At 62.7% G+C, this 45742-nt stretch carries 41 protein-coding genes, 1 tRNA gene, 1 pseudogene and 1 riboswitch; of the genes and pseudogenes, 24 read left to right on the top strand and 19 right to left on the bottom strand.

All coding sequences use genetic code 11. The features are described 5' to 3' along the window. The first annotated feature begins 109 nt into the window (after nt 1–109). The 6 genes from NKH30_RS29600 (at nt 110) to NKH30_RS29575 (ending at nt 3986) form a co-directional block, all read left to right on the top strand. Complete coding sequence (locus tag NKH30_RS29600) at nt 110–382, top strand: hypothetical protein (RefSeq protein ID WP_352451332.1); 273 nt, start codon at nt 110–112, stop codon at nt 380–382. Between the two features lie 20 nt (nt 383–402). Continuing rightward, complete coding sequence (gene gfa, locus NKH30_RS29595) at nt 403–972, top strand: S-(hydroxymethyl)glutathione synthase (protein ID WP_352451333.1); 570 nt, start codon at nt 403–405, stop codon at nt 970–972. Between the two features lie 66 nt (nt 973–1038). After that, nucleotides 1039–1506: a YaiI/YqxD family protein gene (locus NKH30_RS29590; protein WP_352770259.1), complete on the top strand. Its 468-nt coding sequence runs from the start codon at nt 1039–1041 to the stop codon at nt 1504–1506. 5 nt (nt 1507–1511) lie between these two features. Next, on the top strand, nt 1512–2189 hold the full coding sequence (locus NKH30_RS29585; protein ID WP_352473888.1) for a DUF1345 domain-containing protein: 678 nt from the start codon (nt 1512–1514) through the stop codon (nt 2187–2189). 104 nt (nt 2190–2293) lie between these two features. Beyond that, the gene (locus tag NKH30_RS29580; RefSeq protein ID WP_352473889.1) at nt 2294–3175 is read left to right on the top strand and encodes a cytochrome b/b6 domain-containing protein; all 882 of its coding nucleotides are present in this window, start codon (nt 2294–2296) and stop codon (nt 3173–3175) included. 1 nt (nt 3176) lies between these two features. Further along, nucleotides 3177–3986 (top strand): molybdopterin-binding protein, encoded by an 810-nt coding sequence (locus tag NKH30_RS29575; RefSeq protein ID WP_352997723.1) that lies wholly within the window; start codon nt 3177–3179, stop codon nt 3984–3986. A 23-nt stretch (nt 3987–4009) separates the two neighbouring features. Here the strand turns inward: NKH30_RS29575 and NKH30_RS29570 are convergent, their stop codons facing one another. After that, nucleotides 4010–4612, bottom strand: a complete 603-nt coding sequence (locus NKH30_RS29570; RefSeq protein WP_352922997.1) for a DUF3011 domain-containing protein — start codon at nt 4610–4612, stop codon at nt 4010–4012. An 86-nt stretch (nt 4613–4698) separates the two neighbouring features. Between NKH30_RS29570 and NKH30_RS29565 the strand changes: the two genes are divergently transcribed. Next, on the top strand, nt 4699–5529 hold the full coding sequence (locus NKH30_RS29565; protein ID WP_352997721.1) for a transporter substrate-binding domain-containing protein: 831 nt from the start codon (nt 4699–4701) through the stop codon (nt 5527–5529). Between the two features lie 14 nt (nt 5530–5543). Here NKH30_RS29565 and NKH30_RS29560 read toward each other — a convergent pair whose 3' ends face one another. Continuing rightward, nucleotides 5544–6542 carry a hypothetical protein gene (locus NKH30_RS29560; RefSeq protein ID WP_352997719.1) on the bottom strand — a complete coding sequence of 333 codons (999 nt, stop codon included), beginning with the start codon at nt 6540–6542 and terminating at the stop codon, nt 5544–5546. Nucleotides 6543–6746: 204 nt separating this feature from the next. Next, nucleotides 6747–6833, top strand: a riboswitch (glycine riboswitch). A 148-nt stretch (nt 6834–6981) separates the two neighbouring features. On the opposite strand from NKH30_RS29560, the gene gcvT reads away from it, so the two are divergent. The 3 genes from gcvT to gcvP are packed head-to-tail and all read left to right on the top strand — an operon-like array spanning nt 6982 to nt 11301. Beyond that, nucleotides 6982–8100, top strand: coding sequence for a glycine cleavage system aminomethyltransferase GcvT (gene gcvT / locus NKH30_RS29555; protein ID WP_352997717.1), 1119 nt, complete (start codon nt 6982–6984; stop codon nt 8098–8100). 5 nt (nt 8101–8105) lie between these two features. Next, nucleotides 8106–8474, top strand: a complete 369-nt coding sequence (gene gcvH, locus NKH30_RS29550; RefSeq protein ID WP_352997715.1) for a glycine cleavage system protein GcvH — start codon at nt 8106–8108, stop codon at nt 8472–8474. 16 nt (nt 8475–8490) lie between these two features. Continuing rightward, nucleotides 8491–11301, top strand: coding sequence for an aminomethyl-transferring glycine dehydrogenase (gene gcvP / locus NKH30_RS29545; RefSeq protein ID WP_352997713.1), 2811 nt, complete (start codon nt 8491–8493; stop codon nt 11299–11301). Between the two features lie 72 nt (nt 11302–11373). Here the strand turns inward: gcvP and NKH30_RS29540 are convergent, their stop codons facing one another. Further along, nucleotides 11374–12543, bottom strand: coding sequence for a GGDEF domain-containing protein (locus tag NKH30_RS29540; protein WP_352500839.1), 1170 nt, complete (start codon nt 12541–12543; stop codon nt 11374–11376). Between the two features lie 272 nt (nt 12544–12815). On the opposite strand from NKH30_RS29540, the gene parE reads away from it, so the two are divergent. Together parE and NKH30_RS29530 are read left to right on the top strand one after the other, a co-directional pair. Continuing rightward, nucleotides 12816–14867: a DNA topoisomerase IV subunit B gene (gene parE, locus NKH30_RS29535; protein ID WP_352614050.1), complete on the top strand. Its 2052-nt coding sequence runs from the start codon at nt 12816–12818 to the stop codon at nt 14865–14867. A 42-nt stretch (nt 14868–14909) separates the two neighbouring features. Then, nucleotides 14910–16976, top strand: coding sequence for an FUSC family protein (locus NKH30_RS29530; protein ID WP_352614049.1), 2067 nt, complete (start codon nt 14910–14912; stop codon nt 16974–16976). On the opposite strand, the gene NKH30_RS29525 is transcribed toward NKH30_RS29530, so the two are convergent. Then, complete coding sequence (locus NKH30_RS29525; protein ID WP_352997711.1) at nt 16973–18094, bottom strand: DUF2336 domain-containing protein; 1122 nt, start codon at nt 18092–18094, stop codon at nt 16973–16975. The genes NKH30_RS29530 and NKH30_RS29525 overlap by 4 nt on opposite strands. A gap of 110 nt (nt 18095–18204) precedes the next feature. Between NKH30_RS29525 and NKH30_RS29520 the strand changes: the two genes are divergently transcribed. Together NKH30_RS29520 and NKH30_RS29515 are read left to right on the top strand one after the other, a co-directional pair. Continuing rightward, the gene (locus tag NKH30_RS29520; RefSeq protein ID WP_502899539.1) at nt 18205–18696 is read left to right on the top strand and encodes a MaoC family dehydratase; all 492 of its coding nucleotides are present in this window, start codon (nt 18205–18207) and stop codon (nt 18694–18696) included. A gap of 3 nt (nt 18697–18699) precedes the next feature. After that, nucleotides 18700–19581 (top strand): HpcH/HpaI aldolase/citrate lyase family protein, encoded by an 882-nt coding sequence (locus tag NKH30_RS29515; protein ID WP_352997709.1) that lies wholly within the window; start codon nt 18700–18702, stop codon nt 19579–19581. A 19-nt stretch (nt 19582–19600) separates the two neighbouring features. On the opposite strand, the gene NKH30_RS29510 is transcribed toward NKH30_RS29515, so the two are convergent. Next, entirely contained in the window at nt 19601–20185 is a 585-nt protein-coding gene (locus NKH30_RS29510) for a nitroreductase family protein (protein ID WP_352997707.1), read from the bottom strand. 156 nt (nt 20186–20341) lie between these two features. On the opposite strand from NKH30_RS29510, the gene NKH30_RS29505 reads away from it, so the two are divergent. After that, nucleotides 20342–21307, top strand: a complete 966-nt coding sequence (locus tag NKH30_RS29505) for an RgsD C-terminal domain-containing protein (RefSeq protein ID WP_352540660.1) — start codon at nt 20342–20344, stop codon at nt 21305–21307. 158 nt (nt 21308–21465) lie between these two features. On the opposite strand, the gene thrS is transcribed toward NKH30_RS29505, so the two are convergent. The 4 genes from thrS to NKH30_RS29485 form a co-directional block, all read right to left on the bottom strand. Further along, the gene (gene thrS / locus NKH30_RS29500; protein WP_352473907.1) at nt 21466–23439 is read right to left on the bottom strand and encodes a threonine--tRNA ligase; all 1974 of its coding nucleotides are present in this window, start codon (nt 23437–23439) and stop codon (nt 21466–21468) included. Between the two features lie 167 nt (nt 23440–23606). Then, nucleotides 23607–24422, bottom strand: a complete 816-nt coding sequence (gene blaOXA, locus NKH30_RS29495) for a class D beta-lactamase (RefSeq protein ID WP_352473908.1) — start codon at nt 24420–24422, stop codon at nt 23607–23609. A gap of 146 nt (nt 24423–24568) precedes the next feature. Next, the gene (yidD, locus tag NKH30_RS29490) at nt 24569–24943 is read right to left on the bottom strand and encodes a membrane protein insertion efficiency factor YidD (protein ID WP_352451412.1); all 375 of its coding nucleotides are present in this window, start codon (nt 24941–24943) and stop codon (nt 24569–24571) included. Between the two features lie 79 nt (nt 24944–25022). Beyond that, on the bottom strand, nt 25023–25190 hold the full coding sequence (locus NKH30_RS29485) for a hypothetical protein (RefSeq protein WP_352473909.1): 168 nt from the start codon (nt 25188–25190) through the stop codon (nt 25023–25025). 91 nt (nt 25191–25281) lie between these two features. On the opposite strand from NKH30_RS29485, the pseudogene NKH30_RS29480 reads away from it, so the two are divergent. Then, a pseudogene (locus tag NKH30_RS29480) lies at nt 25282–26024 on the top strand (LysR family transcriptional regulator). Here the strand turns inward: NKH30_RS29480 and NKH30_RS29475 are convergent. Then, nucleotides 26021–26467 (bottom strand): iron-sulfur cluster assembly scaffold protein, encoded by a 447-nt coding sequence (locus NKH30_RS29475; RefSeq protein ID WP_023678879.1) that lies wholly within the window; start codon nt 26465–26467, stop codon nt 26021–26023. The pseudogene NKH30_RS29480 and the gene NKH30_RS29475 overlap by 4 nt on opposite strands. A gap of 240 nt (nt 26468–26707) precedes the next feature. Between NKH30_RS29475 and folE the strand changes: the two genes are divergently transcribed. From folE to NKH30_RS29460, 3 genes are all read left to right on the top strand, one after another. Then, a complete protein-coding gene (gene folE, locus NKH30_RS29470; RefSeq protein WP_352466975.1) occupies nt 26708–27343 on the top strand; it encodes a GTP cyclohydrolase I FolE in 636 nt (211 codons plus the stop codon). 35 nt (nt 27344–27378) lie between these two features. Continuing rightward, on the top strand, nt 27379–27849 hold the full coding sequence (gene hisI / locus NKH30_RS29465) for a phosphoribosyl-AMP cyclohydrolase (RefSeq protein WP_352500848.1): 471 nt from the start codon (nt 27379–27381) through the stop codon (nt 27847–27849). Between the two features lie 84 nt (nt 27850–27933). Beyond that, on the top strand, nt 27934–28905 hold the full coding sequence (locus tag NKH30_RS29460; protein ID WP_352997705.1) for a patatin family protein: 972 nt from the start codon (nt 27934–27936) through the stop codon (nt 28903–28905). A 19-nt stretch (nt 28906–28924) separates the two neighbouring features. On the opposite strand, the gene recJ is transcribed toward NKH30_RS29460, so the two are convergent. From recJ to NKH30_RS29435, 5 genes are all read right to left on the bottom strand, one after another. Then, on the bottom strand, nt 28925–30709 hold the full coding sequence (gene recJ / locus NKH30_RS29455; protein ID WP_352997703.1) for a single-stranded-DNA-specific exonuclease RecJ: 1785 nt from the start codon (nt 30707–30709) through the stop codon (nt 28925–28927). A 60-nt stretch (nt 30710–30769) separates the two neighbouring features. Then, nucleotides 30770–31753: a class II fructose-bisphosphatase gene (glpX, locus tag NKH30_RS29450; protein WP_352451359.1), complete on the bottom strand. Its 984-nt coding sequence runs from the start codon at nt 31751–31753 to the stop codon at nt 30770–30772. Nucleotides 31754–31897: 144 nt separating this feature from the next. Next, nucleotides 31898–33211, bottom strand: a complete 1314-nt coding sequence (locus NKH30_RS29445) for a homoserine dehydrogenase (protein WP_352819162.1) — start codon at nt 33209–33211, stop codon at nt 31898–31900. 47 nt (nt 33212–33258) lie between these two features. Further along, nucleotides 33259–34476: an LL-diaminopimelate aminotransferase gene (locus tag NKH30_RS29440; RefSeq protein WP_023678886.1), complete on the bottom strand. Its 1218-nt coding sequence runs from the start codon at nt 34474–34476 to the stop codon at nt 33259–33261. A 40-nt stretch (nt 34477–34516) separates the two neighbouring features. Then, the gene (locus tag NKH30_RS29435) at nt 34517–34903 is read right to left on the bottom strand and encodes a hypothetical protein (protein ID WP_352614042.1); all 387 of its coding nucleotides are present in this window, start codon (nt 34901–34903) and stop codon (nt 34517–34519) included. 97 nt (nt 34904–35000) lie between these two features. Here NKH30_RS29435 and phaC point away from each other — a divergent pair, with 97 nt between their 5' ends. The 3 genes from phaC to NKH30_RS29420 all read left to right on the top strand — a co-directional run bounded on the left by phaC (nt 35001) and on the right by NKH30_RS29420 (nt 38526). After that, nucleotides 35001–36836 (top strand): class I poly(R)-hydroxyalkanoic acid synthase, encoded by a 1836-nt coding sequence (phaC, locus tag NKH30_RS29430; RefSeq protein ID WP_352997701.1) that lies wholly within the window; start codon nt 35001–35003, stop codon nt 36834–36836. Between the two features lie 327 nt (nt 36837–37163). After that, nucleotides 37164–38282, top strand: a complete 1119-nt coding sequence (locus NKH30_RS29425; RefSeq protein ID WP_352997727.1) for a YcbK family protein — start codon at nt 37164–37166, stop codon at nt 38280–38282. A 169-nt stretch (nt 38283–38451) separates the two neighbouring features. Then, nucleotides 38452–38526, top strand: a tRNA-Glu gene (locus NKH30_RS29420). Between the two features lie 124 nt (nt 38527–38650). Here NKH30_RS29420 and NKH30_RS29415 read toward each other — a convergent pair. Then, nucleotides 38651–38947 (bottom strand): DUF982 domain-containing protein, encoded by a 297-nt coding sequence (locus tag NKH30_RS29415; protein WP_023678889.1) that lies wholly within the window; start codon nt 38945–38947, stop codon nt 38651–38653. Between the two features lie 297 nt (nt 38948–39244). Here NKH30_RS29415 and map point away from each other — a divergent pair, with 297 nt between their 5' ends. After that, nucleotides 39245–40072 carry a type I methionyl aminopeptidase gene (map, locus tag NKH30_RS29410; RefSeq protein ID WP_352451363.1) on the top strand — a complete coding sequence of 276 codons (828 nt, stop codon included), beginning with the start codon at nt 39245–39247 and terminating at the stop codon, nt 40070–40072. A 52-nt stretch (nt 40073–40124) separates the two neighbouring features. After that, complete coding sequence (gene radC, locus NKH30_RS29405; protein WP_352997699.1) at nt 40125–40871, top strand: RadC family protein; 747 nt, start codon at nt 40125–40127, stop codon at nt 40869–40871. A gap of 88 nt (nt 40872–40959) precedes the next feature. On the opposite strand, the gene NKH30_RS29400 is transcribed toward radC, so the two are convergent. The 3 genes from NKH30_RS29400 to NKH30_RS29390 all read right to left on the bottom strand — a co-directional run. Beyond that, nucleotides 40960–43539, bottom strand: coding sequence for a bifunctional diguanylate cyclase/phosphodiesterase (locus tag NKH30_RS29400; RefSeq protein WP_352997725.1), 2580 nt, complete (start codon nt 43537–43539; stop codon nt 40960–40962). 447 nt (nt 43540–43986) lie between these two features. Then, entirely contained in the window at nt 43987–45030 is a 1044-nt protein-coding gene (locus tag NKH30_RS29395; RefSeq protein WP_352997698.1) for a class I SAM-dependent methyltransferase, read from the bottom strand. 59 nt (nt 45031–45089) lie between these two features. After that, nucleotides 45090–45742: glycosyltransferase (locus NKH30_RS29390; RefSeq protein ID WP_352997697.1), on the bottom strand; the 653-nt coding region annotated here is incomplete at its 5' end.

Genomic DNA, 45742 nt, shown 5'->3' with positions numbered 1-45742 from the left:
GCAAGATCGAGATCGATCCGATGATCACCCACACGCTGAAGCTCGAGGACATCAACAAGGGCTTTGACCTGATGCATGAAGGCAAGTCGATCAGGAGCGTGGTAGTCTATTGAAGGAGGTACTGATCCGGGTTCGGATCCGATATCCGAATTTCAGCGAGTCGCTCAGTATGCAGAGCTGGCAATTCGGCGAACATCTTTGGGTAGCGCTTAGGAATAACAACCGCGTTCGCATCGACCTCGATGAGATCGACCGCGGCAGAGAAGAAATATCGTTTCTCGTGCGCGATACATATCTGAGTAAGGCGCTCAAGGTGGTAGAGCGCGTCAAGCAAGAACACCGTATGGAGAATGAAGCGGTAATCGAAACGGAACCAGCATAGAACCAAGGGAGGAGACAAAAATGCCGGAAAAACTGCATCCTAAAATCGACAATGGACTGCCACGGGAAAAGGCCGATTTTGCCGGCGGCACGCTGGTCTGCGCCTGCACCAGCAACCCGGTCAAGGTGAAGGTCAAGGGCCAGATCGCCCACAACCATGCCTGCGGCTGCACCAAATGCTGGAAGCCGGAAGGCGCGCTGTTCTCGGTCGTGGCGGTTGCCGGTACAAACGACGTGACGGTGACCGAAAACGGCGACAAGCTGAAGATCGTCGATCCGGGCGCGCTGATCCTGCGCCATGCCTGCACCGGCTGCGGCGTCCACATGCACGGCCCGGTCGAGCGCGACCACGCTTTCAAGGGACTGTCCTTCATCCATCCCGAGCGCTTCCAGGAAGACGGCTGGTCGCCGCCGGGCTTCACCGCCTTTGTCTCCTCGATCATCGAGTCCGGTGTCGATCCGAGCCGCATGGACGGCATAAGGTCACAGCTGAAGTCGATCGGGCTCGAACCTTATGATTGCCTCAATCCAGGACTGATGGACTATATCGCCACCTGGACGGCCAAGAGATCCGGCGCGTTGCCGGCCTAGTAGCCGCTCGACTATCATCGATCGAGCCGGGCGACGCCGCCCGGCTCTTTCGCATTTGGAACAACGATGCCCGCACCTGCTATTCTCGTCGATGCCGACGCTTGCCCGGTGAAGGCCGAGGTCGAAAAAGTCGCTGAGCGGCACGGCATCGTCGTCACCTTCGTCTCCAATGGCGGCTTGCGTCCGTCGCGCGATCCGATGGTCCGCAATGTCGTCGTCTCCAAGGGTGCCGATGCCGCCGACGACTGGATCGTCGAAAATGCCCGGTCCAACGACATTGTGGTGACCGCCGATATCCCGCTTGCCGCGCGCGCGGTGGCGCTTGGCGCCCACGTACTTGGTCCGGCCGGACGCCCGTTTACGCCTGAAACGATCGGCATGGCGGTGGCAATGCGCGATCTCAAGCAGCATCTGCGCGAGACCGGCGAAAGCAAGGGCTACAATTCGAGCTTCGCGCCGCAGGACCGCTCGCGGTTCCTCGGCGAGCTTGACCGCATCCTACGGCGGGCGCTGAAATCCGCGTCTGCGGACTGAAGGCCATGGCGACTGGTACCCCGACCAAGATGCCCATGCGACGCCACACGCCGTTCGCGGTGTCGGCCTGCATCGGCGTGGCAGCCTTTGGCGCCGCGCTGGTCTGGCGTGCGCCGCTTGCCTATTCGATCGGCGCCAATGTGTTCTTTGCCGCCTATCTCGTCCTTGTCATCGCCCATATGCCGCGGCTTACCGGCAGCTATCTGCGCAAGAATGCAGGCGACACGGACCTGCCGGTACTGGCCATCTTCGCGGTCACGCTGATTGTCGTCGCTATTGCCATCATGTCGTTGTTTCAATTGATCAACAGGGAGAAGAGCGCGGACACCGTCGAGCTTATGGTGGCGCTGCTGTCTATCCCGCTTGGCTGGTTGACCATCCATGCGATGGCGGCACTTCACTACGCGCATATCTACTGGTTGGATGGCGATGCGATGGATGGCGACACAAAGAAGAAAATTCCGGTCGGCGGCCTTGACTTCCCGGGCGGCAAGCGGCCGGAAGGCTCGGATTTCCTCTATTTCGCTACGGTGATCGGCATGACGGCCCAAACCGCCGACACCAACATCACGACCTCGCAAATGCGCCGTGTCGTGCTTGTGCATTCGATCCTGTCGTTCTTCTTCAACACGGTCATCGTGGCAGCCGCGGTCAACCTCGCCGTCAGCCTCGGCAGTCCGTAATAAATCCGTGATCGGGTGAAACATCGCTTAGGCTGGCGACGTATTGGGAGGAGAAGAGATCTGACAGGCCATGCGGAACCGCTTGGCAGGGAGGCACGGAAAACATGGAATCAGTTGCCAGAGGCGAAGCCAGCACCGAGGCAGATAGCGCTGCTTCGACGGATGCGACGCTGATCTATCGCCAGTCGCGCTGGACGCGGCTGACGCATTGGCTGTGGGCGATCGCGCTGTTCTTCATGCTGCTTTCCGGCCTGCAGATCTTCAACGCCCGCCCACAGCTCTACATCGGCAAGGAGTCGGGTTTTGGCTACAACAACACCGTCTTCGCCATTGGCGCCGAGAATACGGCGACTGGCCCGCGCGGCTATACCGAAATCTTCGGCAAGCGCTTCGATACCACTGGCGTGCTCGGCTGGTCGGGTCCGGCCGGCCAGGAGACCTCCCGTGCCTTCCCGTCCTGGGCGACGATCCCTTCCTATTACGATCTCGGCACCGCGCGCGTTGTTCATTTCTTCTTCGCCTGGGTGCTGACCACCACGCTGCTGGTCTGGCTGGTCGCCAGCCTGATCAACGGCCATTTGCGCCGCGATCTTGCCCCGCGCCTCGATGATTTCAGGCGCCTGCCGCGAGACATTGTCGAGCACGCCAAGCTCAGGTTCCATCACACGCGCGACTACAACACGCTGCAGAAGATGGCCTATGGCGGCGTGCTGTTCGTGCTGCTGCCGCTGATGATCATCACCGGCCTTGCCATGTCGCCGAGCATGGATTCGGTGCTGCCGTTCCTGAATGATCTGCTCGGCGGCCGACAGACGGCACGCACCATTCATTTCACGGTGATGCTGCTGCTCGTCGCCTTCTTCATTATCCACATCCTGATGATCCTGGCCGCCGGCCCGATCAACGAGCTGCGCTCCATCATCACCGGGTGGTACCGAACCGACCCGCCGGCGCATGGCGACAAAGCGCCAGAGAGGAGTGCCTGACATGGCGAAATTCGAGATCAGCCCCAAGCTACAGATAAGCCGAAGAAAGTTCCTGACCTCGGCCAGCCTCGGCCTTTCCGGCATCATGCTGTCGGGCTGCGACGCCTTCGACAGCCAGCTTGGCGTCGGCGACAGCCTGCGCAGCTTCCTCGAAAGCGCCAATGGCCTGACCTGGCGGGCGCAGCGACTGCTTGCCGGCGCTGATGCGCTGGCGCCGGAGTTCACCGAGGCCGACATTCGCCAGCCGCAGCGGCCGAACGGCGTCACCGCACCGGACGACGATTTCTACAAGGGCCTGCTCGCCAGCGATTTCGCCGACTGGCGGCTGGAGGTTTCAGGCCTCGTCGAAAAGCCGCTGTCGCTGAGCCGCGAGCAGCTGATGAACATGCCGAGCCGCACCCAGATCACCCGCCACGACTGCGTCGAAGGCTGGAGCTGCATTGCCAAATGGACCGGCACGCCGCTGTCGCTGGTGCTCGACCAGGCAGTGGTCAAGCCGCGGGCGCGCTACGTCATGTTCCACTGCCTCGACACGATCGACCGCAGCCTGGCCGGCGACATCAAATATTACGGCTCGATCGACCTGGTCGATGCCCGCCATCCGCAGACGATCCTTGCCTATGGCCTCAACGGCAAGCGGTTGCCGGTCGAAAACGGCGCGCCGCTGCGCGTCCGCGTCGAGCGCCAGCTCGGCTACAAGATGCCGAAATACCTCTACAGGATCGAGCTGGTCGACGGCTTCGCCAATATCGGCGGCGGCAGAGGCGGCTATTGGGAGGACAATGGCTACGACTGGTACGGCGGCATCTGACAGAAACCTGACCTAAGCTTCATCTAACTGTCGTCGTCGCTGTCGTCGCCGTCGCTGCGCAGGGCCGGATTCAGGTCAGGATTGTCGTCAGGGGTGACAAGCTTGCCCAGCCCATGCGGTCCCTGGTAGTTGCCGTGGGTATCGAAGTTGGGGTTGCCCTGATTGTCGAATTGCGGCGTCGGATCGATCCATTGGTCGTAACGGCGCGGGCGCGGCTTCGGATAGTAATTATCGGAATGATGGCGATGCGAATCGCCGTTGTCGAGAATGGCGCCTACCACGCCGCCGACGATAATGGCTGCGGCGACGTCGCCAGCAGAGGGATTGCGGTTGGGGCCGGCGACTGCGAATTCGGCCGAGCAACCATTGTCGACCCAGATGCCGCCGCCGTCATAGCCCCAGCTTCTACCGTATACGCAACGCGCCTTCGACAGCCTGGAGGTCAACTGCACGCCGCGGCGCGTATCGACCCCGCAATAGGAATAGCGGTAGTCGGCGCTGGAGCAGACCACGCGTTTTGCCCCCGCAGCCTGCGCTGCCGCCGGCAGCAGCGAAAGCTTCGCCGGATTGCCCAGGAGGCAAACCAGGAACATCATCGAACCGGTAACCGCCATCCGTGCCGACATCGCAACTCTCCATCAGGGTCCGCTATCGACAGAATGGCACCTCTGTGTAAATCTGACAACCGGACGGGCTCAGCGAGGTTATATTAATGCGCGCTAAGATGATCGCCACAACTATACTTGCCCTTTCTGCCTGGTTGGCTTTGTCGCTGCTGCCAGCCCGGGCGGACGACAGCCTCAAGCGCATCATCGACCAGAAGACACTGACGGTCGGCGTGGCGCTCAACCCGCCATGGATCCTCAAGAAGGCCGACGGGAAGTTCGCCGGCTATGATGTCGACCTGACCAGTGCGCTGGCGTCTGATCTCGGCGTCGACCTGAAGCTGGTCGAGGTGCCCTGGAACGACCTTAAGACAAGACTGCTCAAGGGTGATTTCGACATGATCGCGGCGGGCTACGCCAGCACGCCGGAACGCGCACGCGAGGTGGTATTCTCCAACCAGACCGGCACCGCCGATATCCGCATGGTTGCGACGATCGCCAGTCTGGGGAAAAGGCCGGGCAAGGCAGTGGCGGCGCAGGGATACAAGATCGCCGTGCTGTCCAATTCCACCGATGAAGCCGCCGCGAAGGAAGCTTTTCCCAAGGCGACCATTCTGTCTTTCGACAACACCTCTGATGTTTTCGCCGCGATCATCGGCGGCGACGCACAGGCAATGGTCGCGACATCGCCAACGCCCCAAATGGCCGCAAGGCTCTATGACGCGAAGTTGACAATGGTGGGCGGCCCGCTGTTGCGGACGCCGGAGGCGTTTGCGATGCGGCCGGACGATGTGCGCCTCATCCAATACGTCAACAACTGGATCGGCGCGCGTACCGCCGACGGCACCATAGGCGGCGTGCGCCGCTACTGGTTCGGCAGCTTCAAATGGATGTTGCGCTTCGACACCAGTGCCAAGCCGGAGCCCGCCAAACAATAGTGTCGCGCGACTGCTTATGCGACCTTGTCGATCAGCGGCTTCAGCGCCGGGTGGATTTCCGGCGAGGCGTGCTTGATTAGCGTCAGCAGCGCGCGCTCGTTCTCCTGCAGCGGCCGGTCGCCTATGTGTTCAGCGAGCCATTTGGCCTCGCCGGCATCGACCGTCTCGGCGCGGCGGGCCAGAGCCTCGGCTGCCTTGTTCTTGGACTCCCACTCGGCTTCGATATCGCCGGGTGAGCGATAGGCTTCCATGATGCCGGACAGGCCGCCCGATACCATGCGGCTGAAGAACCCGCCGATTTCCGGATCGGCCTGTTCGAAGAACGAATCCCGGCGCAGCGCCACGTCGCGCACCGGCGGTTCGTAGCCGGCCGAACACATGACGAAATTGGCGATCGCCTTGACGAACAGATCGTTCCAGGACGGATCGTTGTCGCCCGCCGCTGTCCGCTCGTTGATCTTGAACAGCACCTCGGCCTCGGCGCGGCTGATGGCGATGTTGCCATCGCCGCCATAGGCGTAAAGGATGCGGCGCAACAGCTCGACCTCAGCCTTGGCAATCGACCCAGGGATAAGCCTGCCGCCGGTCATCAGCGGCCCCTTGCCGTCCACGACCGCATGAGCGACCTGCTCCAGCGCATAGCTGGAAAGCGTGCTCGGCGATGATTTGGCAACTTCCAGCACATGCACCAGCAGCTCGAGTTCGGTCTGGCTGTCGACCATGCCGTCGCGCGAAATCGTCCGGATCAGCCAGTCGGCATTGTCCTGCGAAACATAGCCCGCCGGCTTTTCCTGGTGGACGATGAAATCGGTGACCGCCTCGACGAAAAACTCGAGCCATTCCGTGCATTTGTCCCTCGCCGTTGCATCCAGCGCAAACAGCGCCTCGGCCTCGCCGCGCGTTACCACGCCGTCGCCGAACACTTCGCCGCGCAGCATGACCACGTCTTCCGCCGTGATCCGATTTTTCGAGGTCAGCCCGGCCACCGGCGCGCTCATGATCAATTCGCCCATTTTCTTCCCCGCCCGCCGCCGGTAATTGCCGGCCCTTATGCGGTATATCGGCAAGGTCTTGAGAAACCGGCAAGCGGCGTGGTTAGCGAAGGCTTGCCTATAAAGAAGGCCCGCAGAAGACTTGGCAGTAAAAATGTCGCCGGCAGGTGACAAGGTGTCGTCCACGGGCTATGGATGACGAGTCGAGGGCTCCTGACCGAGTCCTACCTGTTTGCGGGAGAGAGCAGCGAGAGCTGCCGCCGAAGGGGAAATCGCCCGAAATCTCTCAGGCAAAAGAACCGTAGACGGGAAAGACACTCTGGAAAGTCGGGGCTTGCCCCCGCGCCGAAGGTGTAAGCGCTGCCGACAGAGTTACGGGGCGCGAGTCTCTCAGGCTTCAGACAGAGGGGCACGGACTGGTCGCCATTCGCGGCCGCTTGCGTGCGACTCTGGAGATGACATGACGGGCAACGACACCAAACACCTCCCCCTCGAAGATCTGCACATGACAGCCGGTGCGCGCTTCGGCGCCTTCGCCGGCTGGTCGATGCCGTTGACCTACCCGGCCGGCGTGATGAAGGAGCACCTTCACAGCCGCGAGCATGCCGGCCTGTTCGACATCTCGCACATGAAGCTGTTCGAAATCAGCGGCCCGGGCGCAGCAGCGCTTCTGAACCGCGCCTGCCCGTTCGATGCCGGCGCGCTGAAGATTTCCCAGTCCAAATACACGTTCTTCCTCAACGAGGCGGCCGGCATTCTGGACGATCTGATCGTCACTAGGCTCGGCGCCGAGCGCTTCATGATGGTCGCCAATGCCGGCAACGCCGCCGCCGACGAAAAGCATCTGCGCGCACTGGCCGAAAATTTCGATGCAGAGGGCGATTTCGATGTAAAAGTGGATGCGCTCGACCGCGTCTTCTTGGCCATACAAGGCCCCGAGGCGTGGGCTGCCCTTTCCCGCGCCGGCATCGAGACCGGTTCGCTGGTGTTCATGCACGGCATCGAGCCGCGCGAAAAATGGTTCATGAGCCGGTCCGGCTATACCGGCGAAGACGGCTTCGAGATCGGCCTGCCGGAAGCGGATGCAAGAAACCTCGTCGCCAGGCTGCTCGAGGACGAGCGGGTGATGTGGGTCGGCCTTGCCGCCCGCGACAGCCTGCGGCTCGAAGCCGGACTGTGCCTGCACGGGCTGGACATCACGCCGGAGATCGATCCGGCCAGCGCCGGGCTGATGTGGGCCATCCCCAAGGAGGTTCGCGCCTCTGGCGCCTTCATCGGCGCCGATGCGCTGCGCGCCATCCTGGAGCGTGGTCCGGCGCAAAAACGCGTCGGCCTGAAGCCGGAAGGCCGCCAGCCGGTGCGCGCCGGTGCTGCCCTTTTCGATGCTGACGGCAACCCTGCCGGCCATGTCACCTCAGGCGGCTTCGGCCCCTCGGCCGGTCATCCGGTCGCCACGGGCTACGTCCAGACGCCGCTTGCCAAATCCGGCGCAAAACTGTTCGCCGATGTCCGCGGGACGAAAATCCCGGTCGACATCCACCCCTTGCCCTTCACGCCCCATCGCTACCGCAAAGGATGATTTCAATGGCAAAGACCTATTTCACCGAAGATCACGAATGGCTGCGCGTCGAGGGCGGCATCGCCACGGTCGGCATCACCGATTACGCGCAGCAGCAGCTCGGCGATCTCGTCTTCGTCGAACTGCCGGAGCCGGGGAAGAACCTGGCCAAGGGCGACACCGCCGTGGTGGTCGAATCGGTCAAGGCCGCATCGGACGTCTACGCGCCGGTCGACGGCGAGATCACTGAGGCCAACACCTCGCTGTCATCGGATCCTTCACTCGTCAATTCGGCGGCAACCGGCGACGGCTGGTTGTGGAAGATGAAGCTGGCCAATGAGCGCCAACTCGACGGACTCCTCGATGAAGCCGCTTACAAAGCCCATATTGGTTGATAGCAGGACCAGGAAGATGACCGCAGCACCCTACCCCTTCTCGGCTCGCCATATCGGCCCGGGCCTCCATGACGTCAGAGCCATGCTGGCGACGATCGGCGTTCCTTCGGTCGAGACCCTGATCAGCCAGGCAGTGCCGAAGTCGATCCGGCTCGACCGGCCGCTGGCCCTGCCCGCGCCCGCAACCGAAGCGGAAGCGCTGGCCGAGCTCGCGGCGACGATGGCAAAGAACACGGTGCAGAAGAGCTTCATCGGTGCCGGGTATCATGGCGTCCACGTGCCGCCGGTGATCCAGCGCAACCTGTTCGAGAACCCGGCCTGGTATACGGCTTACACGCCTTACCAAGCCGAGATCAGTCAGGGCCGGCTGGAGATGCTGTTCAACTTCCAGACACTGGTGACGGAACTGACCGGCCTGCCGGTGGCATCGGCCTCGCTGCTCGACGAGGCGACGGCGGTGGCCGAAGCGGTTGGCATCGCGCTGCGCCATCATCGCGACAAGCGCACCAAGGTGGCACTGGCCGGCACGCCGCACCCGCAGACGCTGGACGTCGTGCGCACCCGCGCCGAGCCGCTCGGCATCGAGGTGGACGGCGAGGTGATCGACGACAACACCGCCGCCCTGCTGGTCTCCTGGCCCGATACGTTCGGCGTCTACGGCGATCACAAGGCAGCAATCGACAAGGCCCGCGCGGCCGGCGCGCTGGTCGTCTTCATCGCCGACCCGCTTGGCCTGACGCTGACCGATGCGCCGGCCAGGCTTGGCGCCGACATCGCCGTCGGTCCGATGCAGCGTTTTGGCGTGCCGATGGGCTTTGGCGGGCCGCACGCCGCCTATTGCGCCGTCTCCGACAGGCTGACGCGGCTGATGCCCGGCCGGCTCGTTGGCCAGTCGACGGATAGCAAGGGCCGTCCCGGTTATCGCCTCGCTTTGCAGACACGCGAGCAGCATATCCGCCGCGACAAGGCGACGTCCAACATCTGCACCGCGCAGGCGCTGCTCGCCAACATGGCGACGGCCTATGCGATCTGGCATGGCCCTGCCGGGCTGCAGGCGATTGCCGGCCGCGTCCACACGCTGGCCAACCGCCTGGCTGCCGGCCTCAAGGCAGCGGGCGTTTCGGTACTCGGCGAAAGCCGCTTCGACACTGTGACCGTGGAAGTGAAAGGCAAAGCCGGCGCCATCGCCGCCGCCGCCGAGAAGACCGGTCGGCTGCTGCGCGTCATCGACGCCGACCATGTCGGCATCAGCTTCGACGAGACCTCCACCGAAGCCGATCTGGAGGCGATCGCAGCACTTTTCGGCGCCAAGGCCGGCGTTGCCGCCGGCAGTTCCATGCCAGGAAAACCGCGCGCCAACGAGTTCCTCACCCAGCCCGTCTTCCGCGAAAACCACTCGGAAACCGACATGATGCGCTTCCTGCGCCGGCTGTCCGACAAGGACCTGGCGCTTGACCGCGCCATGATCCCGCTCGGCTCTTGCACCATGAAGCTCAACGCCGCCGCCGAAATGATGCCGGTGAGCTGGCCTGATGTCGCCAACCTGCATCCCTTCGCCCCGGCTGACCATTCGACCGGCTATCGCGCCATGATCGACGAGCTGGAAGGCTGGCTGGCGGAGATCACCGGCTTCGACGCGGTGACCCTGCAGCCCAATGCCGGCAGCCAGGGCGAATATGCCGGCCTGCTCGCCATTCGCGGCTACCACCGCTCACGCGGCGAAGGCCATCGCACCGTCTGCCTGATCCCGTCCTCGGCGCATGGCACCAATCCGGCAAGCGCGGCCATGGCCGGCATGAGCGTCGTCGTCGTGCGCTGCACCGAGGACGGCAATATCGACATGGTCGACCTGCAGGCCAAGGCGGCCGAGCATGCGCACAACCTTGCGGCGCTGATGTTCACCTATCCTTCGACGCATGGCGTATTCGAGGAGGGCGCGCGCGACCTTTGTGCCCTCGTCCACAGCCATGGCGGCCAGGTCTATTTCGACGGCGCCAATCTCAACGCGCTGGTCGGCCTCGCCCGTCCCGGCGATATCGGCGCCGATGTCTGCCACATGAACCTGCACAAGACCTTCTGCATCCCGCATGGCGGCGGCGGCCCCGGCGTCGGCCCGATCGGCGTCAAGGCGCATCTGAAGCCATATCTGCCCGGCCACGTCACCGAAGGCTCGGCCCATGCCGTGGCGGCGGCACCGTTCGGCAGTGCCTCCATCCTGCCGATCACCTGGATGTATATCCGCATGATGGGCGCTTCCGGCCTGAAGCAGGCGACCGAGACGGCGATCATCTCCGCCAACTATGTGGCGACGCGGCTTGGCGAGCATTTCCCACTGCTTTACAAAGGGCGCAACGGACGCGTCGCGCATGAATGCATCCTCGACACCCGCGTGCTCAAGGACAGCGCCGGCATCAGCGTCGACGATATCGCCAAGCGGCTGATCGACTATGGCTTCCACGCGCCGACCATGTCGTTCCCGGTGGCCGGCACGCTGATGGTCGAGCCGACCGAGTCCGAGCCCAAGCGCGAGCTGGATCGTTTCTGCGAGGCGATGATCGCCATAGCCGGCGAGGCAGCCAAGGTGGCGAAGGGCGAATGGCCGTTGGGCGACAATCCTCTGGTCAACGCGCCGCACACCGCCGCCGAGGCATTGGCCGGCCAGTGGACCCATCCCTATTCGCGTCTGGAGGCGGCCTATCCAGCCGGCGATGCCGACACCGCAGCAAAGTACTGGCCGCCGGTGTCACGCATCGACAATGTCGCCGGCGACCGCAACCTTGTCTGCTCCTGCCCGCCGCTGTCGGAATATCTGGGTGCGGCGGAATAGATCATGATCCCGAAAAGTGGAATCCGGTTTTCGGACAAGATCATGGGTCTAACAAGAAGATAGAAACCTCAATCAGGCAGAACGCAAGGCCGGCCCGTCGGCCTTGCTCGCCCGGTCCCGGACGACGACGCGATTTCGCCCGGCGCGCTTTGCCGCATAGAGTGCTGCGTCGGCTTCGGCCAGCACATCGTCGAGACCGGTGCCGTTTGTTCCGCCAAAGCCGATGCCGCCGCTGACTGTGCTTCGCAACGGACCGAGTTGGGTGGCCACGACTTCCGTGCCGAAGGCGACGCTGATCTTGCTCGCAATGTCATAGGCCTTCTCTTCCGTCATCCGCGACATGACGAGCACGAATTCCTCGCCGCCCAACCGGAAGGCGTCGACGCCGGTCCGGGCGTATTTCCTGATGACGGCGGCAAAGCGGCACAGAACCTGGTCGCCGACCGGGTGACCGAATACGTCGTTCGTCCTCTTGAAATGGTCAAGGTCGAACATGGCAACGGACATGAACGGACCGAAGACCCGCTCGCCGTAGAGTGCCGTCAACGCCCGCCGATTCATCAGCCCGGTCAATGGATCGGTCATCGTCTCGGCCTTCAGTTCGATCTGCGCCTGCAAATGGTGCAGGGAGAGCGTCAATGCGCCGAGCCCGGTCATGCAGGCGACGGCCACGACGGAATTCACCCGCTCGGCCCAATTGTCCGGTGCTACACCGAGCACCCATTGGCCCGTGACCAGCAGGACCGCGCCGCAAAGTCCGAACGACAGGGCACAGACGCCGCTCAGGAACGAGACGACCAGCAATATCCGGCGATCGTGACCACCCTCAATCCAGAACATCGCCCCGATGAGCGAGAGCAGCGCCGTTACCGTCGCGTAGGTGACAATAAAGCCGACACCATCAAACCCGAGATACGTCGCGCCCGCGCAAACGGCCATCGCAACCAAGGTCGGCAAGATGGCTCGCCTGTAGTCGCCTATGCCGAGGTATTGCATGGCCGACAGGCAGATGATCAGGAAGCCGAGGCTGAGCAGCGCAAGCACGATCTGGCAAAGCCAGGCGCTTGGATCCCTGGTGTAATGCCAGAACAACACCACATGTGCGACGAGCACGAGAATGCCACACGCCACCGTCAGCACAAAGCGTGCCTGTGGCGCGCTGAACCAGATGGCAAACATGGTGATGCTAAGGCACGTGCCCGACAGCGCCGCCGCGAGCAGGAGCGAACTGTAATCCAACATGCTTAAGCGACTGCCTCTTGAGGGTTCCGCTGCATTCTAGGTCAGCGACAGTCCGCAAATACCGCCTTTTAGCCAATCTTCCGGCGTAACCTTCGGACAGGGTTTACAAAACGTCGATGCTCCACCTTCGACCCCATTTCCGCCGCTTGGCTGTCGAATGGTTTTGCAGTAAGAGGCCCTATCCTCGAACGTAACAGGAACCTCCGTCGCCTGCCCGCCAAAAGCGTGGCAGTATCGGGTGGTGATTCGCAGCATCGGAATCCAGGACCGGCATGGACGACAATAACGATCTTTTCGCCAAATTGGACAAGCAGCCGCAACCGGCTCGCGCCGCCGCGCGCCCGGCCGACCCGCTGGTGCAGGCGGCGAAGCGGCCGGCGCCCCGCGACGCCAGCGAGAGCTATAGTGCCGCCGACATCGAAGTGCTGGAGGGGCTGGAACCGGTGCGCCGCCGCCCGGGCATGTACATTGGCGGCACCGACGACAAGGCGATGCACCATCTGTTCGCCGAGGTCATCGACAATTCGATGGACGAGGCGGTCGCCGGCCATGCGACCTTCATCGATGTCGAGCTTTCCGCCGACGGATACCTGTCCGTCACCGACAACGGCCGCGGCATTCCGGTCGATCCGCACCCGAAATTCAAGAAGCCGGCGCTCGAACTCATCATGACGACGCTGCATTCAGGCGGCAAGTTCGACAGCAAGGTTTACGAGACGTCCGGCGGCCTGCACGGTGTCGGCGTTTCCGTGGTCAACGCGCTGTCCGACCATCTCGAGGTCGAGGTGGCGCTGGGAAGGAAACTTTATCGGCAAAAGTTCTCGCGCGGCATTCCTGTGACCGGCCTGGAGCAGCTCGGCGAGGTGCACAACCGCCGCGGCACGAAGATCCGCTTCCATCCAGACGAGCAGATTTTCGGCAAGGGCGCTGCTTTCGAGCCGACGCGGCTCTACCGCATGGCGCGGTCAAAGGCTTATCTGTTCGGCGGTGTCGAAATCCGCTGGACCTGCGACCCGTCGCTGATCAGGGAAAAGGACACGACGCCGGCCAAGGCAGAATTCCATTTTCCGGGCGGCCTCAAGGATTATCTGAAAGCCTCGCTCGGCGACGAATTCCAGGTGACCCGTGAAATGTTTGCCGGTAAGAGCGAGAAGCAGGGTGGCCACGGTTCGCTCGAATGGGCGGTGACCTGGTTCGGCGGCGACGGTTTTATCAATTCCTATTGCAACACCATTCCGACCGCCGAAGGCGGCACGCATGAGGCCGGCTTCCGCAACGTCCTGACGCGCGGCTTGCGCGCTTATGCCGACCTGGTCGGCAACAAGCGCGCCTCGATCGTCACTTCCGAGGATGTGATGATCTCGGCGGCGGGCATGCTGTCGGTGTTCATCCGCGAACCGGAATTCGTCGGCCAGACCAAGGACAGGCTGGCGACGATCGAGGCGATCCGCATCGTCGAAAGCGCCATCCGCGACCCGTTCGACCACTGGCTGGCCGACAATCCGCAGGAGGCTTCGAAACTGCTCGAATGGGTGATCGCGCGCGCCGACGAGCGGGTGCGCCGCCGCCAGGAAAAGGAAGTGTCGCGCAAGAGTGCGGTGCGCAAGCTGCGCCTGCCCGGCAAGCTCGCCGACTGCACGCAGAATGCCGCCGCCGGTGCCGAGTTGTTCATCGTCGAGGGCGATTCGGCCGGCGGTTCGGCAAAGCAGGCGCGCGACCGCGCCAGCCAGGCGGTGCTGCCGCTGCGCGGCAAGATCCTCAACGTCGCCAGCGCCGGCAACGACAAGCTTGCCGCCAACCAGCAGATATCCGACCTCATCCAGGCGCTTGGTTGCGGCACGCGCTCGAGATATCGCGACGAGGACCTGCGTTACGACCGGGTCATCATCATGACCGATGCCGACGTCGACGGCGCCCATATCGCCTCGTTGCTGATCACCTTTTTCTACCAGGAGATGCCGAGCCTGGTCCGCGGCGGCCATCTCTATCTGGCGGTGCCGCCGCTTTATTCGATCCGGCAAGGCGGCAAGGTCGCCTATGCCCGCAACGATGCGCACAAGGACGAACTCCTGCGCACCGAATTCACCGGGCGCGGCAAGGTCGAAATCGGCCGCTTCAAGGGGCTGGGCGAAATGATGGCTGCCCAGCTCAAGGAAACCACCATGGACCCGAAAAAGCGCACGCTGCTCAGGGTCGACGTTATCGATGCCGAGGCGGCGACCAAGGATGCGGTCGACGCATTGATGGGGACCAAGCCCGAGGCCCGTTTCCGCTTCATCCAGGAACGCGCGGAATTCGCCGAGACGGAAGTGCTGGATATCTGAGCTCCCGCCGCTAGCTTGGCCTTCTGAGCTGGAGACGAGCACTTGACCTGGGCGCGGCTGAAGGACGATATCGGCACGCGGATCGCTGGCCTGACGCGGCCGACGCGTTCGGACTGGATCTTTGCCCTGCGCACCGTTTCGGCCGGCCTCATCGCGATATTGGCCGCCTATGCGCTGAAGCTCGACCACCCGCAATGGGCGATGATGACGGTGTTCATCGTCGCACAGCCGGTCGCCGGCATGGTGCTGGCGAAGGGGTTTTATCGTCTCCTCGGCACGTTTGCCGGCGCGCTGGCGGCGATCGGCATTACCACTCTTTTCGATGCCAACCCCTGGTTGCTGGTTGCAGTTCTTGCCGTCTGGATCGGCATCTGCTCGCTGGTCTCGTCGCTGCTACGCAATCCGGAAGCCTATGGCGCGGCGCTTGCCGGCTACACCGCGATGATCATCGGCCTGCCGGCTTTCGGCCAGCCGCACCTCGTCATCGATCTCGCCGTGGCGCGCTGCGCGGAAATCGTGCTTGGTATCGTCTGCGCTGCGTTGACCAGCCGGCTGATCCTGCCGAAACTGGCCGCCGACGCCATCATCTCAAGACTGAAACGCGGCATTCTCGACCTGGCGGCCTATGCGGACGGCGCTTTTTCCGGCGGCGATGCGGAAAAGCTTGCCGGGCTGCACCGCAAGCTGATCGGCGACGTCCAGACGCTCGGCGAGATGCGCACCTATGCAAGGCTGGAGGGGCCGAGCCTCGCCACCCGCGCCTATCCGGTCCGGCGTACCATCGGCCAGCTTCTGTCGGCCCTGTCAGCGGCGCGTGCGCTGCATGCCCACGCCGCGCCGAAGAATGCAGCCCTCATCCCCGTTCGCGCCGAGTTGCAGGCCGTTGTCGGCGAACTGGTAGCCAAGCCGGGCGCGCTGGACGATACGGCGCCCTGGGTGGCGCGGCTCGACGCAATCGCCGGCAAGGCACGGCAGATGCCTGACATCGCGGCCGGGCAAGACATTGACTGGGCTGGCACTGTCACCCGCCTAACCATTGCCGCCGACTTCGCCGGGGCAATGCAGCAAGTGCTGCGCGGCCTGGATGCACTCCGCTCTCCCCCGTCTCGTGCCAGTCGCGAACGGCGGCAGCCAGCGCTGGTGGTGCACCGCGATTACCGTGCGGCATCGCGCAATGCCGTGCGCGCAGCAATCGCCACGCTCCTGGTCGCCGGCTTCTGGCTGGCGACGAAATGGTCGGACGCGACCGGCACGGTCATTCTGGTCGCCGTTGTCTCCAGCTTGTTCGCCGCGCGCGCCGATCCGATCCGGTCGGCATGGAACTTCTTCGAGGGCACGTTGCTCGCCCTGCCGTTCGCGTTTGTGGTCGGGCAGATAGCACTTCCAGCGCTGCCGGGCTTTGGCTGGTTCGCGGTTTTCGTCGTCCCGATCCTGGTGCCAGCGGCACTGGGCATGGCCAATCCGCATTACGTCGGCGTGGCAACGGCCTTTGCGATCAATTTCCTCGCCTTCCTCAGCCCACATCAGGTCATGACCTACGATCCGGAGCCGTTCCTCGCCAATTCGGCAGCGGTCCTTGTCGGCATTCTTCTGGCGATCGGCGTCTTCGCCGTCGTGCTGCCCGCCGACCCTTGGGTTACAGTCAACCGCATCCTGCAAACCATGCGCGAAGATCTTGCACGCCTTTGCCTGCACGACCGCCTGCCGCGGCGATCGGCCTTCGAAAGCCTTGCCTACGACCGGATCAACCAGTTGATGCCACTGCTGCAGAACGCCGGCAAGAAAGGCGACGCGGTTCTCGGCGGCGGCATAGCTGCGGTTACCGTCGGCCTCGAAATCCTACGGCTGCGCAACGCGCAGCAAAGTTCCGCGATCCCGCCTGAAACAGCACTTTCCATCGCCAATTTCCTGCGCGGTCTGGCACGCGAACTGCTGTTCAGGCGTCCCGGCGAGCCGCAGACGGCGACCGTCGCAGTCGCCAGGCAGTATGCAGCAGGCATCGCGGAGCGCAGCGTCGCGGCCGAAATGCTGCAGATCGCCGCCTCGCTGCGCATCATTGCCGCCGCGATCGAGGATTTTCCGGATTTTTTCGCGAAGGACCGGGTTTAGGCAGCGGCGATCGCCAGCGCGTGCCCGCGTGCGTTCTCGCGCAGCGCGTCGAGATGGATCGATTTGACCAGCCCGGCGAGATCGCCTTCGGCGGACTGTCCGCCCAATTCCTTCAGCATCAGCCAGCTGACTTCCTGGACGCCGGCGAGGCGTTTGCCATTGGCGACCTCGCGCCAGACCTTCAGCGCGCGCAGAATGATGGCGTGGGTGGCGGCGGCAAGCCCGGCGCTGCGGAACAGTGCCTGCAACGCTATGTCATGGCCGCCGGCCAGCAGTGCTCTCACCCGTTGTTCGGACTGTTGGCTGAGCGCGACCAGCGCCGAACCAAAGAAGTCGACCTTGCCGTGCGCAATGGTGCGGACGACGAAGCTTGCGGTCAGGTCGCCGCGCAGGCGCAGATGTTCGACAAGTGCGGTATGTTCCTCTGTCCGCGTGCCTTCGATCAGCGTCACCGAAGCCTTGATGCAAGCATCGCGCGTGACGCGCTCGGCCCTGGCGGCGCCCATCAGCGCCAACACCAGCGGCGACCCCTTGAGCATCTCCCCGAGCTTGACCAGCAGCATATGCCGGCAATCGGCGGGCAGCCGGGTGTCGGCGATCAGCGCCTCGCGCACCAGAGGCAGATGGCCGTGCCGCTCGGCCATGCGGCGAAAGCTGACGGATGCGATATCGGCGCCGCTGTTGGCGAGCAGCGTGGTGCAAGCCTCCGGCTCACCGATCTCGGCGATCGCCGCCGCAACCGACATCGAGACACGCGGCCGGTCGGCGATCACCTTCTGCGTCGCCTTCTGGCCGCCGGCAACCCGATCGATCAGGTCGGCATCGGTGAGCAGCGGCGAGCGCGCCAGCACCAAGGCTGCGACTTCCGGCTGGTCCGAGGCCAGCGCGCTGACGATCTGCGGCGGCGCGTGGTGGCTCATGGAAAACGCGTCGGCGATTGCCAGTCGCACCTTCGACGATGCGTCGTCGAGCAGCAGCGTCAGCGCCGCCTCCGCAGCGCAGCGGTCCTCGAAAGGCAGGTCCGAGTCGACATAGGTGCGAGCCAGCGCGCTTGCCGCCGCAGAGCGCTCCGACACCTTCGCCGTGTGGATCCATTTCAGGAAATGCGAAACGACCATGTCGCCTGCTTACGCCCTTTGCCAGAAGGTTTCTGGTCCCTGTCGAGACCGTAGGCACAAATGGTTTATGAACGGTTCACCATGTTCGTTAACTGGCTTGCGAGCCCGGTATGCAACGCCTATCAACCCTTAAGCAGCGGAGGAGATCGACCATGGCCGGACTTTACCTTGAGGAGTTCGTTGTCGGCCATGTGTTCAAGCACACGCTGCGCAAGACCGTGACCGAAGGCGACAACATGCTGTTTTCGGTGATGACGCTGAACCCGCAACCGCTGCACATCGACTTCGACTTCGCGGCGAAGAGCGAATGGGGCAAGCCGCTGGTCAATTCGCTGTTCACGCTGGGCCTGATGATCGGCATTTCAGTCAACGACATCACCGTCGGCACCACCATCGCCAATCTCGGCATGAAGGAGACGGTGTTTCCGCATCCCGTCTTCCATGGCGACACCATTCGCGTCGAGACCACGGTGGTTTCGGTGCGCGAATCCAGGTCGAAGCCGGACCGCGGCATCGTCGAGCTCGAGCATCGCGCCTATAACCAGAACGACGTGCTGGTTGCCAAATGCACGAGGCAAGCCATGATGATGAAAAAGGCATAGCCGATGCGTTCTCTGCTCTTCGTTCCCGGCGATTCGGAAAAGAAGCTGGAGAAGGGCTTTGGCGTAGGCGCCGACGTGGTCATCGTCGACCTCGAGGATTCGATTGCCGAGCAGAACAAAGGTCTGGCACGCGACACAGCGGCGCGTTTCATCGCCGCGCACAGGCACCGGACCAGCTCCGCGATCTATGTGCGCGTCAATGACCTTTCGACCGGACTGACCGACGACGATCTGGCGGCGCTCGTGCCAGCAAAACCAGACGGCATCATCCTGCCTAAGTCGAATAGCGGACTGGATGTCCAGCATCTCTCGGCCAAGCTCAGGGTGCACGAAGCCGAAAGCGGCCTGCCGGATGGAGCGATAAGGATCCTGCCGATCATCACAGAAACGGCTGCAGGCGTCTTGGCCGCAGCGACCTACGCCCGTGCAAGCGCGCGGCTTGTCGGCGTCACCTGGGGGGCGGAAGATTTGTCGGCGGCGATTGGCGCGCGCGCGACGCGCGACGCGAATGGCCGCTACACGGATGTGTTCCGCCTCGCCCGCACCATGACCATGCTTGCCGCAAGTGCCGCGGAAGTCGCGGCAATCGACACCGTCTTTCCGGATTTTCGCGACATGGCCGGCTTCGAGGCCGAATGCGCCGAGGCCGAGCGCGACGGTTTCACCGGCAAGATGGCGATCCATCCGGCGCAGGTGCCGGTCATCAACGCCGCCTTCACGCCTTCGGCGCAAGCGGTGAAAAGCGCCCTGGCGATCGTCGAGGCGTTCGAGGCGGCAGGAAATCCCGGCGTCGTTGGCATCGATGGCAAGATGTACGATCGGCCGCATCTCAAGCTCGCCGAACGGCTCCTGGCGCGGGCCAGGGTAGCTGGGCTTGGCGCTTAGGTCTGTTTCGCGCCGAAAACTATCCCGCCCACGGCCCCGAATAATCGGCATAGAGTTTTGCCGGATCGGGCCGCGGTCGTTCCGGCGCTGGCCCCTGGTAGGAGCCGATATGGACGAAGCCGACGACCCGCTCATGCGGCGCCAGGCCGAGAATCGCCCTGCCCTCGGGCACGTCGGAATACCAGTTGCTGATCATGTTGGTGCCGTAGCCCAGCGCATTGGCGGCAAGCATCAGGTTCATCGCCGCCATGCCGCCGGACAGGAACATCTCCCATTGCGGGATCTTTGGGTTTTCCCTAGGGATAGAAATCACGCCGATGACCAGCGGCGCGCGCGAAAAGCGCGCCAGTTCCTGGTTGCGGCGGCCTTCCGGCAGCGGCCCTTCGCGCTGTTCGGCAAGTGCTGCCAGCTTCTTGCCGATATCGACGCGAGCCTCGCCGCGATAGAGGATGAAACGCCAAGGCTCCAGCCGGCCGTGGTCCGGCACCCGCGAGGCGGCGGCGATCATCGTCGCGATCTCCGCATCGCCCGGTGCCGGTTCTTTCAAATCCGGGATCGGCGCGGAATTTCGGGTCAGCAGAAAATCGATGATCGGCGACGCCATGGGCGCAAGTCTCCTGGAATTTGAGCTGAAGCGCACCATCGGGACATCGGGCGGCTTGGGCATTGGCGCGGCGCGCCGGACAAAGAGCCCTGTGGCAGAAGCCGACCGGACTCTTAAGCCTTGAAATTGCCACCGCCTTGGGCTTCAACGCAAGGCATGTTTGAGGGGACATTGCGTCTTTTCCTGATATGGCTCGCTGCCGCACTGTTGATGGTGCCGGTTTCGCTTGCCGTCGCCCAGGATGTGGACGGCCTTGGCGAGCTGAAGCTTCCCGGAATTTCGGGCTATGCACCTCCGAAAAGCGAGACATCGCTGGCATTGGGCAGCAGCGGGGCGATCACGCTGTCGGCGCAATTGACCGACAAGGGCGCCGACATCACGCGCGGCATAGTCTGGCGCGTCTTCAAACCCGAATCGGCCAGCGACGGCAAGCTGACGATGGTCGCCTCCTCTCATGGCGGCACCGCCATATTCCAGCTCGAGCCGGGTTCGTATCTGGTCCACGCCTCCTACGGGCGGGCCGGCGCCACCAAGCGCATCACCGTCGGCAAGGAAGCCAAGCGCGAGAGCCTCGTGCTCGATGCCGGTGGCCTCAAGCTCGATGCAGTGCTGTCCGGCGGGGTACGCATACCGCCGAAGAAGCTGCGCTTCTCGATCTATGAGAGCCACGCCGCGGCCGATGGCGATCGCGCCCTGATCATACCCGATGTCGAGCCGAACAGCGTCGTGCGGCTCAATGCCGGCACCTACCACGTCGTGTCGACCTATGGCGCGGTGAACGCGGTCATCCGCTCCGACATCCGCGTCGAGGCCGGCAAGCTGACTGAAGCGACCGTCGAGCACCGTGCCGCCGAGATGACCATGAAGCTGGTGCGCGAACCAGGCGGCGAGGCGATCGCCGACACCTCCTGGTCCCTGCTCAACGAATCCGGCGATCCGATCAAGGAAACCGTCGGCGCCTTTGCCTCGATGGTGCTGGCCGAGGGCGACTACACCATCATCGCCAAGAACCGCGACCGCATCTACCAGAAGGATTTTACGGTGGTGGCTGGGCACAACCAGGACATCGAGGTTCTGGCCACCGAGGCTTCGGCCATCGATTCCGAGGAAGGCGCCGACTGAGACGCGCCCCTCTAAGCTGCCTTGTGCATGGGTCGCGCCAGCGCGTCGCCGACGCGCACGTCGATCGATTTGCCAGATAGGCGTGCGGCGTGACAGGCATACAAAATATAAAAATGGCGGTGGATCGCTCCACCGCCATTCATTGCTCGTCGACTGGTTCAGGCCGCGCGGCGCTTGCGGTCGGGTGTCACCGCCTCGTCGGCAAGCAGCCTCACGGCGGCTGCGAGGCCGAGTGATTCCTGGTCACGCGACCCGAGACGACGGATATTGACCGTTTCTTCCTCGGCCTCGCGCTTGCCGCAGACGAGGATGACCGGCACCTTGGCCAGCGAATGCTCGCGGACCTTGTAGTTGATCTTCTCGTTGCGCAGATCGGCTTCGGCGATCAGCCCCGCCGCCTTCAGCTGCGCAACGACCTTCTGGGCGTAATCGTCGGCATCGGAAGTGATCGTCGCCACCACCACCTGCAGCGGCGCGAACCAGAGCGGGAAATGGCCGGAATAATTCTCGATCAGGATGCCGAGAAACCGCTCCATCGAGCCGCAGATGGCGCGATGGACCATCACCGGCTGCTTCTTTTCCGAATCCGAGCCGATGTAGAAGGCGCCGAACCGTTCAGGCAGGTTGAAATCAACCTGCGTGGTGCCGCATTGCCAGTCGCGGCCGATGGCGTCCTTCAGCACATATTCGAACTTCGGCCCGTAGAACGTGCCCTCGCCCGGATTGACGCCCGTCTTGATCCGGTTGCCCGACCGCGCCGCGATCTTGTCGAGCACGTCCTGCAGCACGCCCTCGGCATGATCCCACATCGCGTCGGTGCCGACCCGTTTTTCGGGGCGGGTCGCCAGCTTGACGGTGATTTCGTCGAAGCCGAAATCGGCATAGGTCGAGAGGATCAGATCGTTGATCTTGATGCACTCGTCGGCGAGCTGTTCCTCGGTGCAGAAGATGTGCGCATCGTCCTGGGTAAAGCCGCGCACGCGCATCAGCCCGTGCAGCGCGCCGGACGGCTCATAGCGATGCACATTGCCGAATTCCGCAAGTTTTACCGGCAGATCGCGGTAGGATTTCAGCCCGTGCTTGAAGATTTGGACGTGACCGGGGCAGTTCATCGGCTTCAGCGCAAACACCCGGTCGTCGTCGGTGTCGTCGCCAGCAACGGTCACCTTGAACATGTTGTCCCGGTACCAGCCCCAGTGGCCTGACGTCTCCCACAGGCTCTTGTCGAGCACCTGCGGCGCGTTGACTTCCTGATAGCCCTGCTCGTCGAGGCGGCGACGCATGTAATTGACCAGGTTCTGGAACATCCTCCAGCCCTTGGCGTGCCAGAAGACGACCCCGGGGCCCTCCTCCTGGAAGTGGAACAGGTCCATCTCACGGCCGAGCTTCCTGTGGTCGCGCTTCTCGGCCTCCTCCAGCATCGTCTGATAGGCTTCGAGCTGCGCCTGATCGGCCCAGGCCGTGCCGTAGATGCGGGTCAGCATCGGATTGTTGCTGTCGCCGCGCCAATAGGCGCCGGCGACCTTCATCAGCTTGAAGGCGCTGCCGATCTGGCCGGTCGCGGCCATATGCGGGCCGCGGCAGAGGTCGAACCAGTCGCCCTGTGCATAGATCTTGAGATCCTGGTCCTCGGCGATGGCGTCGATCAACTCGAGCTTGTAGCGCTCGCCCTTGTCGGCAAAGATCCTTTTCGCCTTTTCGCGCGACCAGACCTCCTTGGTGAACGGCTTGTTGCGTGCAATGATCTCGCGCATCTTCTTCTCGATCACCGGGAAATCGTCGGGCGTGAACGGCTCGTTGCGGGCAAAATCGTAGTAGAACCCGTTTTCGATCACCGGCCCGATGGTCACCTGCGTTCCCGGCCAAAGTTCCTGCACGGCTTCGGCCAGCACATGGGCTGCATCGTGGCGGATGAGCTCCAGCGCACGCGGGTCCTCGCGGGTGATGATCTCGACTTTGCCCGATCTGCCGATCGGGTCGGAAAGATCGCGCAGCGTGCCGTCGATCGAATAGGCAACGGCCTTCTTGGCCAGCGACTTCGAGATCGATTCCGCCAGGCCGGCGCCGGTCATCGCCGCGTCGTAATCGCGAACGGAACCATCGGGAAATGTCAGGGAAACGGAATTCAGCATAAGATTCTCCTATCCAGTCCCGCAAACGAGCGCGGGTGGTAAAATGCATGTCGCCCAAGACTGCTTAGCGGTTTTGGCGCTACGACATGCATCAGTAAGAGCCGGATGCGTCCGGCGGCGAGCGGTCTTTTATGGGCAGTTTTCGGCGCCGTAAAGCCGGATCTAGGTCACCTGAGGAGATTCGGCAGATCTTTCAGGAACATCGCCCGCGTCTTGAGTCCCTTTGGCGTGTCGGAACGTTTCGTATCGACTACCAGGCGGGCAAAGACGATCTTGCGAGCATCGGTCTGCGCCCAGCCGACAAACCAGCCAAGCGAGCGCTTGTCGGCGCTGTCGCCGAGCCTGGTCGTTCCGGTCTTGCCCTGCACCGTCCAGCCGCCTGCCCGGAAGGTCGGGACAATCGCGCTGGTCATCGCATGGGCCTTGTCCGAAACCGGCAGTTTTCGCGCCAGCAGCTTGCGCAGGAAATCGACCTGCTCGACCGGCGATATCTTGAGCGAAGAATTCACCCAGGAATGGGTGAGGCCGTCATTCTTGCCGGCAGTGCCGGAGACTTCGGTGTTGCCATAGTCCAATCTGGACACATAGCCGGCAAACTGTTTGCTGCCGAGCCGGCGCGTAATCTCGCGTGAGAACCAAAGGACCGAATCCCTTTCCCAGATCGTCGGGTCGACGGTCTTGCGGTCCCGTTTCGGGGCATTGAACTCTGCCTTGTACTCCCAGCTTGGCGTATGCTCGTCGCTCAGGATTCCAGCATCATAGCCGATCAGCGCCAGCGGAACCTTGAATGTCGAGGCGGGGCTGAAGCGCTGATCACAGGTCCCTTGGCGATACAGCGTCTCGCCGCTTGCGGCGTCGACGATCAGCGTGCATTCGACGTCCCCGAGCGGCGCCGATTGCGCACGGATCGGAAAACCCATCAGCCACGCCAGGACGTAGAGAACCACGGCGAAAATGAAGGGACGACGATCTATCCGGCGCATTTGGTAATCTCTCCTGAAGGGTGTCAGGAGCGGCTTAGCGAGGTGTCTTGTCTCGATTTTGTCTCAAATGCGCTATGTCAGCGCAAGCTGCGGTTAACCCTACCAGATCGTAAAAAGCGATCCCTTTGTGCACCGCACAGTTGCGGTCAACTGTCCAGGTCGCCACGTTTTTTCCCGATCCGCCAGTACCGCCATGGCGTGAACCAGAGGTAGCGATCAGCCAGTGCCTCAGGCACCCGGTCGATGCCGTGCGTGCCGAACGGTCCGCAGCGCAGCACCCGGAAAAACCCCATCCAGCCGCCGGCCCACAGCCCGTGGCGGGCGATCGCTTCGTACGCGTATTCGGAACAGGTCGGCAGATGCCGGCAGGAATTGCCGACGAAGCCGGACAGCGTCAGCTGGTAAAGTCGGACAAGCGACGTGCCGAAGACGCGGCCCGGCGTCTTGCGCCACGGGCCGGACCAGTTGCGTCCTTGTCGAATCGGCCTGGCGCCGTGCGCATGCCGATGTTGGCCGACCACCGCAGTCTCCACATCGCGTTTCCCTACGCGATAGATGTGCGCATCGGGCCAGGAACGCAATGCCGTTCCGGCAATCCCGTCATGGCCTGGTAGGGCGAACCGGATAGCGGTCGGGCGTCGGCCTTCGGCATACGGCGACGCTGGTCGGCGGCCTCTCCTCGCACCAATCCCTATGCGGTTTCTCGTCGTACCATTGAAACGTCGCGATCCGCATCACATCGCCCAGAATGTTGAGAAACTGGATCATGGCGGCACTCCTTGAGCACCGATTAGAGCGCCGCTGGCCTTGCTCTTCAAACGAGTATAACGTCCACGTCAGATAACTCTGAGTTATGCGAATGAAGCGCGGACACCTCCCCCTGACGGCTCTGAGAAGCTTCGAAGCAGCCGGTCGTCACCTGAGCTTCAGCCGTGCGGCCGAGGAGCTTTATGTTTCGCAGGCGGCGATCAGCCGACAGATCCGCGAGCTCGAAACCTTCCTGCGCCAACCTTTGTTCTTCCGCCATCATCGCCGCGTCGAGTTGACCGACACCGGCCAGCGGCTGCTCGACCAGTTGGTCAGAAGTTTCGAGGGCATCGACAGGCTGCTTTCGGAATTGACGGCGGCCCCGACGCAGCCACCTCATGGCCACGCAGCGAAGCCGAACAGCTTGCCGCGGTCGTCGATTCCCCAGTTCTGTCGCCGGCACTTCTTGCATCCGGCCCAGCTCTGGAAAAGCCGATCGACCTTGGTCGCTATACGTTGCTGCACGAAGAAAACCGTCAGGCTTGGGCACGCTGGTTCGAAGCGGCGGGCGTGACGGCTGATGCCGTGCCAGCGCGCGGTCCGATGCTGGCCGATGCTTCGCTTTCGAAGCAGGCAGCCTTGCTTGGACATGGTGTCGCGTTGGGCGATCTTTTGCAGATCGGCGAAGAACTTGCGTCCGGCGCGCTGATCAAGCCTTTCGACATCGACGTCGCGTCGGGCGCCTATTGGCTAGTAGCCAGAAGGCTGAATGACCTTTCCGAACCAGCCAGGGCTTTTGCCGACTGGGTCCGGGCGGAATTCGCCGAAAGCCGGCATTTTCTCGCCAAGGTTTAAGCCGCCTCTTCCGCCCGCTTCTTCTCGATCTGGCCGATGGCGTCGACCACTGCGTCGAAGGTCAGCATGGTCGAGGCGTGGCGCGCCTTATAGTCGCGCACCGGCTCCAGGTATTTCAGGTCGGCGAAGCGGCCTTCGGGCGGCGGGCCATTTTCCTTCAGCATCTTCAGCATCGTCTCGCGCACGCTGCGCAATTCTTCGGCGCTGGCGCCGACGACATGCTGCGCCATGATCGAAGACGACGCCTGGCCAAGCGCACAGGCTTTCACGTCATGCGCGAAATCGCTGACGACGCCATCATCCATCTTCAGATCGACGGTCACCGTCGAGCCGCACAGCTTGGAATGTGCTCGTGCGGTTGCGTCGGGCCGGTCGAGCCGGCCGATCCGTGCGATGTTTCCGGCAAAACCCAGAATTTTCGCATTGTAGACATCGTCGATCATATTTTTCCAATCCGTCGCCGCCCAGCGAACAGTCATTGCCGCTCTGGCGTCTTCCTTTCGCTCGGCACGAACATATATAATGGCGGTAGTCGGGTATCGACAAGGCGACCACAAACCTCGTCATACCCAATTCTGTTCACGCCACTTACGGGCTGGAAACCGGGCGAGTTTCTGACACCCGAAAGGTCGTGGTCCGTTCAACTCGTTCCTCCTGAGAGAGGAACTACGGGAGACGCCTTTATGGACGCCGTTATCAAGAAGCTCATGCCGCGGTCTGCCTATATGGAAAAGCCGGTCACCGACCGGCCGAGCGAGGCCGAAGTCGAAGCCGCTGTGCGCACCTTGTTGCGCTGGACCGGCGACAACCCTGACCGCGAGGGCCTGATCGACACGCCGAAGCGCGTCACCAAGGCGTTCAGCGAAATGTTCAACGGTTATGATATGTGCCCAGCCGAGGAACTTGGCCGCACCTTTGAGGAAGTTGCCGGCTATGACGACCTCGTTCTCGTCAAGGACATATCCTTCCACTCGCATTGCGAGCATCACATGGTGCCGATCATCGGCAAGGCGCATGTCGGCTATCTGCCTGACGGCAAGGTTGTCGGCCTGTCCAAGATAGCCCGTGTCGTCGACATCTTCGCCCATCGCTTGCAGACCCAGGAAGCGATGACTGCGCAGATTGCCGGCGTCATCCAGGACGTGCTCAATCCGCGCGGTGTGGCCGTTATGCTTGAGGCCGAGCATATGTGCATGGCCATGCGCGGCATCCGCAAGCAGGGCTCCACCACGCTGACCTCAACCTTCACCGGCGTCTTCAAGGACACACCCGAAGAGCAGGTCCGCTTCGTCACCATGGTGCGCGGCGGCAGGATCTGATCGGCCTGCCGGCTTCGCTAGATAAGGACCGGCGAATGTCGGCATTGGAATTCCCGAAAGCTCCAACAGACAAGAAGGCACTCGAGGAAGGCGCGGTCCTTTCACCGCGCTTCGATGCTGCCGGCCTCGTCACTGTCGTGGTCACCGATGCCGAAGACGGCGTGCTGCTGATGGTCGCGCATATGAATGCCGAGGCGCTGGCGCTGACGCTCGAGACCGGCATCGCGCACTACTGGTCGCGTTCGCGCAACGCGCTGTGGAAGAAGGGCGAAACCTCGGGCAATGTCCAGCAGGTCGTCGAGATGCTCACGGATTGTGACCAGGACGCGATATGGTTGCGCGTCAAAATGCTGGGTCACCAAGCAACTTGTCACACCGGCCGACGTTCATGCTTTTATCGGACGGTGGGGCTGAGCGATGGCAAAGGGACGCTTGCCAGCGACGGCAGCAACCCGCTGTTCGATGCGGAAAAAACCTATCGAAAGCCCAATACACCATCAATATGAACCATTCGCAGCACTTCAGCCACGTATATTCATGATTTCGATACGGCCCGCCTATAGGATGACCGTGGGACAAGGGAGATTGTGATGCTCGACTGGGCGTCATTGCGCAACAGACCTGACGTTCGGGAGGCCAATGGCCTCTCCTCGGCCGCGGGCGCATCCGAAATCAAATCTCCGGGCAAAACTGGGATTTCGCTGGCATTGGGTGGCGGCTGTGCGCGCGGCTGGGCGCATATCGGCGTGCTGCGCGCGCTTGATGAAGCCGGCATCGAAGTGTCGATGATCGCCGGCACCTCGATCGGCGCGCTGGTCGGCGGCTGCTATGTTGCCGGCAAGCTCGACGAGTTGGAAGAATTCGCGCGCAGCCTGACCAGGCGGCGCATTTTTGGCCTTCTCGACCTCAATCTACGCGGCAGCGGCCTGTTCGGTGGCATGAAGCTCGATGCGCGGCTGCGCGAGCACATAGCCGGCATCCGCTTCGAGGACCTGCCAAAACCATTCGTCTGCGTCGCTTCGGAAATCCGCACCGGTCATGAGATCTGGCTGTCGAGCGGCTCGTTGAGCACCGCAATGCGCGCCTCCTACGCGCTGCCCGGCGTGTTCGAGCCGGTCGCCTGCAATGGGCGTGTGCTGGTTGACGGCGCACTGGTCAATCCGGTGCCGGTCTCGGTCTGCCGTGCCTACGAGCAGCCGCTCGTAGTTGCGGTGAACCTTCACTACGATCTGTTCGGCCGCGCCGCGGTGATCAAGCACAATGCCGGCGAGCTGGTCATCGAGAAAGACGCGCCGAGGGCCGGCCACGCCGATCCCGAACGCCAGTCGCGCGAGACGCGGCTCGGCATTACCGGCGTCATGGTCGAGGCCTTTAACATCATCCAGGACCGCATTTCGCGCGCCAGGCTGGCCGGCGACCCGCCGGACATATCGCTGCAGCCGAAGCTCAGCCATATCGGCCTGACCGAATTCCACCGCGCAGACGAAGCGATCCGTATCGGCTACCAGGCAACGATGGCGCAGATCGGCGACCTGACCCGGCTGCAGACCGTCCTCGCTTAGGCAGGGCGGCAGCGAGCTCTCAGGCAAGCGCCGCGTCGATGATGCGGAACTGCACCGTGCGGTTGCCGTTCCAGTGATTGCCCGACAGCGAGCCGGCGACGTGCACCGGTTTGCCCCTGTTCTTGAACAGGAATTCGCCGAGCGCAGTATCGACGGCGCGAAAGGCGATCGCCTGGATGCGGCCGCCACTTTCCGACTGCAGGTCGACGCGGATGTGGTTGCTGCCGACCGCCCGCGCATCAACAAGCCGGTGACGCGGCAGCGCGAACACCGGCGCGACATGCCCAGCGCCGAACGGCCCTGCCCTCTCTAGTGCATCGAGCAGCCCAAGCGTCGCGCCCTCGGCGGCTAGCGCACCGTCGATCGCCAGGCTCTCCTCGCCTTGCAGCCGGAATACATCCACCGCCGCGCGTTCTTCGAAGAAAGCCCTGAGTTCGCCGAGCTTCGCCCGCTCGACAGTGATGCCGGCCGCCATTCCGTGGCCGCCGCCCTTGACGATCAGCCCGGCATCGGCGGCCTCGCGCACCAGCCGGCCGAGGTCGAAGCCCGACACCGAACGGCCTGACCCCGTACCGAAACCATTGGCGTTGAAGGCGATGGCAAAGGCCGGCCGTCTTGCATGGTCCTTGAGCCGCGAGGCAAGCAGGCCGACAATGCCAGGATGCCAGTTGCTGCTGGCTGTCACCACGATGGCCGGACCATTGCCGCCGGCAAGCTCGGCATCGGCCTCTGAGCGCGCGGCGGCCAGCATCTCCTGCTCCATCGACTGCCGTTCCTGGTTGAGCCGATCCAGCGTCTCGGCGATGGTGCGGGCCTCGACCGGGTCGTCGGTTGCAAGCAGGCGGCTGCCAAGTGCTGCGTCGCCGATGCGCCCGCCGGCGTTGATGCGCGGACCGATCAGAAAGGCCAGATGGAACGTGCTGATCGGCTCGCCTATACGCGAGACCCGCGCCAACGCCGCCAGCCCTTCGTTTCTCTGCTGCCGCGCCACCTGCAGCCCCTTGACCACGAAGGCGCGGTTGACGCCGGTGAGCGGCACCACGTCGCAGACTGTGCCCAGCGCCACCAGGTCGAGCAGGCCAAGCAGGTCCGGCGGTGCGGCATCCGGCAAGCGGCCGCGCAGGATCTTCGCGGTCTGCACCAGGCAAAGGAAGACGACGCCGGCGGCACAAAGATGACCTTGGCCGGAAAGGTCGTCCTCGCGATTTGGGTTGACGACCGCAGCCGCCGCCGGCAGCGGCCCGCCGACCTGATGGTGATCGAGCACCACGACGTCGGCGCCGGCGGCCTTTGCGGCGTCGATGGAAGCAGCACTGTTGGTGCCGCAATCGACGGTGACGATCAGCGTCGCGCCGCGCGAGACGAGTTCGCGCATCGCTTCCGGATTGGGGCCGTAACCCTCGAAGATGCGGTCCGGTATGTAGATCTCCGACGCCACCGAGAAATATGCGAGAAAGCGCTTGAGCAGCGCCGACGAGGCGGCGCCGTCGACATCGTAGTCGCCAAAGATCGCCACTTTTTCCCTGGCCATCGCCGCCTGGGCGATGCGAGCGGCGGCCCTGTCCATGTCGGTCAGCGATGCCGGGTCGGGCAGCAGATTGCGGATGGTCGGATCCAGAAACCGCTCGGTCTGCTCGGCGGTGACACCACGCCCGGCCAGCACACGTGCCACGATGTCAGGCACGCCATACCCTTGCGCGATGGCGAGCGCGGCCATGTCCTGACGCTCGGTCAGCCGGTGTTCCCAGGAAACGCCGGTGGCCGACTGCCTGACATCGAGGAAAAAGCGTCTTTCCCCCGTCACGTGACGCGCCGTCTGCAATTTGTCATTGCGCACAATATGCAACGGCTAACTGAGTCGAAATCAAAACTTTTCCAGATCCTGATGCCTGGCTTTGATTTCGCGCACGGTCCGCGATGACGAGCGCAGCACGATCGTGTGCGTGGTGATGAAATTGCGGCCGAACTTGACGCCGGCCAGCATATTGCCGTCGGTGACGCCGGTCGCGGCAAACAGCACGTCGCCGCGTGCCATGTCTTGCGTGTGGTAGATCCGTTTTGGGTCGGAGATCCCCATCTTCGCGGCGCGCGCCAGCTTTTCCGGCGTATCGAAGATCAACCTGCCCTGCATCTGGCCACCGGTGCAGCGCAAGGCGGCAGCTGCGAGCACGCCTTCGGGCGCGCCTCCGGTGCCGAGATAGATGTCGATGCCGGTCTCGTCCGGGTCGGTGGTATGGATGACCCCGGCGACATCACCGTCGCCGATCAGACGGATCGCGGCTCCGGTCGCCCGCACGGCTTCGATCAACGCGCCATGGCGTGGCCGGTCGAGAATACAGGCGGTGATCTCCGCCACCGGCACGCCCTTGGCCCTGGCGAGGCTGGCGATGTTTTCGGCCGGCGAGGCATCGATGTCGATGATGCCGTCGGCATAACCCGGACCGATCGCGATCTTGTCCATATAGACGTCCGGCGCGAACAAAAGGCTGCCTTTTTCGGCAATGGCGATAACGGCCAGTGCGTTGGGCAGGTTCTTGGCGCAGATCGTCGTGCCTTCGAGCGGATCAAGCGCGATGTCGACAGCCGGGCCTTGGCCGGTACCGACCTCTTCGCCGATATAAAGCATCGGCGCCTCGTCGCGCTCGCCTTCGCCGATCACCACCGTGCCGTTGATGGCAAGACGGTTGAGCTCCTGCCGCATGGCATCGACCGCGACCTGGTCGGCGGCTTTCTCGTCGCCGCGTCCGCGCAATCTGGCGGCCGCGACCGCGGCGCGCTCGGTGACGCGCACCAATTCCATGGTCAGTATCCGGTCGAGGCCGGCGACAATGTTCTGGGCCACATTCATCGATGGACAATCCTCGTTGGCAGTTTAGCCTCTCCGCCAGAGACGCGCTTCTTGTGTCAAAGCCCCGTGACAACAGCAAGACCTGCGTTGGACCTTTTTGAAAGCGCAGCAATATCAATCGATTAAACGCAAAATGTGAGACTGCTATCCGGCCCGCTCGATGCGGATGACTTGCGGCTTGTCGGTCAGAAGGCTGTCCCTGGTGATGCCGTCGACGGCCTTGCGCACCGCCGCCTCGGTCGTCTCGTGGGTCACTAGGATAACCGTCTTCTGTGCCTCGGTTTCCGGCCCGGCGGCATGCTGGACGATCGATTCCAGAGAAATGTCGTTGTCGGCCATGCGCTTGGCTATTGCCGCGAAAACGCCGAGGCGGTCGTGCACGGTCAGCCGGATGAAATAACCGCCGGCATGGCTGCGCATCTGCGCCTTCTTGTAAGGCTTCAATTCCTTCACCGGCCGGCCGAAGACCGGACCATGCTGGAAGCCAGGCCGGCTCTTGGCGATATCGGCAATGTCGCCGATCACCGCCGACGCGGTGGCGTTGCCGCCGGCGCCAGGGCCGGAAAGCAGCAATTCGCCGAGGATGTCGGTTTCTATCGCTACCGCATTGGTGACGCCGTGCACCTGCGCGATGACCGAGGCCGTCGGCACCATGGTCGGGTGCACGCGCTGCTCGATGCCGCTTTCGGTGCGTTGGGCGACGCCAAGCAGCTTGATCCGGTAGCCGAGATCGCCGGCCGCGCGGATGTCGGCCTGGCTGATGTTGGAGATGCCTTCCATGTAGATATCGTTGGCGGCGATCCTCGTGCCAAAGGCAAGGCTGGTCAGGATCGACAGCTTGTGCGCGGTGTCGTGACCCTCGATGTCGAAGGTCGGGTCGGCTTCGGCATAGCCCAGCCGTTGCGCATCCTTCAGGCAGGCATCGAAAGACAGGCCCTCGGCTTCCATGCGCGTCAGAATGTAGTTGCAGGTACCGTTGAGGATGCCGAAAACGCGGGTCACCGAATTGCCGGCCATCGCCTCGCGCATTGTCTTGATAACCGGAATGCCGCCGGCCACCGCCGCCTCGTAATTGAGCAGCACGCCTTTCCTCTCGGCGATCTCGGCCAGCGCCACGCCGTGCTTGGCAAGCAGCGCCTTGTTGGCGGTGACGACATGGCGGCCGCCTTCAAGTGCCGCTTTTACGGACGAGCGCGCCGCCCCGTCGTCGCCGCCGATCAGCTCGACGAACACGTCGATCTCGCCGGTCTGCGCCATCTTGATGGCGTCGTCGAACCACTGTGCTGCGCCAAGATCGACGCCACGGTCGCGCTTTGGGTCTCGGGCCGAAACGGCTGTGACGACGATGTCGCGTCCGCACTGCCGCGTCAGTTCCGCCGCCTTGTCGCGCAGCACGCGCGCCACCGACGCGCCGACGGTGCCGAGACCGGCAATTCCAACACGCAATGCTTCAGCCATGTCCGGCGGCGCCCCTCAACAACTCGGTCGATTTGATATGCAGAAACTCAGCGATGTGCGGCGAGCGGTACGACGTTATTCGGCTGCTTGGCGCTGGATGCGAGGAAGCGCTTGATGTTGCGCGCCGCTTGCCGGATCCGATGCTCGTTTTCGACCAGCGCGATGCGCACGTGATCGTCGCCATGCTCGCCGAAGCCGACGCCCGGCGCCACGGCGACGTCGGCGTGCTCGATCAGGAGCTTGGAGAATTCAAGCGAGCCCAGGTGCTTGAACGGCTCCGGGATCGGCGCCCAGGCGAACATCGATGCCGCCGGTGCGGGAATGGTCCAGCCGGCGCGGCTGAAAGCGTCGACCATGACATCGCGGCGTTTGCGGTAGACGTCGCGCACTTCCGCGATGTCGGCGCCATCGCCGTTGAGTGCATGCGCCGCCGCCACCTGGATCGGCGTGAAGGCGCCGTAGTCGAGATAGGATTTCACTCGCGTCAGCGCCGAGATCAGCCGTTCATTGCCGACCGCAAAACCCATGCGCCAACCCGGCATCGAAAAGGTCTTCGACATCGAGGTGAACTCGACGGCGACGTCTATGGCGCCCGGCACCTGCAGCACCGAAGGCGGCGGATTGCCGTCGAAATAGATCTCCGAATAGGCAAGATCCGACAGGATGATGATGTCGTTCTTCCTCGCGAAGGCCACCACCTCCTTGTAGAAATCGAGCGAAGCGACCAGTGCCGTCGGATTGGACGGATAATTGAGGATCAGTGCCAGCGGCTTCGGGATCGAATGGCGAATGCCGCGCTCCAGGGCCGGGATGAAGCCGTCGTCCGGCTCGACCTGCAGCGAGCGGATGACGCCGCCCGACATGATGAAGCCGAACGCATGGATTGGATAGGTCGGATTAGGGCACAGGATCACATCGCCGGGGGCGGTGATCGCCTGCGCCATATTGGCAAAGCCCTCCTTCGAGCCGAGCGTCGCCACCACCTGGCTGTCCGGGTCGAGCTTCACACCGAAGCGGCGGGCATAGTAGTTGGCCTGGGCACGGCGCAGGCCCGGAATGCCGCGCGACGACGAATAGCGGTGTGTGCGCGGATCGCGTACCACCTCGCAGAGTTTGTCGACGATGGCCTTGGGCGTCGGCAGGTCCGGATTGCCCATGCCAAGGTCGATGATGTCGGCGCCGCGCGAACGCGCGCTGGCCTTCAGGCGGTTGACCTGTTCGAAGACATATGGCGGAAGCCGGCGGACCTTGTGAAATTCTTCCATGGCAGTTCCAGACAGTGAGGTTGCGGTCGCGCGTATAAGCCTATTTGCAACTAGGGTCGAGAGCGGGGTCGCATTTGCCTTCGATCTGCTTCAGCGCCTCGGCGCCGTGTTTTTTTGCCAGCTGGTCCAGCGCTGCCTGGTCCGCAACCTTGACGCCGCCGCCCTTGGCGGCCTGGCTCTGCTCCTCGGCCTTCAGTTGGGCGAGCTTGGCGTTCTTTTCCTCGTCGGTGAATTGCTCGGCCGCCACCTGCGGCCGGATGTTCAGGTTCGGATAGGAACCGGTGTCCTTCGCGCCGACAAGGCCGGTGGCGGGCGCCGCACCTTCCATGTTGCTGCTCGTGCAACCGGCCATCGCCAACATGACGAGCGCCATGCGGCAAAAACGACCAGTGCCGGAAAAAACGTTCTTGCCAATATTAATCGTCATATTGTTTTCCTGGCGGCCGGGTTAGAGCACATTGGACCCTGTTCGGTATGCCATGGTAATATGTCAACAAAACGCTTCGGGAGGAACCCCGCGAACCATGTCCAAAACACCCGATTCGGGCAAAGCGGAAGATGACCAACCTTCGACCGTCGAGCAATATCTGGTGAAGGACCCGGAACGCTTCGCGCTGAACATGGCTCGCATGATCGAGCAGGCCGGCAAGGCCGCCTCGGCATGGGCCGAGCCGCGGGAAAAAGGCGAGGTGCGCGATCACGTCGCTGAGCCGGTCGTCGACATGGTGAAGACGTTCTCCAAGCTCACCGAGTACTGGCTCTCCGACCCGCAGCGCGCGCTGGAGGCGCAAACGCGGCTGTTTTCCGGCTACATGACCGTCTGGGCCAACGCCGTCCAGCGCATCGGCGCCGGCGCCGAGGACGCCGAGGACGCGGTCAAGCCCGAGCGCGGTGACAAGCGTTTCCAGGACCCGGAATGGGGCCGCAACGCCTTCTTCGATTTCCTCAAACAGGCGTATCTGGTCACCTCGCGCTGGGCGGCCGAACTGGTCGAGCACGCCGACGGCCTGGACGAGCACACCCGCCACAAGGCCGGCTTTTATGTCAAGCAGGTGTCCAATGCCATCTCGCCGTCGAATTTCATCCTGACCAATCCGGAATTGTTTCGCGAGACTGTCGCCTCCAACGGCGAAAACCTGGTGCGCGGCATGAAGATGCTGGCCGAGGACATTGCCGCCGGCAAGGGCGACCTGAAGCTGCGGCAGGCCGATTATTCGCTTTTCGAGATCGGTAAGAATCTCGCCACCACTCCCGGCAAGGTGGTCGGCCGCAGCGACGTCGCCGAAATCCTGCAATACGAACCGACTACCGACACCGTGCTCAAGCGGCCGCTGCTGATCTGCCCGCCATGGATCAACAAATACTACATCCTCGACCTCAACCCGCAAAAATCCTTCATTCGCTGGGCAGTCGAGCAAGGCCACACCGTCTTTGTCATCTCCTGGATCAACCCGGACGAGCGGCACGGCGCCAAGAGCTGGGAGGCCTATATCAGGGAGGGCCTGCAATACGGCCTCGACACGATCGAGAAGGCCACCGGCGAAAGGCAAGTCAACGCCATCGGCTATTGCGTCGGTGGCACGCTTCTCGCGGCGGCCCTGGCGCTGATGGCGCAGGAAGGCGACAACCGCATCAAATCCGCCACCTTCTTCACCACCCAGGTCGATTTTACCTATGCCGGCGATCTAAAAGTGTTCGTCGACGAGGAGCAGGTCGCGGCCGTCGAAAAGGCGATGAACGAGAAAGGCTATCTCGACGGCACGAAGATGGCGACCGCCTTCAACATGCTGCGCTCGGACGACCTGATCTGGCCCTATGTCGTCAACAACTACATGCGCGGCAAGGATCCCCTGCCTTTCGACCTGCTGTACTGGAATGCCGATTCGACCCGCATGGGCGCTGCCAACCATTCCTTCTATTTGCGCAATTGCTATCTCGAGAACAGGCTTTCGCAAGGCATGATGGAACTGGCGGGCCGCACGGTTTCGCTGAGGGACGTCACCATGCCGGTCTACAACCTCGCCTCCAAGGAGGACCACATCGCGCCGGCGCTTTCGGTATTCCTCGGCTCGAAATATTTCGGCGGCGAGGTCGATTACGTCATGGCCGGCTCCGGCCACATCGCCGGGGTCGTCAATCCGCCGGCGGCGCAGAAATATCACTACTGGACCGGCGGCAAGCCGGCCGGCGACTTCGACCAGTGGCTCGCCGGGGCCACCGACCATCCCGGTTCCTGGTGGCCGCACTGGCAACGCTGGATCGAAGCCAAGGACAATACCCGCGTACCGGCCCGCAAACCGGGCGAGCATATGCAAGTTCTAGGCGAAGCCCCCGGCACCTATGTCAAGGTGCGCGTGTAACCATCTGTAATGTGTGGTGAGTTGACGCGCCGCCAAAAGCGGGCGAAATGGTGCCGTCAACCCTGAGCAGCCTTGATTCATCCTCTAGCCGCCAAATTACTTTGAGGCTTGCAGATTTGACACAGGTCTCGTTTCCGGTTCGGGGAACAAGGGTCATTTCGACGAGACGTTTCGACGCCGCGCCAATGACGAACCGGTCGGATATCGAGGGGGAATTTTGTTTTGAGATCAGCAGGATCGCGCCTCGCGAAGGGAGAAAGCCGCGCCATTGTGGCGGCGCTTTTCTCGGTGCTCCTGGCGTCCTGCACCTCGGCCGGCGACCCGACCATGGCGGTCGGCATGCCAGGCTACAATACCTCGGCTACCGAAATCAGCACGGCCGCCGGTGCGCCCCAGGCCAGCACGGCCGCATCATCGTCGCAGATGACAAGCGCACAAATGACGATGAATGCCGACGGCGACGCCAACCTTCCCGAGCAGGTCGCCTATGTGCCGGTGGCCAAGCCAGGGGCCAAGCTCGACGCTGGCTTCCCGATCGCCGTCCCCACGGCAGCCGAGACGATCGCGGGACACACGCCGCAACCGCTGCAACCAAACGCCCAGACGGCCGAACAGGCCGTGGCGCAGAACAGTGCTGATGCATCGAAGCTCGACGCCAACACTGCCGCGCCGGCGATGAACAACCCGGTTTATGTGACCGCCGGCGAGATGCCGCAGCCACAGGCCTACGCACCGAAGAAAAACTTCCTGGCTTCACTGTTCAGCGCCACGCCTGCTTCGGCGGCACCTTCTTCGCCGGCCAACAGCAGATCGGGCGGGCAGCCAACGGTCATGCAGGCCAAGGCGACGCCTGCGGCAAAACCCACCGTCACCCTGGCTTCGGCCGATCCGGCTGAAAAGCCGGTGCAGCTGGTGTCGACAGGCGACACCAGCCACTTCACGGCCGATGCGCTGCCCGGCGTGCGACAGACGGCGCTGTTCGAGATCAAGCGCAAATCCGGCCTCGACGATGAGAGTGATGTCGATCTCAACGAAGACGAAGGTTCGGGTGGCGCCTACCAGGTTGCCTCCGCCGCCGGCCTTGCCCGGCTGGCGCCCAACGGCCTCCTGAAACAGAACGAAAGCGTCGATGTCGCCTGCTTGAAGCCATCGCTGGTTCGCGTGCTGAAGACGATCGAAGGCCACTACGGCCGCAAGATGACGGTCACCTCCGGCTATCGCGATCCGGCCCGCAACCGCCGCGCCAACGGCGCCAAGAATTCGCTGCACATGTACTGCGCTGCCGCCGACATCCAGGTCCCCGGCGTCTCGAAGTGGGAACTGGCGAGCTACATCCGCACCATGCCGGGCCGCGGCGGCGTCGGCACCTACTGCCACACCGAATCCGTCCATGTCGATGTCGGCCCCGAGCGCGACTGGAACTGGCGCTGCCGCAGGCGCGGCTAGGTTCTTTCCGGCGCCGCGACGCCCCTTCCCCGGCGACGTTGTACTTTGCCGCAACCAGCTTCGCCGGCAAAAACACGCGGTTTGGAGCCAAAGGAAAAAAGTTGTCGCAGCCGGCGGCAGACGGGTTGCCGGTTTGTCGTGACGCAACTATAAGCGCTCACATCTGAGCGCGCCCATCGTCTAGCGGTCAGGACACCGCCCTTTCACGGCGGTAACAGGGGTTCGATTCCCCTTGGGCGTACCAGCATTTCAACTTGGCATATGTCTATCGCCAGCGTGATGCTGCGCCAGCTCTGCTGGACCCGCCACTCTGATAGGGATGTCGGCAAGAAGAGGCGAAGACGACTGAGGACTACGTCGAAGGCTCCCTACGCCCGCAGTCCCCTCGCCTCGCCGCCGCGCTTGCGCGGAACCATCATGTCCCTGGCAAGCAGGCCGCTCACCCGGCAAAAGGCCATGAAGGCCCGCCATGCGTCTTCGGTCTCGACGATGTCCACCGTGGCGCCAAAACAGGCATTGAACGCGGCCTGGTAGGTTGGTCCCTTCCGGCGAACCGGCCATGTTTGCAGGAAATCGAGCGCCTGCTCGACACTGTAGATTTCCTCGACCGGCTGGCCGGGCACAGGCGCGATCCGCACCGGCACCTCGAATTGCAGTCTGTCCATTCGATCTCTCCCGAACTGACACCCCCGCAGCAACGCCGTTCGTCGCAAAAAATTGCCGTGGCGGCTTAATGCTTGGGCCGCTTCTCGCCTAGAAATGTGTCGTCACTACGGTGGTCAATGAACCCAGCGAGGTATGGGCCGCTAGAGGCAAGGAGAATGCCCCCAGGCGTGAATATCGCCGGTCTTCGGCCCGTCGCCGGCAGTTCGTCCTTGAACCTTGCGCTTTCCAGTGCCAAATCTGGGGAGGTTTCTCTCGCCGAGGCTCATCCAGCCCCGCATCCCTGCAAGACGGATAAAATGGTCACCTATCTCGACGCCGCCACGGCACCGCTCAGAAACACCGGCCAGATCCGTCTTTACGACGAGGAAGGTTTTGTCGGCATGCGCAAGGCTTGCGATCTCACCGCGCGCTGCCTCGACGAACTGGTACCGATTGTGGCGCCCGGCGTCACCACCGAAGCGATTGATCGCTTCGTCTTCGAGTTCGGGATGGACCATGGCGCGCTTCCGGCGACGCTCAACTACCGTGGCTATACGAAATCATCCTGCACCTCGATCAACCACGTCGTCTGTCACGGCATACCCGACAACAAGCCGTTGAAGGATGGCGACATCGTCAATATCGACGTCACCTATATCCTCGACGGCTGGCATGGCGACTCCTCGCGCATGTATCCGGTGGGCACGATCAAGCGTGCCGCGGAGCGGCTGCTCGAAGTCACGTATGAGTGCCTGATGCGCGGCATCGCGGCAATCAAGCCGGGCGCCCGAACCGGCGCCATCGGCGCCGCCATCCAGACCTATGCCGAAGCCGAGCGTTGCTCGGTGGTGCGCGATTTCTGCGGCCACGGGGTTGGCCGGCTGTTTCACGACGCGCCGAATATCCTGCATTACGGCAGCGCCAGCGAAGGCGTCGAGATGCGGCCAGGCATGATCTTCACCGTCGAGCCGATGATCAATCTCGGCCGGCCGCATGTGAAAGTGCTGTCGGACGGCTGGACCGCGGTGACGCGCGACCGTTCGCTGTCGGCGCAGTACGAGCACACGATCGGCGTCACCGAGACCGGCTGCGAGATCTTCACGCTGTCGCCAAAAAACCTCGACCGCCCCGGCCTGCGGGCCTAGTGTCTGGCAGATCGGGCGTTACCTTGCCCGGCAAATGCTGGGTGGGGCAGCCATGAACGGTGACAACGACGAGCGGGCCTTCTTTCCCGAAAGGCCAGTGCGATCGCCCGCGAAGGCGGTGGCCGCCGACAAGCCGCATTATCTCGGCCATCGCGACCGCCTGCGCGAGCGCTTCGCCGCCGGTGCCAACACCCTCCCCGACTACGAGCTGCTCGAGCTTTTATTGTTTCGGCTGATCCCGCGCGCCGACACCAAGCCGGTCGCCAAGGCATTGCTGGCACGCTTCGGCACATTGGCCGAGGTCCTCGGTGCGCCCGTCAAGCGCCTGCAGGAGGTGAAGGGCATCGGCCCGGCGGTTGCGCTCGACCTCAAGGTGGTTGCGGCAACGGCGCAGCGCATGGCGCGCGGCGAGATCGCCGGCCGCGAGCTGTTGTCGACCTGGACGCAGGTTCTCGAATACTGCCGGTCGGTGATGGCCTTCGAGGAGCGCGAGCAGTTCCGCATCCTGTTCCTCGACAAGAAAAACGCGCTGATCGCCGACGAAGTCCAGCAGGTCGGCACCGTCGACCACACACCGGTCTATCCGCGCGAGGTGGTCAGGCGCGCCTTGGAGCTCTCCGCCACGGCGATCATTCTGGCGCATAACCATCCGTCGGGAGACCCGACGCCGTCGCGCGCCGACATCGAGATGACCAAGCTGATCATCGAGACGGCCAAACCGCTTGGTATTGCCGTTCACGACCACATCATCATCGGCAGGAAAGGCCACTCCAGCATGAAGGGGCTGCTGCTGATCTGAGGTTTGGCGTTGTTTTCAGCTTTGTCCGCTGTACGCCTATGTACCGCAACGTGAAGGCGGTCGGCTCGATAAATTCTGGCGCCGAGGCTCAGCTGGCCGTGCGCAGGCGTCGCGATCGGACAAAGGTCTTAAGTCCCTCGGAATCGAACGCGTGGCCGAAGGCATAACCCTGCAATATGTCGCAGCCCAGGCCCTTGAGTAGCCGTGCATGCTGCATCGTCTCGACGCCTTCCGCCACGACCTCGATACCCAGCGACTTGCCGATTTCAATGATCGACGAGACAACCTGCCTTCTCTGCGGCGATTTGACGATTGGGGTGACCAGCTGCCGATCTATCTTCAGCCGGCGCGGCTGCAACTTCAGCAAACTGACCATCGAAGCGTAACCGGTACCAAAATCGTCTATTTCGATGTCAATCCCCAGTTCTTTTATCTGCTCGATGTTCCACGTGACAAGGTCGTCGTTCTCGTCCAGGAAAATCGACTCAACAAGCTCAAACGAAACTGTTCCCTTCTTGATATTTTGCTCTCGCAGGCTCTTGATGAGCTCCTCATCCTGAAGGCGCCTGGCCGAGACATTGACCGACACCCGCGGAATGTGAAGTTTTGCAGCGGACCACGCTTCGAAATCCGAAAGCGATTGCTTCAATATGGCTTGGTCGATGATCGAGACAACGTTCAGTTCTTCTGCAATCCTCAGGAAGACGTCGGGCGCCAAAATACCCTTTATTGGATGTTTCCACCTCGCCAGCGCCTCAACCCCAACGATTTCGAGCGTCTTTGCGTCAAATTGGGGCTGGTAGAACGGGATGAACTCGTTGCGCTCGAGGCCGCCGAGAATTTCGTCGGCAATCCGCTTGGTATCGACGATTTCGCTTTGCATCGCGTCTGTGAAGAATTCGTATCGATTGCGCCCCCGCCCCTTTGCTCGGTAAAGCGCGATATCGGCGTTCACCAGCAGGTGTTTGGCTTCGACATCTTTTCCGTTGTCGACAGCGATTCCCACGCTGACACCAAAACGGCATCGATGACCCTGATAGTAGACCGGTTCGCGCATCTGGCTGATGACGCGGTCGGCGAGCAGCGCCAGCTGCTTGGTATCGTCGCGCACCACGCACAGAACGATGAATTCGTCTCCCCCGATACGGGCGACGAATCCCTCGTCGCCGACCTTCGATCTGAGGACTGTCGACGCGTGAACCAACATCGCGTCACCGGCGGCGTGGCCCAGTGTATCGTTGATGTGCTTGAACCGATCCAGATCTATGTGAAGCAGTGCCGCGTGCCCACCTGAGCGCCTGGCGTTTGCCGCGTAATGTTCCAGTACCTGGTCGAGGTAACGCCGGTTGGGCAAGCCGGTCAGCGAATCATGAAGCGCGATGTGCTCTATGCGCGCTTTGGCCGACTCGAGTTCCGCATTTTTCGACTCGGACAGCTGTTTTGCACGAACCAGATCCTTGTTCAGCAGGACGTCGGCAGTCACGTCCCATTCCGCGCCGATCATTTTTGGGGTGTCGTTTGCGACCCGGTAAACGATCGCCTTGGACCGGACATGACGAATCTCGCCATCCTGACGCACAATCCGGTACTCCGACAAATATGGTCGTCCGCTGGCCACCGCCCTGTCGAAGTCCGCGTTGGCGCCAGCCAAATCATCTGGGTGGATTGCTCCCGCCCAGTCTGGGTAGCCCCGGTGCTCGCCGGTTGGTTTGCCATATATTTCGTTGACGCGATCATCCCACGTAAGCTCGTTGGTCGCGAGATCGTGTTCCCAAACCCCAATAGCCGACGCTTCCAGGGCGAGTTCCAAGCGTCGTGACAATCGACGCAATTCCGCATAATTGCGCTGTCTTTCGCCAATCAGGCGGCCTGTGACCAGGAAAGGGAACACAACCAAGGCTCCGGCCGTCGCCATGATAGCGCGCAACAACCATGCGTTGCTTGGCGTCGAAGGCCAGCCATTTTTGGGAATGGCCGCGATTTGCCACGAACCGGACGGGAGCACAACGTCGGCTGTCACCGGATCGCTTTTGCTGATCCGCTCATTACCATAGAATTGGTCTCCATTTTGGCCGAGAGCGTCCCTGCCGATCAGCGCTATGTCAATCCCGAGATCGTCGTCAAGCAGCCCGCTCGCCCGATAAAGACGCTGCACGTCGACAACGGCGGAAATGATGCCCCAGAACCTTTCCGTATTGCCCGCGCTCCGCACGAAAACCGGAAAGCGGCCGATGAAGCCTTGTCCTCCCTGCTTCAGCTCGACGGGGCCGGCAAGCACCAGCTTGCGTTCGTCTCGCGCCCTTAGCGCAGCCGCACGCTGTCGCTCGTTCTTGCGGTAGTCCAGGCCCATCGCCTGCTCGTTACCCTCCATCGGGTACATCAGGGAAACGACCAGATCGGGCGCGCCGGCAATATTGTTCAATTGCGAGTCGGCGCCAAACAGATTGCTCGCGAGTGAGGCGAAGCGTTGCTGTCCCATATAGGGCTCGGTCACGACCGCGGAGACCAATCCACGCACGAGTTGAAGGTTTCCGTTGATATTGCCTTCGAGCTTGGCGCGGATGAGGTTGACCTTGGTCAGCACGTCCGAACGGACGGCCTGGTCCGAGACGACTTTGTTCTGGTGCTCCGCGAACGCAGCGCTGATAAGTATGACGACAAGCGCGATCGCCGCCGGAATATTTGCCGACGAAAAGACGACCTCCTTGATGCCGCCGAACCTAGCGCGGAAAAAAGCCAATAGGCGATTCCTCAAGTGCCATTTCAGGTTTTCGGGTCGACCCGATGAGGAACATTAGCTTTCAATGTTTAATTTGACCTTCACGCTCCTTAGAGCTTTTGCACTTCCGACCGTTGCTGACGTTGCAGGCCCGAGCGGTTGGAGCCAGCTGCCGACTTCCACTGCCATGGTCCCACTGATTGAGATACGCTGGCGCCGGCGATCCAGCGTCTGTCGACCATTCGCGAGGAGATCTGCTCATCTCAAGGCGCTCGTCTGTGGAAGCGGACCGAGAGAGAGGCCAGCTAGACCTGGCTTGCTCGGAAGATAGAGGAGCGCGAGCGCGATTGCACAAATCGACGCTCCGACCCGAGTACTCTGGAGCGTTGACCTGGACTAGTGCCCCTCAATCGCCTTGGGAGACACAAGGTATGGTATCTTGCCGACGCTGCGCTTCGTCGCGCCAATGGAATAAGCCATCGGTATCTTGGGAGAGTTCTCCGGCAAGCCGTACATATCCTTGCCGGCCCGCACGGCAAATGAAAAGTGCTGCCACGAAACCGTGTCATGCTCATTGAGAAAATCGAGCGTCAGACCAGCTGAAATCAGCGCATTCACCACGTCACTGATCGGGTGGATCCATTCATAATAGCGAGGATGCTTCAAGATGCGATCATCGCCGGTGTAGGTCAGTTCCTCGTTCCAGGCGAGCGGCCGAGCTATCGGCGTTCGCCAGTCGTGCTTCAATTCCAGGGCCGCGGCCTTTCGATCGCACTGAAACAGCAATGGATGGCCCTCGGCCATGTAGAGGCGGCCGCCGGGTCGCAGAAGATCGGCAACCACCCGCGCCCAACGGAACACGTCGTCCAGCCAGTTTACCGAACCCCAGGTAACGTAAGCGATATCAAAGGTCCGGCCGAGCGCTTCCACCGCCTCGAACAGTGGCGCTTCCACGAAGCGCACTTCGGTGCCTGCCTTCGCAGCAAAATCCCGCGCTGCCACGATCGCCGTCGGTGAAAAGTCGAGCCCGGTCACGCTGCCTGCGCCGAGATTCTTCAAGCTGATCGTGTCAAGACCGATGTGACACTGCAGGTGGACGATATCCTTGCCGGCGATATCGCCGAGCTCGCGCGTTTCCAGCTCATAGAGATTGGATCCGCCGGCCAGCACATTCTCGATGTGGTAGCTGCCCGTCGTGTCGGTCGAGTGCAGTTCGGCCCGATCATCCCAATTAAGGCGGTTCGCGCCCAGAAACCGTTCCAAATTCCCCCACCCCTGACCGACGCATGGTAAACAAGTCGTTAAAGCACCTTTGCAGCGAAAATAGCTCGCGTCAATCCGGACCGGGCGGCAGTGCGCCGCCGCTCGCGAAAGCATTAGCCCCGGGAGGGCTTGCTGCTGATCAAAGGCTTCTGGCGCGATCGCCGCGCCCGGCGACAAGACCCCGCAGGCGCTCCCGGACTCCGCCGTCGTGGTCTGTATGTGGATCAGTCGGTTCCTCAGCCCGGCACAGCCACCATCGCGATATTTCTGGAGAGCTCGTTTGTGGGGGCAACTGCGTCTGCCGTGCCGCTCGTGAGTGCTCGGTAGAGTGCCAGATAATCGCTGCACATGCGCTCGACCGTGAACCGCTTCTCGAACGTCTGCCGCACTCGTGCGCGATCGAGGCTGTCTATGCGCCGGAGCGCGCCTACGGCTTCCTCCGCCGTATCCACGATCCATCCGGACACACCGTCATCGATGATCTCCGGGACGGCGCCACGCCGGAACGCAACCACTGGCGTACCGCAGGCCATTGCTTCGATCGTTACGAGACCGAAGGGTTCCGGCCAGTCGATCGGAAACAAAAGCGCTTTCGCATTGCCCAGAAAATCCGCCTTTTGCCGCTCATCGATCTCGCCAATGAACTCCACGTTCGAATGCCGCAGCACTTGCGGCTCGACCCTTTCCTTCCAGAACGACTGGTCCACCTTGTCGATTTTGGCGGCGATCTTCAGGGGAAACCCGGCCCGCGCTGCTATTTGTATGGCCGCTTCCGGCCCCTTTTCAGGCGAGATGCGACCGAGAAACGCAAGATAGCCGGAGGTGTTCGGGTGAAATGGCAGAAGATCGCGGGGTAGGCCATGATGCACGGTTCCAACCCAATTGACGG

The organism is Mesorhizobium sp. M1273 (genome assembly GCF_040318195.1).
In the GTDB taxonomy this organism is placed as follows: Bacteria; Pseudomonadota; Alphaproteobacteria; order Rhizobiales; family Rhizobiaceae; genus Mesorhizobium.
Note: the sequence above shows the minus strand (reverse complement) of the source record. Positions and strands in the feature narration are given on the sequence as shown.

What these genes read in the sequence shown, in the direction of transcription:
- gfa (WP_352451333.1), top strand. Translation starts at nt 403, where the DNA reads ATGCCGGAAAAACTGCATCCTAAAATCGACAATGGACTGCCACGGGAA.
- NKH30_RS29590 (WP_352770259.1), top strand. Translation starts at nt 1,039, where the DNA reads ATGCCCGCACCTGCTATTCTCGTCGATGCCGACGCTTGCCCGGTGAAG.
- NKH30_RS29585 (WP_352473888.1), top strand. Translation starts at nt 1,512, where the DNA reads ATGGCGACTGGTACCCCGACCAAGATGCCCATGCGACGCCACACGCCG.
- NKH30_RS29580 (WP_352473889.1), top strand. Translation starts at nt 2,294, where the DNA reads ATGGAATCAGTTGCCAGAGGCGAAGCCAGCACCGAGGCAGATAGCGCT.
- NKH30_RS29575 (WP_352997723.1), top strand. Translation starts at nt 3,177, where the DNA reads ATGGCGAAATTCGAGATCAGCCCCAAGCTACAGATAAGCCGAAGAAAG.
- NKH30_RS29570 (WP_352922997.1), bottom strand. Translation starts at nt 4,612, where the DNA reads ATGTCGGCACGGATGGCGGTTACCGGTTCGATGATGTTCCTGGTTTGC.
- NKH30_RS29565 (WP_352997721.1), top strand. Translation starts at nt 4,699, where the DNA reads ATGCGCGCTAAGATGATCGCCACAACTATACTTGCCCTTTCTGCCTGG.
- NKH30_RS29560 (WP_352997719.1), bottom strand. Translation starts at nt 6,542, where the DNA reads ATGGGCGAATTGATCATGAGCGCGCCGGTGGCCGGGCTGACCTCGAAA.
- gcvT (WP_352997717.1), top strand. Translation starts at nt 6,982, where the DNA reads ATGACGGGCAACGACACCAAACACCTCCCCCTCGAAGATCTGCACATG.
- gcvH (WP_352997715.1), top strand. Translation starts at nt 8,106, where the DNA reads ATGGCAAAGACCTATTTCACCGAAGATCACGAATGGCTGCGCGTCGAG.
- gcvP (WP_352997713.1), top strand. Translation starts at nt 8,491, where the DNA reads ATGACCGCAGCACCCTACCCCTTCTCGGCTCGCCATATCGGCCCGGGC.
- NKH30_RS29540 (WP_352500839.1), bottom strand. Translation starts at nt 12,543, where the DNA reads ATGTTGGATTACAGTTCGCTCCTGCTCGCGGCGGCGCTGTCGGGCACG.
- parE (WP_352614050.1), top strand. Translation starts at nt 12,816, where the DNA reads ATGGACGACAATAACGATCTTTTCGCCAAATTGGACAAGCAGCCGCAA.
- NKH30_RS29525 (WP_352997711.1), bottom strand. Translation starts at nt 18,094, where the DNA reads ATGGTCGTTTCGCATTTCCTGAAATGGATCCACACGGCGAAGGTGTCG.
- NKH30_RS29520 (WP_502899539.1), top strand. Translation starts at nt 18,205, where the DNA reads ATGCAACGCCTATCAACCCTTAAGCAGCGGAGGAGATCGACCATGGCC.
- NKH30_RS29515 (WP_352997709.1), top strand. Translation starts at nt 18,700, where the DNA reads ATGCGTTCTCTGCTCTTCGTTCCCGGCGATTCGGAAAAGAAGCTGGAG.
- NKH30_RS29510 (WP_352997707.1), bottom strand. Translation starts at nt 20,185, where the DNA reads ATGGCGTCGCCGATCATCGATTTTCTGCTGACCCGAAATTCCGCGCCG.
- NKH30_RS29505 (WP_352540660.1), top strand. Translation starts at nt 20,342, where the DNA reads ATGTTTGAGGGGACATTGCGTCTTTTCCTGATATGGCTCGCTGCCGCA.
- thrS (WP_352473907.1), bottom strand. Translation starts at nt 23,439, where the DNA reads ATGCTGAATTCCGTTTCCCTGACATTTCCCGATGGTTCCGTTCGCGAT.
- blaOXA (WP_352473908.1), bottom strand. Translation starts at nt 24,422, where the DNA reads ATGCGCCGGATAGATCGTCGTCCCTTCATTTTCGCCGTGGTTCTCTAC.
- NKH30_RS29485 (WP_352473909.1), bottom strand. Translation starts at nt 25,190, where the DNA reads ATGATCCAGTTTCTCAACATTCTGGGCGATGTGATGCGGATCGCGACG.
- NKH30_RS29475 (WP_023678879.1), bottom strand. Translation starts at nt 26,467, where the DNA reads ATGATCGACGATGTCTACAATGCGAAAATTCTGGGTTTTGCCGGAAAC.
- folE (WP_352466975.1), top strand. Translation starts at nt 26,708, where the DNA reads ATGGACGCCGTTATCAAGAAGCTCATGCCGCGGTCTGCCTATATGGAA.
- hisI (WP_352500848.1), top strand. Translation starts at nt 27,379, where the DNA reads ATGTCGGCATTGGAATTCCCGAAAGCTCCAACAGACAAGAAGGCACTC.
- NKH30_RS29460 (WP_352997705.1), top strand. Translation starts at nt 27,934, where the DNA reads ATGCTCGACTGGGCGTCATTGCGCAACAGACCTGACGTTCGGGAGGCC.
- glpX (WP_352451359.1), bottom strand. Translation starts at nt 31,753, where the DNA reads ATGAATGTGGCCCAGAACATTGTCGCCGGCCTCGACCGGATACTGACC.
- NKH30_RS29445 (WP_352819162.1), bottom strand. Translation starts at nt 33,211, where the DNA reads ATGGCTGAAGCATTGCGTGTTGGAATTGCCGGTCTCGGCACCGTCGGC.
- NKH30_RS29440 (WP_023678886.1), bottom strand. Translation starts at nt 34,476, where the DNA reads ATGGAAGAATTTCACAAGGTCCGCCGGCTTCCGCCATATGTCTTCGAA.
- NKH30_RS29435 (WP_352614042.1), bottom strand. Translation starts at nt 34,903, where the DNA reads ATGACGATTAATATTGGCAAGAACGTTTTTTCCGGCACTGGTCGTTTT.
- phaC (WP_352997701.1), top strand. Translation starts at nt 35,001, where the DNA reads ATGTCCAAAACACCCGATTCGGGCAAAGCGGAAGATGACCAACCTTCG.
- NKH30_RS29425 (WP_352997727.1), top strand. Translation starts at nt 37,164, where the DNA reads ATGGCGGTCGGCATGCCAGGCTACAATACCTCGGCTACCGAAATCAGC.
- NKH30_RS29415 (WP_023678889.1), bottom strand. Translation starts at nt 38,947, where the DNA reads ATGGACAGACTGCAATTCGAGGTGCCGGTGCGGATCGCGCCTGTGCCC.
- map (WP_352451363.1), top strand. Translation starts at nt 39,245, where the DNA reads ATGGTCACCTATCTCGACGCCGCCACGGCACCGCTCAGAAACACCGGC.
- radC (WP_352997699.1), top strand. Translation starts at nt 40,125, where the DNA reads ATGAACGGTGACAACGACGAGCGGGCCTTCTTTCCCGAAAGGCCAGTG.